Origin of the sequence: Candidatus Protochlamydia sp. R18 (assembly GCF_000648255.1) — a bacterium.
Taxonomy (GTDB): Bacteria; Chlamydiota; Chlamydiia; order Chlamydiales; family Parachlamydiaceae; genus Protochlamydia; species Protochlamydia amoebophila.
The window spans coordinates 1-57,671 of the sequence record NZ_BASL01000725.1 but is presented as its reverse complement, the minus strand read 5'-3'; the positions used below and the strand labels follow the sequence as shown (position 1 = coordinate 57,671).

44 protein-coding genes, 1 tRNA gene and 2 pseudogenes (1 of these 47 running past the window's edge) are annotated in these 57,671 nt (G+C 34.4%); 18 read left to right on the top strand and 29 right to left on the bottom strand.

Going from position 1 to position 57,671, the window contains the following annotated elements:
* From TY19_RS07860 to TY19_RS16235, 3 genes are all read right to left on the bottom strand, one after another.
* Positions 1 to 1,130, bottom strand: the 5' portion of a protein-coding gene (locus TY19_RS07860) for a rod shape-determining protein MreC (protein ID WP_052354858.1). It extends 43 nt beyond the left edge of the window; 1,130 of the gene's 1,173 nt are visible here — the first part of the coding sequence; its start codon is at positions 1,128 to 1,130; its stop codon lies off the left edge, out of view.
* A gap of 757 nt (positions 1,131 to 1,887) precedes the next feature.
* A complete protein-coding gene (locus TY19_RS07855) occupies positions 1,888 to 3,081 on the bottom strand; it encodes an amino acid aminotransferase (RefSeq protein WP_042281598.1) in 1,194 nt (397 codons plus the stop codon).
* Between the two features lie 171 nt (positions 3,082 to 3,252).
* Positions 3,253 to 3,420 carry a hypothetical protein gene (locus TY19_RS16235; RefSeq protein ID WP_158383156.1) on the bottom strand — a complete coding sequence of 56 codons (168 nt, stop codon included), beginning with the start codon at positions 3,418 to 3,420 and terminating at the stop codon, positions 3,253 to 3,255.
* Between the two features lie 441 nt (positions 3,421 to 3,861).
* Here TY19_RS16235 and TY19_RS07850 point away from each other — a divergent pair.
* A tRNA-Ala gene (locus tag TY19_RS07850) sits at positions 3,862 to 3,934 on the top strand.
* Between the two features lie 29 nt (positions 3,935 to 3,963).
* Here TY19_RS07850 and topA read toward each other — a convergent pair.
* The 5 genes from topA to TY19_RS07825 all read right to left on the bottom strand — a co-directional run bounded on the left by topA (position 3,964) and on the right by TY19_RS07825 (position 10,508).
* On the bottom strand, positions 3,964 to 6,567 hold the full coding sequence (gene topA, locus TY19_RS07845) for a type I DNA topoisomerase (protein WP_042281596.1): 2,604 nt from the start codon (positions 6,565 to 6,567) through the stop codon (positions 3,964 to 3,966).
* Positions 6,568 to 6,648: 81 nt separating this feature from the next.
* Positions 6,649 to 7,740 carry a DNA-processing protein DprA gene (dprA, locus tag TY19_RS07840; RefSeq protein WP_052354857.1) on the bottom strand — a complete coding sequence of 364 codons (1,092 nt, stop codon included), beginning with the start codon at positions 7,738 to 7,740 and terminating at the stop codon, positions 6,649 to 6,651.
* Between the two features lie 135 nt (positions 7,741 to 7,875).
* Positions 7,876 to 8,937: a 3-dehydroquinate synthase gene (aroB, locus tag TY19_RS07835; RefSeq protein ID WP_042281593.1), complete on the bottom strand. Its 1,062-nt coding sequence runs from the start codon at positions 8,935 to 8,937 to the stop codon at positions 7,876 to 7,878.
* 150 nt (positions 8,938 to 9,087) lie between these two features.
* The gene (locus TY19_RS16230) at positions 9,088 to 9,264 is read right to left on the bottom strand and encodes a hypothetical protein (protein WP_158383154.1); all 177 of its coding nucleotides are present in this window, start codon (positions 9,262 to 9,264) and stop codon (positions 9,088 to 9,090) included.
* A gap of 500 nt (positions 9,265 to 9,764) precedes the next feature.
* Positions 9,765 to 10,508 carry a tetratricopeptide repeat protein gene (locus TY19_RS07825; protein WP_042281587.1) on the bottom strand — a complete coding sequence of 248 codons (744 nt, stop codon included), beginning with the start codon at positions 10,506 to 10,508 and terminating at the stop codon, positions 9,765 to 9,767.
* Positions 10,509 to 10,777: 269 nt separating this feature from the next.
* Between TY19_RS07825 and TY19_RS07820 the strand changes: the two genes are divergently transcribed.
* The 4 genes from TY19_RS07820 (at position 10,778) to TY19_RS07805 (ending at position 15,723) form a co-directional block, all read left to right on the top strand.
* Positions 10,778 to 11,596, top strand: coding sequence for a ParB/RepB/Spo0J family partition protein (locus TY19_RS07820; RefSeq protein WP_042281584.1), 819 nt, complete (start codon positions 10,778 to 10,780; stop codon positions 11,594 to 11,596).
* 17 nt (positions 11,597 to 11,613) lie between these two features.
* Positions 11,614 to 13,803 (top strand): heavy metal translocating P-type ATPase, encoded by a 2,190-nt coding sequence (locus TY19_RS07815; RefSeq protein ID WP_042281580.1) that lies wholly within the window; start codon positions 11,614 to 11,616, stop codon positions 13,801 to 13,803.
* A 1-nt stretch (position 13,804) separates the two neighbouring features.
* Positions 13,805 to 14,761 (top strand): NAD-dependent epimerase, encoded by a 957-nt coding sequence (locus tag TY19_RS07810; RefSeq protein WP_042281578.1) that lies wholly within the window; start codon positions 13,805 to 13,807, stop codon positions 14,759 to 14,761.
* A gap of 311 nt (positions 14,762 to 15,072) precedes the next feature.
* Positions 15,073 to 15,723: a hypothetical protein gene (locus TY19_RS07805; RefSeq protein WP_042281577.1), complete on the top strand. Its 651-nt coding sequence runs from the start codon at positions 15,073 to 15,075 to the stop codon at positions 15,721 to 15,723.
* 549 nt (positions 15,724 to 16,272) lie between these two features.
* Here the strand turns inward: TY19_RS07805 and TY19_RS07800 are convergent.
* The 5 genes from TY19_RS07800 to TY19_RS07780 form a co-directional block, all read right to left on the bottom strand.
* On the bottom strand, positions 16,273 to 17,772 hold the full coding sequence (locus TY19_RS07800) for a bifunctional ADP-dependent NAD(P)H-hydrate dehydratase/NAD(P)H-hydrate epimerase (protein ID WP_042281574.1): 1,500 nt from the start codon (positions 17,770 to 17,772) through the stop codon (positions 16,273 to 16,275).
* Between the two features lie 4 nt (positions 17,773 to 17,776).
* Positions 17,777 to 18,778 carry an NAD(P)H-dependent glycerol-3-phosphate dehydrogenase gene (locus TY19_RS07795; RefSeq protein ID WP_042281573.1) on the bottom strand — a complete coding sequence of 334 codons (1,002 nt, stop codon included), beginning with the start codon at positions 18,776 to 18,778 and terminating at the stop codon, positions 17,777 to 17,779.
* A 230-nt stretch (positions 18,779 to 19,008) separates the two neighbouring features.
* Entirely contained in the window at positions 19,009 to 19,746 is a 738-nt protein-coding gene (locus tag TY19_RS07790; RefSeq protein ID WP_042281570.1) for an NYN domain-containing protein, read from the bottom strand.
* 4 nt (positions 19,747 to 19,750) lie between these two features.
* Positions 19,751 to 20,350 (bottom strand): RdgB/HAM1 family non-canonical purine NTP pyrophosphatase, encoded by a 600-nt coding sequence (gene rdgB / locus TY19_RS07785; RefSeq protein WP_042281567.1) that lies wholly within the window; start codon positions 20,348 to 20,350, stop codon positions 19,751 to 19,753.
* Between the two features lie 226 nt (positions 20,351 to 20,576).
* A complete protein-coding gene (locus TY19_RS07780; protein WP_042281564.1) occupies positions 20,577 to 22,748 on the bottom strand; it encodes a GreA/GreB family elongation factor in 2,172 nt (723 codons plus the stop codon).
* 523 nt (positions 22,749 to 23,271) lie between these two features.
* Between TY19_RS07780 and TY19_RS07775 the strand changes: the two genes are divergently transcribed.
* The 3 genes from TY19_RS07775 (at position 23,272) to mutY (ending at position 26,431) form a co-directional block, all read left to right on the top strand.
* A complete protein-coding gene (locus TY19_RS07775) occupies positions 23,272 to 23,706 on the top strand; it encodes a hypothetical protein (protein WP_042281562.1) in 435 nt (144 codons plus the stop codon).
* A gap of 339 nt (positions 23,707 to 24,045) precedes the next feature.
* Positions 24,046 to 25,239, top strand: coding sequence for a glycosyltransferase (locus TY19_RS07770; RefSeq protein ID WP_042281560.1), 1,194 nt, complete (start codon positions 24,046 to 24,048; stop codon positions 25,237 to 25,239).
* A 133-nt stretch (positions 25,240 to 25,372) separates the two neighbouring features.
* The gene (gene mutY, locus TY19_RS07765) at positions 25,373 to 26,431 is read left to right on the top strand and encodes an A/G-specific adenine glycosylase (protein WP_042281558.1); all 1,059 of its coding nucleotides are present in this window, start codon (positions 25,373 to 25,375) and stop codon (positions 26,429 to 26,431) included.
* Here mutY and TY19_RS07760 read toward each other — a convergent pair.
* Together TY19_RS07760 and TY19_RS07755 are read right to left on the bottom strand one after the other, a co-directional pair.
* Complete coding sequence (locus tag TY19_RS07760) at positions 26,361 to 27,170, bottom strand: glycosyltransferase family 2 protein (RefSeq protein ID WP_042281555.1); 810 nt, start codon at positions 27,168 to 27,170, stop codon at positions 26,361 to 26,363. The genes mutY and TY19_RS07760 overlap by 71 nt on opposite strands.
* On the bottom strand, positions 27,167 to 27,655 hold the full coding sequence (locus tag TY19_RS07755; RefSeq protein WP_042281552.1) for a peroxiredoxin: 489 nt from the start codon (positions 27,653 to 27,655) through the stop codon (positions 27,167 to 27,169). The genes TY19_RS07760 and TY19_RS07755 overlap by 4 nt, the downstream gene beginning before the upstream one ends.
* A 224-nt stretch (positions 27,656 to 27,879) precedes the next feature.
* On the opposite strand from TY19_RS07755, the gene hemB reads away from it, so the two are divergent.
* Positions 27,880 to 28,911 (top strand): porphobilinogen synthase, encoded by a 1,032-nt coding sequence (hemB, locus tag TY19_RS07750; protein ID WP_193354033.1) that lies wholly within the window; start codon positions 27,880 to 27,882, stop codon positions 28,909 to 28,911.
* Positions 28,912 to 28,957: 46 nt separating this feature from the next.
* Here hemB and TY19_RS07745 read toward each other — a convergent pair whose 3' ends face one another.
* The gene (locus TY19_RS07745; RefSeq protein ID WP_042281548.1) at positions 28,958 to 31,120 is read right to left on the bottom strand and encodes a YjbH domain-containing protein; all 2,163 of its coding nucleotides are present in this window, start codon (positions 31,118 to 31,120) and stop codon (positions 28,958 to 28,960) included.
* A 239-nt stretch (positions 31,121 to 31,359) separates the two neighbouring features.
* Here TY19_RS07745 and TY19_RS07740 point away from each other — a divergent pair, with 239 nt between their 5' ends.
* Together TY19_RS07740 and TY19_RS07735 are read left to right on the top strand one after the other, a co-directional pair.
* Positions 31,360 to 32,592 (top strand): cation:proton antiporter, encoded by a 1,233-nt coding sequence (locus TY19_RS07740; RefSeq protein WP_042281546.1) that lies wholly within the window; start codon positions 31,360 to 31,362, stop codon positions 32,590 to 32,592.
* Positions 32,593 to 32,675: 83 nt separating this feature from the next.
* Entirely contained in the window at positions 32,676 to 34,067 is a 1,392-nt protein-coding gene (locus TY19_RS07735) for a Na(+)-translocating NADH-quinone reductase subunit A (protein WP_042281544.1), read from the top strand.
* Here TY19_RS07735 and TY19_RS07730 read toward each other — a convergent pair.
* Positions 34,060 to 34,884: an ABC transporter ATP-binding protein gene (locus tag TY19_RS07730; RefSeq protein WP_042281541.1), complete on the bottom strand. Its 825-nt coding sequence runs from the start codon at positions 34,882 to 34,884 to the stop codon at positions 34,060 to 34,062. The genes TY19_RS07735 and TY19_RS07730 overlap by 8 nt on opposite strands.
* The gene (locus TY19_RS07725) at positions 34,881 to 35,906 is read right to left on the bottom strand and encodes an ABC transporter ATP-binding protein (RefSeq protein WP_042281538.1); all 1,026 of its coding nucleotides are present in this window, start codon (positions 35,904 to 35,906) and stop codon (positions 34,881 to 34,883) included. The genes TY19_RS07730 and TY19_RS07725 overlap by 4 nt, the downstream gene beginning before the upstream one ends.
* Before the next feature lie 216 nt (positions 35,907 to 36,122).
* On the opposite strand from TY19_RS07725, the gene TY19_RS07720 reads away from it, so the two are divergent.
* The 3 genes from TY19_RS07720 to TY19_RS07710 are packed head-to-tail and all read left to right on the top strand — an operon-like array spanning position 36,123 to position 38,882.
* Positions 36,123 to 36,797 (top strand): TIGR00153 family protein, encoded by a 675-nt coding sequence (locus TY19_RS07720; protein WP_042281535.1) that lies wholly within the window; start codon positions 36,123 to 36,125, stop codon positions 36,795 to 36,797.
* A 53-nt stretch (positions 36,798 to 36,850) separates the two neighbouring features.
* The gene (locus TY19_RS07715) at positions 36,851 to 38,266 is read left to right on the top strand and encodes an inorganic phosphate transporter (RefSeq protein ID WP_042281532.1); all 1,416 of its coding nucleotides are present in this window, start codon (positions 36,851 to 36,853) and stop codon (positions 38,264 to 38,266) included.
* Positions 38,267 to 38,303: 37 nt separating this feature from the next.
* Positions 38,304 to 38,882 carry a hypothetical protein gene (locus tag TY19_RS07710; protein ID WP_042281529.1) on the top strand — a complete coding sequence of 193 codons (579 nt, stop codon included), beginning with the start codon at positions 38,304 to 38,306 and terminating at the stop codon, positions 38,880 to 38,882.
* Positions 38,883 to 39,031: 149 nt separating this feature from the next.
* Here TY19_RS07710 and TY19_RS07705 read toward each other — a convergent pair whose 3' ends face one another.
* Genes TY19_RS07705 through TY19_RS07685 form a run of 5 tightly spaced genes read right to left on the bottom strand, consistent with a single transcriptional unit; the run spans position 39,032 to position 45,313 of the window.
* Positions 39,032 to 40,750, bottom strand: a complete 1,719-nt coding sequence (locus tag TY19_RS07705) for an ABC transporter permease (RefSeq protein WP_042281526.1) — start codon at positions 40,748 to 40,750, stop codon at positions 39,032 to 39,034.
* Between the two features lie 14 nt (positions 40,751 to 40,764).
* Positions 40,765 to 42,261: an ABC transporter permease gene (locus TY19_RS07700; RefSeq protein WP_042281524.1), complete on the bottom strand. Its 1,497-nt coding sequence runs from the start codon at positions 42,259 to 42,261 to the stop codon at positions 40,765 to 40,767.
* A 3-nt stretch (positions 42,262 to 42,264) separates the two neighbouring features.
* Positions 42,265 to 44,412 carry a peptide-binding protein gene (locus tag TY19_RS07695; RefSeq protein WP_042281521.1) on the bottom strand — a complete coding sequence of 716 codons (2,148 nt, stop codon included), beginning with the start codon at positions 44,410 to 44,412 and terminating at the stop codon, positions 42,265 to 42,267.
* Positions 44,412 to 45,104: a sulfite exporter TauE/SafE family protein gene (locus tag TY19_RS07690; protein ID WP_039355897.1), complete on the bottom strand. Its 693-nt coding sequence runs from the start codon at positions 45,102 to 45,104 to the stop codon at positions 44,412 to 44,414. The genes TY19_RS07695 and TY19_RS07690 overlap by 1 nt, the downstream gene beginning before the upstream one ends.
* Positions 45,104 to 45,313, bottom strand: coding sequence for a hypothetical protein (locus TY19_RS07685; protein WP_042281517.1), 210 nt, complete (start codon positions 45,311 to 45,313; stop codon positions 45,104 to 45,106). The genes TY19_RS07690 and TY19_RS07685 overlap by 1 nt, the downstream gene beginning before the upstream one ends.
* 100 nt (positions 45,314 to 45,413) lie before the next feature.
* On the opposite strand from TY19_RS07685, the gene TY19_RS07680 reads away from it, so the two are divergent.
* Positions 45,414 to 47,972 (top strand): glycogen/starch/alpha-glucan phosphorylase, encoded by a 2,559-nt coding sequence (locus tag TY19_RS07680; protein ID WP_042281514.1) that lies wholly within the window; start codon positions 45,414 to 45,416, stop codon positions 47,970 to 47,972.
* Positions 47,973 to 48,000: 28 nt separating this feature from the next.
* On the opposite strand, the gene TY19_RS07675 is transcribed toward TY19_RS07680, so the two are convergent.
* Together TY19_RS07675 and TY19_RS07670 are read right to left on the bottom strand one after the other, a co-directional pair.
* On the bottom strand, positions 48,001 to 50,052 hold the full coding sequence (locus TY19_RS07675) for a hypothetical protein (RefSeq protein ID WP_042281511.1): 2,052 nt from the start codon (positions 50,050 to 50,052) through the stop codon (positions 48,001 to 48,003).
* A gap of 366 nt (positions 50,053 to 50,418) precedes the next feature.
* Positions 50,419 to 51,255, bottom strand: coding sequence for an ABC transporter substrate-binding protein (locus TY19_RS07670; protein ID WP_042281509.1), 837 nt, complete (start codon positions 51,253 to 51,255; stop codon positions 50,419 to 50,421).
* 261 nt (positions 51,256 to 51,516) lie between these two features.
* Here TY19_RS07670 and TY19_RS07665 point away from each other — a divergent pair, with 261 nt between their 5' ends.
* Together TY19_RS07665 and TY19_RS07660 are read left to right on the top strand one after the other, a co-directional pair.
* Complete coding sequence (locus tag TY19_RS07665) at positions 51,517 to 52,860, top strand: sugar phosphate nucleotidyltransferase (RefSeq protein ID WP_042281610.1); 1,344 nt, start codon at positions 51,517 to 51,519, stop codon at positions 52,858 to 52,860.
* A gap of 70 nt (positions 52,861 to 52,930) precedes the next feature.
* Positions 52,931 to 53,692: a metallophosphoesterase gene (locus TY19_RS07660; protein WP_042281507.1), complete on the top strand. Its 762-nt coding sequence runs from the start codon at positions 52,931 to 52,933 to the stop codon at positions 53,690 to 53,692.
* 197 nt (positions 53,693 to 53,889) lie between these two features.
* Here the strand turns inward: TY19_RS07660 and TY19_RS19595 are convergent.
* The 4 genes and pseudogenes from TY19_RS19595 to TY19_RS07645 all read right to left on the bottom strand — a co-directional run bounded on the left by TY19_RS19595 (position 53,890) and on the right by TY19_RS07645 (position 57,080).
* Positions 53,890 to 54,381 (bottom strand): annotated as a pseudogene (locus TY19_RS19595) (IS982 family transposase).
* On the bottom strand, positions 54,356 to 54,433 hold the full coding sequence (locus TY19_RS26870) for a hypothetical protein (protein ID WP_445082251.1): 78 nt from the start codon (positions 54,431 to 54,433) through the stop codon (positions 54,356 to 54,358). Before TY19_RS26870 ends, TY19_RS19595 begins: the two are co-directional and overlap by 26 nt.
* Before the next feature lie 1,631 nt (positions 54,434 to 56,064).
* Positions 56,065 to 56,457, bottom strand: a complete 393-nt coding sequence (locus TY19_RS07650; RefSeq protein ID WP_042281504.1) for a hypothetical protein — start codon at positions 56,455 to 56,457, stop codon at positions 56,065 to 56,067.
* A gap of 2 nt (positions 56,458 to 56,459) precedes the next feature.
* Positions 56,460 to 57,080: a hypothetical protein gene (locus tag TY19_RS07645; RefSeq protein WP_148300656.1), complete on the bottom strand. Its 621-nt coding sequence runs from the start codon at positions 57,078 to 57,080 to the stop codon at positions 56,460 to 56,462.
* A 139-nt stretch (positions 57,081 to 57,219) separates the two neighbouring features.
* Here TY19_RS07645 and TY19_RS07640 point away from each other — a divergent pair.
* A pseudogene (locus TY19_RS07640) lies at positions 57,220 to 57,671 on the top strand (IS982-like element ISPasp2 family transposase); the annotation flags it as partial.

Here is a 57,671-nt window from a genome sequence, read left to right as displayed (position 1 = left end):
AATACTAAAGATAAACTTTCTAAATCCACGCTTAAAGGAATAGCTTCAATCTCATAAAAATAATCTCCCTCTTTAAGTAAATGAATTTTACTAATTGTGGCTACTTTCAAACCTGCTGGAAACACTCCATCCATTCCTGTTGTGACTAAAAGATCATACATTTTTAAAAGGGGGACAGCTGTACCTTCTTGATTCAGAGGTTTACCTGTTCTTAAATCTCTTCCATTACCCTCCTCGTCAGCAAAATCATAGTTAAATCCTGTTCCTTTTAAAATAAACGATTGTCCTCGTATATTTGGTCGTTTAATTCCTTGTAAATGACCTTTAGCAAGATACCAAGTCTTTTTATGAGTTTTTAAAACTGTTTTTAAATGAGATAAAAACTTAGCAATTTGATCTGAGTCTTCTTTTGAAATAATTTTAGTGTTTTTTCGTTGTAATTGAATAAGAATAGATTCAATTTGTTCAGCAAGAAATAGCTCTTGTTCACCACCGCGAACTGCTCTTACAGAAGGGGTTAGACCTGTGTCTGTAATTAATCGAACGCGAGATTGGTGAGTTCCTACATAATCGATGACACCAACAATTGTTTGTCCTACTAGCACAGGGCTGTTTTTAGCTATAATTTTATCATTTGGGGGATTATCAGATTCTCCAACATTAATCCACAAAGATTGGTTCCAAGTATCTAAAGAACGAAATATAACACGAGCAGGCTTAGTTTGGATTTGTAACTGAAGGTTGGTAAAAAATTGTTGTTTAGTATGTTCTTGTTGTTTTTGTAAAATTTGAAGCTCTTGAGGATATTCATTAGCTAATTTATTTAATTGAAATTGTAAAGACTGCTGTTGATCTAATAGTTCGTAAAGAGTTTTTAGATCATTATTCAACAATTGATTTGTAAGTTCAAGTTTTTGATTTTCTTCTTGAAGAGAAAAAGTTGTTGTGGAAGGCGGAGCTTCAAACGGGTGTAAAATAAAATGTTTAATATAAAGTAATTTGTTCCACAAAGGAGCCAGGAGAGCGACAGACTCTCCTCTAAGCTTGTCAGAAATCGGCCTTGAAAGGCTTAGAGAAAAAATTAAAGCGATAAAGATAATAAGATAGGAAATGGCAAATTTTTTGTTCACTTAATATCAAAGCTCAAAAAAAATATATATAAACATTTTATAACTTTAAAAAAGATGATTACCTTTGTTTTAACTTAATGCCTTTATCTCACCAAGTCGTGAGGAAATTCGGATTTTTTAAGGTCGAGATGAATCACATTATTTAAACTCTCGGAGATTATTGCTTTTTAATATATTGCGAATGACGCGGTAAAAAGAAATTCCTCTACATGTCCCTAAAAATAGCCTGAAGTCACAAGATAGCTATCCTATTATGCCTGTTGAATGTTTGGATAGTTCATTTTTGAACCAACCTTGAAGAAACAACTTTCAAGTTATTCACCAAAAAAGAAATCGTTACTTTAGTTGGATAGTTAACAAGGATACGCAGGTTTTTTACTCCTTCTAAAAAGACCAAATGCACAGGCATGAGAAAAATACATATTCTTTCTGTTTTTAAAACTTGTTGCCTGATTCATAAGCTAAATTGTAGCATGGATTTATAATTATTCGAAAAACATTTCAATTCCTTTTATATCCGACAAAAACAGGCTAAGGCATCACAAACCCAATTTGATAAATGCAGTTTTCTATACAAAATGAGGCTGCAGTCAATGCGATCATCGAAAAAACATTGGGCGAAAGAACGCATTGCTGTCCTGAATGTGAAATAAGGCTTTAAGAGATTTTAACGCAGTGTAAAATATTTTATCCTTCGGATTAGTTGGCCTGAGAATAGCTTTTAGAAGCTTTCACCTGTAAGCGGGAGCCTTCACTACTACATAACAGATGAAATTGCATTGACTACATATTCAATATTTTGAGTGTTTAATCCTGCAATATTGATTCGTCCGTCGCTAGGAATATAAATAGCAAATTCTTTCCGCAAACGATTGACTTGGGAATAATTTAATCCACAAAAACCAAATAAACCAATTTGTTGGTGTAAGTAGTTTAAATTTTTATCTTCTCCTTTGACTAACAAAGAAGCAATAAATGTTTTCCGCATTTCAACAACTCGGTCACGCATATTATTTAATTCTATTTTCCATTCTTCAGTTAATTCTGGTGAACTCAAGATCGTAGAAACAATTCGAGCTCCTTGAAGAGGAGGATTGGAGTAATTAGCACGAATTAAAACCTTTAATTGACTAGCTATAGATGGTATTTGTTTTTGTTGGGATGTCACAACAGTCAAAAAACCTACTCGCTCCCCGTATAAACCAAAATTTTTAGAAAAAGAGTAAGCGATCAACATTTCATGGCCTTCACTAGCAAAGTACCGAATAGGTTGTGCATCGAGTTCTAAATCTTTCCCAAATCCTTGATAAGCGATATCAAAAAAAGGAATGAGTTCATGTTTTTTAATCAGCTGAGAAAGCTCTTTCCATTGTTCAAAAGTTGGATCGACGCCTGATGGATTGTGACAGCAACCATGCAGAAGAATAACGCTTCCAGTTGACATTTGGCGGATGGCTTGGCACATTCCTGAAAAATTTAATTTGTATGCATTAAAATCGAAGTAAGGATAGGAATCAATTTTTAAACCTGTTTTTTCAAAAACCTGTTTGTGGTTTGGCCACGATGGTTGAGGAATAAAAATTTTTTGGCAAGTAAGCTTATTTAAAAACTCTCCTCCTAATCTTAAAGCGCTTGTTCCTCCAACGGTTTGAACAGCAAAAAAATTTTTATTGGTAAACAAAGCGTGGTCTGAACCAAATAACAGCTCTAAAGAATTTTTTAGGAAAACACTATTTCCCTCTATCGGTTGATAATCTTTATTGAGATGTTTTTGAAGCAGATCAATTTCTGCTTTTCGGACACTGGTGAGAACTAGTGAATGTCCATCTGCAGTTTTATAAGTTCCTGCACTCAAATTAATTTTTTGAGGATTTTGATCAAGAGAGAAGTCTATAGAAAGATTTAAAATTGGGTCTGGTGGTAAAAGAGAAATATTGTTAAAAAAAGGCATGGGATCCCTTATCTCAAATGACATAATAAAGCTATGTCAATTGATTATCTAAATGTCTAATTACTTCGAATGCAGAACTTTCCTGAATTTTTTAAAAACCTTTATTATACAAGAGCTTTAACATATCGGATGAATAAAGAATATTGAAAAAATGGAATTTCATTGCAAACTTTAGTCAAATCGATATGAAATTCGTGGAGGAAAAAAAGTGATAAAATAGAGACCATCCATCACATTTTTAATTTTTTCAAAAGTTCTTAATTGAATGTCATATTGAGAAGAGAGAGCAGGCAAAAATTTGCGGCCATAAAAATCATAAGCGAAAGTTATTTTTCCCATGTATGACTTTCCAATTTCGCACGCAAAAAATTAAAAGTACCATGCTTGGCGTACAACAAACCTAAGGACATGGTCTGTTGATAAATATCTAAATAATTTGAGTGTGTTCAATTTAATTGACTACCAGCCTTTCCAATAGAAAAAAGAGCAAATCCTAAGATTATTTGAGCAATGCCATATCGAGAACGATAAGTCGTGGACCATTGATGAAGCTTAGGAAATGTTTGCTGAGGCAAATATCCAATTCAATTAAAAGTATTGTCAGTTAATGTAAAAAATGAATTTAAATGAGATTATTGTCGACATGCTAGATATCATTTCATTGCATTATAAATAATATAATTCGTTTTAAAATCAATTGCGATATAAAGGCTGACTCAAATGAAGAATAATTATTTATTTGATCAAAAAAAACAAGATCATTACCATTGCTTTTCTTTTGGGGCGTTAGCTCAGTTGGTAGAGCGCAACAATGGCATTGTTGAGGCCAACGGTTCGACTCCGTTACGCTCCAGCTTCTTGATTTCTTTTTCTGGCATTTAATTATTTTTTGAGATGAGCGCTTAATAAAGTAGCCATTTTAAACATGTCTACAGGCTGCGTTGTTCCAAAAACTTGCGAAAGCTTGGCATCTGGTATAATTAGCCGTTTATTGTTTGTATCTTGAAGTTGATGTGTTTTAATATAATCCCAAACTTTTTTCGTCATGTCGCCACGGGTTATTTCTGAAACCTCTATAATCCCTTTTAATTCAGGAGAAACTTGATAAACAGGCATTTGCCTTACTTTCTTTGGTTTATCGGGGGTCGATTTGATTTTTTTAGTCGCTTTTGAAGCGTTAGCTTTTGCAGTTTTCTTTGTTTTTTCTTTAGTAGCTGTTTTAGCTGCAGCTTTTTTTCCTTTTTTCTCGTAGGGTGTGCGCGGATGATTGGGATATTTATTTTCTACCTGCTCTAAATTATTAACAATGACATCACATTCGGGGAAAGTCGAGCAAGAATAAAAAATTTTACCAAAACGAGATTTTCGAGCTACCATATGGCCGGGGCATTCGATGGCTGGGCAAGAAGGGAGATCTTGTTGCGATAGCGCTTCCTCACCTTTTTTAGGAATATTGATAATACCTTTGCATTCAGGATACTTTGTACAACCTAAAAATGCTCCGTAACGTCCGTGTCTAATTTTCATTTCAGAGCCACAATTAGGACAAGGTTGCTCCCAATCAAAGTCAGTAGCATAATCTTCTTTATTAAATGTAATTTCTTCCACAGGGGAAGAATAATCACATTCAGGATAACGAGAACATCCAAAGAAATACTTAGAACGAGCCCAAACTTTTTGTAGCTTGCCAATTTTACATTTCGGACAATCAATTTCGGTCATGACTTTAGGAACAAATGCTTCTTTAAGAGCTATTTCCAAAGTGGGGTTAAATTGTTCCCAAAAATCTCGAATAAGGGTTTTCCAATCTTTCATATTTTCGGCTACACGCTCTAAATCGTCTTCCATAGCTGCGGTAAAGCCAATATTCATGATTTTTTGAAAACTAGTTTCTAACATTTGAGCAATAATTTGACCGAGTTCCGTGGGTTTGAGCCTTCCGTTTTCTTTAACCGTATAATCCCGACTTTGAATTTTATTCATAATTGCAGCATAAGTCGATGGTCTTCCAATACCCGATTTTTCTAGTTCTTTTACTAAAGAAGCTTCTGTAAAACGAGGAGGAGGTCTTGTGAAAGCTTGCTCGGAAGTTAATTCTTGCAGGAAAAGCGTTTGTCCTTCTTCCAGTTTAGGCAACATTCGATTTTCATCATCTTTTTCGTCGTCATCATTTTTTTCTTCATAAACAGCTAAAAAACCCTGAAATTTGATAATCGAACCTGTCGCTCTGAGTAAAATTCCTTCACCAGCTAAAATGTCAGCTGAAACAGTATCGTAGATAGCAGCGACCATTTGAGAAGCTAAAAATCGTCTCCAAATCAATTGGTACAATGAAAATTGTTCTTTAGTTAGATATGGCTGGACTTTTTCAGGTGTATTTTGCAAACTGGCAGGCCTGATTGCTTCGTGAGCATCTTGCGCGCTTTTTTGAGTACTGTATTGTTTAGGATCCGATGGAATAAAATCGCTACCATATTGCTTTTTTATGAATTCGCGCGCTTCTTGCACGGCCTCTGGAGAAATGCGAACTGAGTCTGTACGCATATAAGTGATTAAACCCTCTGGACCGTCAGATCCAAGATCAACTCCTTCATAAAGCCCTTGAGCAATGTTCATCGTACGAGCGGAAGAGAAACCGTGGTGTCGGCTAGCTTCTTGCTGAAGAGTAGAAGTGATAAAAGGAGGAACTGGAAAACGCCGTTTTTCTTTACGTTCAACTTTTTTGACCTGATAAGGACCGGGTTTCATCCGTTTTAAAATCGCGTCAGCTGCTTCTTTATTGTTAACAATTGTAATCTCTTTTCCTTCAATGGGTTCTTTCTCAAATCGTTTTCCATCGACAGAGTACAATGCAGCTCGAAAAAGGCGATCTTCTTGATCAGTTTTTAAAATGGCTCCGATATTCCAATATTCGATAGGTTTAAAAGCTTCAATTTCTTTTTCACGATCCACCACTAACTTTAAAGCAACAGACTGAACCCTTCCAGCCGATAAGAAGTTTTCTCGCCCTCGTTGAATTCGTCTATTGAGTAAAGGGGAAATTTTATATCCCACAATGCGATCTAATAATCGTCTCGCTTGTTGGGCATTTACTAAGGCAATATCAATTTCTCTAGGATTTTCCAATGCCTTAACAACAGCATCTTTTGTAATAGAATTGAAAGAGACTCTTTTAATATTTGTATTAGGAGGAAGAATTTGAGTAATGTGCCAAGCAATAGCTTCTCCTTCTCTATCAGGATCTGGGGAAAGGTAAACGACATCACACTGTTTAGCTGCTTTTAAAAGCTTTGAAATGACCTCTTCTTTGTTAGGCATAATCGTATATTTAGGTTCGAAGTCATTCTCAATATCGATTCCAAATTCTCTTTCAGGTAAATCGCGAACATGGCCAATCGACGACTCAAAAATAAAATTTGTGCCAAGAAATTTTTTCAACGTTTTAATTTTAGCGGGTGACTCGACGATAATCAGCGCTTTACCCATGTTGTCATAACTCCGTGATTGAAGAGCATATGTTAAATTTTATTGTAAAACTAAAGCTCTCTTTGATGTCTCTTCATTCTATTAAATTTTTTTATAAAATTTACCAGGAAATTCTTTAATTATTTTTTTTAAGACCAAACTCATTAGCAAGCTATTAACTTGTTGAATAGGGAGTTGAGCTCGTTTAACAATTTCTTCTATAGATAATTCTTCGACTGGCAATTTTTGTAGTAAATGGATCTCTTCTTGTTGTAAATGCACCAGATCTAAAGGTTTTTGTTCAATTGGTGTTGTAAAACAGAAGGTATCAAGACATTGTACTATATCTTCGATATTTTCAACTAATATTGCTTTTTTGTTTTTAATTAGAGCATGATTTCCTCGAAAATTTTCTTGATCAGCTCTTCCAGGTAAAGCCCAAATATGTTTTTTTTGTTCAAGAGCATTTTCAATTGTGAGGATTGCTCCACTTTTTTGAGGAGCTTCTATCAACAGTGTGCCTAAACTCATTCCACTCACTAAACGATTTCGTTTAGGAAAATGACTGCGGTGAGGAGGTGTAGACATGGAAAATTCAGAAATAACAGCTCCTTTTTTTGCTATTTGATCAGCTAAATGATGATTTTCTTGAGGATAAATATTCGCTAATCCCGAACCGATAATGGCTAATGTTCTACCTCCAGCTTCTAAAGCTCCTATGTGTGCAGCTGTATCAATTCCTCTGGCTAAGCCGCTTACGATTGTAAAGCCTGCTTGGGCAAGCTCGTAACTAAGTTTTTTTGCCATTTCCAATCCATACAGAGTGGCTTGTCTAGTCCCAATGATAGTTATACTTTGATTATCTTGAGGCTTTAATTCTCCTTTTAGGTATAAAAGTGGGGGATGATCGGGAATATTTTGTAATTGCTTGGGGTAAGAAGGATCTTTAAAAGAAATAAGATGCGTGTGGAATTTTTCTACTAATTGAAGATTAGCAAAATGTTTTTTAGACCGGATGTGTTCTTGCCATTGATCTAAAATTTTTTGTTTAAATCCGGGTAAATGGCTCAGTTCCGTTATCGAAGCAGAAAGAGCCTTTTTTGCAGAACCAAAATAATCTACTAAAAAACGCACTTTGACAGGTCCAATTAACGGCATATCCGTCAAAATCATTAAGGCTTCTAATTCTTCCAAATTCCCTCAATATTCTTCATACATTGCCACTATTTTAAAAATGAAAAATTAGATTGTTTTGAAAATAGAAATTGAAAAATCTTTATGTGTTAAGACTAGTTCTTTCTTTTTTCCTTTAAAAATTTCGAAAAAATTCTATTGTTTTGCCATTTTTGTTGACAGAGTATTTTTTATCAAATGAGGATCTACATCAAAAATTTGTGTCACTTTACCAACTTTTTCAGGCAGAATGAGATTAATAGAACCATTTCGTCCCTTTTTATCTTTTGCCATTAAATAAGTGAAACGTGTAAGTGGAAAATGAGGTAAATGAATAGGTAATTGAGCTTGTTGACAAAGTGCATCTTGTCTTTGCATGGTTTCTTGCGTTGTTAAACCCATTTGACAACTTAAATAAGCAGCGCAGCTCATTCCAATAGAAACTGCTTCTCCATGTAAATATTGATAACGGCTCATCATTTCAATTACATGACCAAATGTATGGCCGTAGTTCAGCTGGGCTCTTATTCCCAAATCTTTAAAATCAGCTTCAACATATTTTTTTTTAATTGCACATGATTGTTGAATGATAATCTCGAGTAATTCTTCATCTCTTTGTTCTATAAGGGACCAAGAATTTTCAAGAAGTTCAAAAAGTGAGTGTGAGGCAATCATTCCATATTTAACAATTTCTGCAAAACCTGCTTGATAATGCTTTTTCGAAAGTGTTTTTAAAGTAAAAGGATCTATTAAAATTTTTTTAGGTAGATGGAATGATCCTATAATATTTTTAGATTTACTTGTGTTAATTCCTGTTTTTCCACCGATACTAGCATCAACCATGGCAAGAAGGGTAGTTGGAAGATAAATCGTATCGATTCCTCTCATATAGCAAGAGGCTACAAATCCCGCTAAATCACAGATAACACCGCCTCCTAAAGCGATCACAAGAGAATATCGATCTAGTTGGTGTTTGATAAAATGTCGCCAGCATCTTGTTGTTTGTTTTAAGCTTTTACTCGTTTCACCTTCAGGAATCAGTAAAACGGAAAAACTCCAGCTGAGCTTAAAAAACTGCTCTGTTATTTTCTGCTCATACATTGCCCATAACTGAGGATGAGTTATGATGACAACTTTTGAGCAAGATAAAGACTCTAAATAGTATTTTAAATCATCTAAACAATGACTTTGAATGACATAGTTTGATGAGTTTAACATATTAACCTTACGTTTCGAATTTTTTTAATTGAAAATCAAAAACTTCGTTAAATTTTTTTTTGCTAAGAATTTGAATGTAGATTGGTAATTCTACAAAATTAATGATAAAAAAGAAGCGGCTAATCATTGATTAGCCGCAAGTTTTCTTTACTAGAAAGAAACGGTAATAGTTCCGCTGACTTTAACCACTTGATAAAGTGGTTGGGTGTCTGCTGAATTAGTACCTATGGATAGATGTCGCGTCGGAACGAGTAAATTTAATTCTGAATCTACTCTTGCATATTCGTGAACATCTTCTAACGCGAGCGAGCTGTTATAATTGCTCACAATTATTCTCCATCTACCTTTTGAAAGGTAGTTAATTGAGAACGAATTTAAGCCGTCATTGAATGACACTCCTTTTTTGGTTTATGGGACGCTTAATTGTATTAATTCAACTAGCATCTTTAGCCAGAACAAAGAGAGCTATAGTTGATATCACCAAAGCTAACTCATCGTCCTCTCAAATTGATCTTTATCTCGCTTATTACGAGTCTTATTTTTTTATGGCTTCGAAAAAATTCCCAGGCTTGTGGCTTCGAGCAATGATAGCCTAATGTCACCTCCTTTGGTGCTCCGTTGTTCCACTCTTTGAGAAATACAAGGGTCCCCACTCCCATCTACCAAAACTAGACAAGAGGATTTGTTCTGCTTTGCTTTAAAGATAAAAGTTTAAAACAAATCTGAACAAAAAATAATAATTATTATTTTCATTTATCAAATAAAGATTAAATCTGCAAGATTGCTTCATCCAAAGCATTGTTTTTGATAAATGTTAATTTTCCAATTTATGATTTTTGTTGGTTTTTTCTTCCTTCAACAAATTGTTCTAAATTTATTTGCCCTGCTTGAAATAATTTTGTTGTGACGAGTTCAGCTTCCGAAAAATCCTTATTTCGATTGAGTACGAGTAATTGATCCCAAGTGGCAACTGCTTCTGAAGCTTGGTCCAATTGCTCATATAAAAGGGCTAATCGAATTAGATTATAGACAGAAAGCACAACATTTTCAGGAATTAGGGATAATTGTTTTTGTAGTTCATTCGCTTGCATTAATGCTTCTTTGTAAGATCCTTCACTAATGAGTAATGAAGTTTTTGCGTAATTTACATATAAATTTAGTTGATCAGGTTTTACTCTTTCAAATGTTGATTTAGCTAACCGTTTTGCTTCTGATGGTTGATTTTGAATAATGAAATATTGGGCTAAAGCACCATCATATTTAGCATGGAGTTCAGGATGGCGAGCCATAATAGCTAATAGCTCTTGAATATGAGTTTTTTTAATGTCGGCAGAGCTTGTATTTTGTTCAATTTGTTGAAAAGCATTCGCAGCTTGTATAAAGTCGTTTTCAGCGTTTAATGTTTGTAAAGATAAAAAACGGTAGATAAAAAGCAAAGCGACAAATAAGCCCAATAATCCCCATAAAAAAAAATGTTTGCGATCAGATATCCACAAAATCAAAGGATGATCAACCCAATCATCAGATAAGCTTGGCGATTGAAAAGGAGAAAATGTCGTTTTTTTATTCATAAGTATCACTGGTTTAAATTTTGTTTAACGAATTGTTGTGAAAAAATTTGTTAACAACCTTTTCTGCACAGGCAAAGCGTAAATTCTTATAGATAATCTTTTTGATTAAAAAACTATAAATAAAAGCATGATATTTTTCAGCTATTTCTTGTAAAATTAAAAGTCCTTTATTAGCTATCACCTATCAAATCAAAGTTTGAAGTCTTTATATTAAAACTCAGACTAATAATTTTTTTCAAAATTCTATCATTATAATAATTTATTAGAACATGCAAGAAGAGACGACAAAAGAAAATAGAGATGATTTGAGAGAAGTGCTTCTTTCTCAAATTCAAATAAATCCTTACCAGCCCAGGCGTGAATTTAAGAAAGATGAGCTACAAGAGCTGGCAGACTCCATTAAAGCGGTGGGCATCATTCATCCGCCACTTGTTCGTATGCTTGGGGATTCTGAAAAGTATGAACTCATTGCAGGAGAAAGAAGATTTCGAGCTTCCCAAATTGCTGGTTTAAAATCTATCCCTGTTTTAGTTCGAAAAACTTCTTATGCTCAATCAGCGCAAGCTGCTTTAATTGAAAATATTCAACGCATAGATTTGAATCCTTTAGAAATAGCTAAAGCCCTTAAACAACTGATGGATGATTTCAACTTTAGCCAAGAACGCCTCTCACAACAAATCGGTAAAAAAAGATCAACAGTGGCTAATTATCTTCGTTTATTGACTTTGCCTATGACGATTCAAACTAGTATTTGGCAAGGGGCAATTAGTATGGGGCATGCTAAAGCTATTCTTGCTTTAGAGTCAGAAGATAAGCAAAAACTATTACATGATTTGATTTTAAGAGACACTCTTAATGTACGAGAAGCTGAACAAGCGGCGGCTAGAATTAATCAAAAAGCAAAAAAACAACAATTGAGCTATGTTACGAGGGATTTTTATCTAGAGCAATTGGCGGAAAAAATTCAGCAAAATTTAGGAACAAAGGTCGTCATACAAGGAAAAGGTAAGAAAGGACGTATTTCTATTGATTATTATAACCTTGATGATTTAGATCGGCTGTTAGATATATTTGGGATAAAAGATTAATTAAGACTGAGGATAGAATGGAGAAAAAAAAATTGTTAATTCGAGGGATGCACTGTGTTTCATGCGCGCAAAATCTTGAAAACAGTTTGAAGAAAGTTTCTGGATTACAAGAGATTCATGTTGATTATTCGACTAGTCAAGCTGATATTATTTTTGACGAAAACAAAGTTTCATTTGCCTCACTAGAAAAGCATATAAAAAAAATGGGATATGAGAGTTATTCATTTAGGCATTCTTTAGATGAAGATAAACGAATAAAGCAAAAAGAAATTCAAAATTCTTTTAAAACCTTTTTGATCGCTGCTGTTTTGTCTTTGCCTTTTGTGATTCAGATGTTAGCGATGATGTCAGGATATGCTTTTTCCATTCCTCCAACATGGCAATTTTTTTTAGCCACCCTTGTACAATTTGGGTGTGGAGGAACATTTTATCGATCCTCTTTTTATGCTCTTAAAAACTGGCAAATCAATATGGATGTTTTGGTTGTTTTGGGATCAACTGCGGCTTATCTATTTAGCTTTTATGTTTATCTTTTAAAACTTTCTTACTCTTTTTATTTTGAAAGTAGCGCGCTCATTATTACCTTGATTTTATTTGGACGTTGGTTAGAAGCCGTCACTAAAGGAAAAACCTCTAAAGCACTAGAGCATCTACATCAGTTACAGCCTAAAATTGCTCGTATTGAGAAAAATGGTGAAATTATAGAGGTGGATGTTGCCTCGATTCAAGTAGGTGATATTTTTATGGTCCGTCCTGGAGATCATATTCCAGTTGATGGGTGGGTGATAGAAGGAGAGTCTTCCATCAATGAATCTTTGTTAACGGGAGAAAGTTTGCCGGTTTATAAGAAACAGGGATCAAAACTTTATGCAGCGACAATCAATGAAACTGGTTACTTGAAAGGGCAGGCCTCTTCAGTTGGATCCGATACAATTTTAGCTCAGATTCTTCGATCTGTAGAAAAAGCGCAATCTTCGAAAGCACCTATTCAAAAATTTGTGGATAAAATTTCTGCAGTTTTCGTTCCCTGCGTACTTCTAATCAGTTGTTTGACGATATTAATTTGGACATTTCTAATAGGTGATTTTACAGCTGGATTGATTAATGCGGTCTCTGTTCTAGTGATTGCATGCCCTTGTGTTTTAGGATTAGCCACGCCGGCAGTTCTTGTGGTAGCAAGTGGGGTTGGAGCACAATACGGAATATTTTTTAAACAAGCTTCTTCGATCGAGCAGGCTGAAAAAATCAAATTTTTATTTTTAGATAAGACCGGTACCTTAACGAAAGGAATTCCCTCTGTGATGGGAATCTATCCAAATGCCAAATATCTTAAAAATGACGTATTACAAATAGCAGCTTCGCTTGAAAATTGCTCTTCCCATCCTTTAGCTAAGGCTATATTAAATGAGGCCAAAGAAGAGGGAATTCTTTTAAAAATTGTCAAAGAATTTAATTCATTTATTGGAAAAGGCATTACAGGAACAATGGATGAAAAGGTTTATTATTTAGGCTCTGCTAACTTTGCAAAAGAAATGGGAATTGAAATCGACCCTGCTTTTTCTCTTCTTGAAAAACAAGGAGAATCGCTGGTCTTTGTTTGGACAGGCCATCAATTATTAGGCATGATTACCATCATGGATGAGCTAAGAAAGGAAAGTATGGAAGTAATTCGTTTGTTGAAATTGAAAGGAATTTATCCCATCCTTTTAACTGGAGATCGAAAATATCTTGCTGAAACTATTGCAAAAAAAGTGGGAATTGAAGATGCGCGGTTTGAACTGCTTCCAGACAATAAAATGCAGATTATCCGAGAAGCTAAAAGTAGTGGAAAAGTAGGAATAATTGGAGACGGAATTAACGATGCTCCAGCTCTTGCAGAAGCTGATGTGAGTTTTGCTCTTGCCTTTGGTAGCGATATTGCTATTGAAGTCGCTGATATTACTTTAATACGAAATGATTTAATGAGTTTAGTGGACGCTATAGACCTTTCCCAGCAGACCATGCGTAAAATGAAATATAATTTATTTTTAGCATTTATTTATAATATTCTTGCGATTCCTTTGGCAGCTTTTGGACTTCTTAATCCAATGATTGCGGCAGGAACAATGGCAATGAGCTCTGTTTCTGTGATCGCCAATGCGTTATTACTACGTTATTGGAAGCCAGAAATAAATAGAAATAATGTGGAGAGGATTATCAAAGTTTAAAATGGGAAAACAAATTTTTATTACAGGAATAGCCGGATTCATTGGCTTTCACCTCGCGCAAAAGCTTGCAAAAAGAGGAGATCGTATCATTGGATATGATAATTTTAATCCTTATTATGATACTCAGTTAAAACGAGATCGAGCGTTAAAGTTATCAAAATTGGGCATTGAAATTATTGAAGGGGATATTCAAAACTACGAAAAGCTGCAAAATAGTATTCTATTGCATCAAACGACCCATTTAATCCACTTAGCTGCACAAGCCGGTGTTCGTTATTCATTACAAGAACCGGCCACTTATCTTAAAACCAATGTAGATGGATTTTTAAATATTCTAGAAATTTGCCGCTCTCATCCCCATTTAAAATTAATTTATGCATCCTCGTCTTCCGTTTATGGCCTAAATACGAAAGTTCCTTTCTCTTTAGAAGATCGTACCGATCAACAAGCAAGCTTATACGGAGTGACTAAGAAAACTAATGAATTAATGGCTAAAACTTATCATCATCTATTTGGAATCTCTTCAATTGGGCTACGCTTTTTTACAGTTTATGGGCCTTGGGGTAGGCCAGATATGGCTTATTTCTCGTTTGCAAACGCCATTGTTCAAGGAAAACCTATTGAAATTTTTAATGAAGGTAAAATGCAAAGAGATTTCACGTATGTGGATGATATTGTGGAAGGAACCATCGGAGCCATAGATACTGAAATTTCATTAGGCGTTTTTAACTTAGGTAATCACAGACCAGTTGAATTATTATATTTTGTGTTATTGTTAGAAAAAGAGCTGGGGATTGAAGCTCATAAAACATGGCTGCCCATGCAGTCTGGTGACGTTGTTGCTACCTTTGCTGATATCCAGGAAAGCACGAAACAACTTGGTTTTCAACCTAAAATTTCTATTGAAGAAGGCCTTGGTAGATTTGTGAAATGGTATAAAAACTACTATAATTTATAAAAAATTAGGGATTTTATTCATTATTTATTATCAAAGTATTTTTTGATTGGTCGTTATGAGGTTAGCCGGTTATATGTCAATTTATTTCGATTCGATATATGTCAATACGGAAATTCAACAAGAGGAAAAGTCTTTCTCTTAGTTCAAATTTCTGAGATTCAATATAAATTTGCATTTTTTTATTTTTTTATTTTCTCTATTCGATTAATTTGCAATATCAACCTAAATTTCTGGGTGGATTTGCTCAAAAATCGTTTAGCGCGTTAATTAATTTTGGAAAAGTCTAATTTGAAAAGACAAAAGGATCTTTTATGCATCGTTTAACACTTTGGTTGGTTTGTACAGCTATTTTGATTTTAACCAGTTGCCAAACAAAAGTGATAGGAACTGGTCCTTGGGTAAAAAAAATTGATTCTGAAGAATTATCAAAAATTGTGATTAGTTTTTCGGCTAAGATGAAAATAGATAAACATTTAGAGTTAGAAGATTCGTGGGTATCTTATGAAGATTATATCAAAAAATTGTCTTTACATTATTCTTCTCAGAGACTTTTAACTGTTTATGACGCTCGTCTCTTATTGGTAGAATTGGTTGAAGAGCTTCTTTATAGAATTAATAATAATTCTATTATTAGCTACGAAGTAGAACATTTTCCTTTTACAGCTGATGATCTTGATGTGAAAATCAATTTTGAAAGTTTTTACGGTCGTTTTGCTGACGAACAATATGTAGGTTTGATTTCGTTACAAGCCGGATGTGCTCATTTTTATGCTTTTGACCAAAAAAACCGAGGTATTGATTGGACAAATGATCGATTTGAACCGTATACGAAAAGCCGTGAATTAGCATTCATTAAAAGGGAAGTAGACCTTCCTTTCACCGATATGCATGAAACAAATTCTAGAGGCCTTAATAAAGACAATTTAGATGGAACTTATTTTCAATTGCAATCACAGTATTGAATTAAAGTTAACTAGTCAATGCTGAATAACAAAATACTTTGTTTAAAACCTACCAAGAGGTAGGTTTTGTGAATATAAAAACTTGCTGGAGATTGAGCTTTCATTTGTTAAAGCTGCAAATTGCAATTAAATTCACTTATATTAATTTAATCTCTAAAACCTGTTTCTTTAGATATACAAGATCTGCTTTGGATTGGAAAACAATTAACGATCGAAGATTAATATAGGTACTGAGTAAAAGGCCAGCAATAAGCTTTGGCTCTCAATAACAAACTCTGAAAAGAAGCGATTATTGTTTTTACTATCTAATTTGGGCAACAGAAGATAAAAGCTAAGAGGGTGGTCTTGTTGTAAGTAGGAGTTGTTTAGATTTGCTTTGTGTAACTAGAAATTCTTAAATCTAATGAGCTTTTATGGGTGTCTTGAAAACTCGCGTGTTTATATTCGAGATTATTTTTCTCTAATAAGCTACCTTAATATTTGATTAATATTGCTTACATCCTAGCGTCGTTTTGCAGGGAAAAAGAACTCGAATTCGGCATCGACCATTTAAACTGGTTGTTCAAGGGCATGATAAGCCAGATTCAAATGATCAATTAAATCAGAGGCAATCATTCCTCTTTCTGTCAATCTTTTGCTTTTAGCTATATCACCAGCTAAGCCATGTAAAAACACTCCTAAAAGGGCTGCTTGATGGCTTTCCAAGCCTTGAGAAAGAAAAGAAGCAATAATTCCTGTTAAGACATCTCCACTTCCAGCCGTTGCCATTCCACAATTGCCTGTTGGGTTAACATAAATCGGTTGATTAGGATGAAAAATAAATGTTGGAGCTCCCTTTAAAATGAGAGTGATGTCATGTTGCTCTGCATATTGCTGACATTTTTTAAGGATATTTTCGTTTAATATCAGGTGAGAGGTTTCTTGTAGTAACTTTTGCATTTCTCCCGTATGCGGAGTAAAAATAGTTCGTTTCGGAAGTAAAAAGGGAGTTTTTGTGTATAAAGTCAGAGCGTCAGCATCTAGAACACAAGAAGTGTTTAAATGAGGTAAACAACTTCTTAGTAAATGATCGATGGGTTGTGTAAGACCAAGACCCGGTCCGACAAAAATGGCCTTAGCTTTTTGAAGTTCCTGTAAAACTTTTTGAGTGTCTCCCAATGCATAAGGCGTTTTAATTAACTCATAAGGACTATTATTTAATTCACATCGCATGTCTTCAGGATATAACAGATGTACCATACCACTTCCAGCTCTTAAAGCAGCTAAAGAAGGCAGCAATGCGGCGCCAGGCATAGAGCGCGAACCTGCTAAACCCATAACGTAACCAGCTTGATATTTATGCCGATTACGTACAAGTTTGGGTAATAAATTTTTAATGAAAGACTTTGTTAATAAAACAAAACTAGCATTTTCTTTTGAAAATACATTGAGTGGCAAACCAAAATCTACGAATTTTAATTGACCAACTACATTCCAACCTTGTTGTAAAAAAAATCCTGTTTTGGGGAAGCCAAGACATATTGTTTCATTCGCTTGAATGGCTAAACCATTTATTTCTCCTGTAGATCCATTCAATCCTGAAGGAATATCAATTGATAAAATAGGAGCATAACTTTGATTGGCTTTTTCAATTAATTTTGTATAAGGCTCTTGAATTTTTCCTTTGAATCCTGTTCCAAATAAACCGTCGATTAGAAGCTGGTTTGAGTCAAATTGGATCTGCTGAGAAATCGTTCCGCCAAGGTTTTCAAAACGCAGCGCATTTTTTTTACAGAGTTCAGAACAATTTTCTAAAGATTCTAATTGAATAGATGAGACACTATATCCATAATTTAATAAATAACAACCTGCTACGTAGGCATCTCCGCCATTATTGCCTTTCCCACAAAGAAGAACAATGTGATTGATGAGAGGATGTTTAAGAATAAATTCTTTAATGGCGAGCGCAATTCCATATCCAGCTTTTTCCATAAAATCTAATGCACTAAAACCCTGCTTAATAGCTGATTTTTCTAATTCCGATACCGCTTGGGCTGATAAGACTTGCATGATTTTATAAATGCTCTTCTTTGATCGTTCTTTTCATTAATGCACTCACAGCTTCAATAGGTTTAATAGTCCCTTGAATAATATTATAAACGGCTTCAGAAATTGGCATGATAATTTTATGTTGTTTACTTAATTGCAATGCTGAAACACACGTATAAGCTCCTTCTACAACCATACCAATTCGATTTCTTGCTTGTTCTGTGGATAGCCCTTGGGCTAAAAGTGTACCAAAACGAAAATTGCGACTAATAGGCGAACTACAAGTCACACATAAGTCACCCATTCCTGCTAGCCCATTTAATGTTTCTGCTTTACAACCACATGCAACGGATAATTTTCGAATTTCGTGCAGACCTCGCGTCATTAAAGCTGCTTTGGAGCTGCATCCCAATGCTAGGCCATCGGAAATCCCACAAGCAATACCAATAATATTTTTTAAAGCTCCTCCAAATGCGACTCCTAAAATATCAGTGTTAGGATAGACTCGAAAAGTAGGGGTCATAAATGTCTCACAAATCTCTTGGATGACTTCGGCCGTGTAACCCGTTCCAACGACAGAAGTTGGGAGTTCACGAATGACTTCTTGTGCAAAACTAGGACCGCTTAAAAAACCTATCAATGCTCTAAACTCTTCACCTAAAACTTCAATAACGACTTCTGGTAGGATCATTCCTGTATCTTGTTCAATCCCTTTGGAAGTAATGACAATAGGGCAATTAGGTAATCCTAAAGAACGTACTTGTTCAAATACAGAGCGTAAACCTGCAGAGGTGACTGATTCAACAATCATATCCACATCTTTTAAAGCTTCAGACATATCTGTTGTGAAAGTCATTTCTCCTTTTGATAGATGACCTGCTAAAAGAGGGTGTTCTCTCGTATCCGTTAGATGTTTTGCTAATTCAGGTTTTGTTGTCCAACAGACAACTTTATGCCCCTTTGAAGCTAGTAAAGAAGCTAGGCAATAACCCCAAGCCCCTAATCCAAGGTAGCCAATTTTTTTCATACCAATCCTTTCGATGTCATCTTGATCTCCAAGAAAAAAGATCTCTCATTTTATTTTATAAAGATTTGGATTTTTGACTGTTCAATCTGCTAACAAGCAAAATGAAATCAAAATTCTTACTAAACTGAAGTTTTGGTTATTAAATGATCTTCAAACTTTTCCATTATCTTTTAGTTCGATTTTACAAATTTATTATTACCATAACACGCCATAGAATTACCGCAAAGTTGTTAGGATTTTTCGACGTCTTGATATGAAAAATGTTTTAATCTTGCTTCGAAAACTTTTTCCCATCGCTCCATTTGAGTTGGAGCATCAATAGCAAGGGGTGGAATTTTGGGAAAAGGGTCTTTTTTTTCTTTAGGCTTTCTGGATTTTGAAGGCGTTTTTTTGTCCAATGCCGGTTCTTTTTTTAGAAGTTTTTGATACTCGTTTTCAAAAATTTGCTGATAATAATCAGTTGAACCTTCAATTTTTTGATCGACTTTAGGGTTAGAAGGATTAGAAGGATTAGAAGGAATTGAAGTTTTTGGAGAAGTAACTGGATTAAAAAATTTAGAGCGATTTGTCAGTTTCTTTAGTTTATTTTTATAAGCTTTATTTAACCATTGAATAAAATTTTCTACGCTTTCTGTTTGAGCCTGTTTATTTCGGGCTAACTTCGCCAGTTTTTTATCTGAAGTAATGATAATTTCTTGTTGAGGTTGAGAAGAATATTTAAGAGCATCTAAAATAAATTCATCTGCTGTTTCTCCCTGGGCGGTGAATAAAATTTCAACGTTATTAAAGTGAGAACGCGTTCCTTCTCCTTCTTGAAAAGTTCCATCAAACACAATTGAAACATCTATTTTGAGTATAGAAATTTTTTTATCTAAATCTAAAATAAATTGCTCCCGAGAACTTTGCAAATTCTCATAAGCATGAACTAATCTAAAAAGGAAATTGTATCCATCAATATAATAATGCATTTATTTAATCTCGAAGATTTTCTAAAAATGCAGAGAGTCGTTCAAAAGCTTTTCTTCTATGAGAAATACGGTTTTTAACGGCTTCGTCGATCTCGGCAAAAGATTTTTCGTAATCGTTTTTTACAAATAACGAGTCATATCCAAATCCATTCCGTCCTCTAGCTTCATTGAGAATAAACCCTTCACAAATCCCCTGAACGCACTTTTGTAAACCAGCTGGAGAAGACAATGCTAAACAACATTCATAATAAGCTGTACGGTCTTCTTTATTTATTAATTGTCTCATTTCTAAAAGAAGTTTTTTACGATTTTCTTCATCAGTTGCCTCTAATCCAGCAAACCGACGAGAATAAATACCCGGTTTTCCGCTTAACCGGGGAACAACTAAACCAGAATCATCAGCAAGAACCCATATATTGAGATGTTTAGCTGCATGCTCCGCTTTAGAAATAGCGTTTTCTTTAAAATTAGTTCCCACTTCTTCTGGACACATGTAATCTGGAAATTGATGAAGAGATAAAATTTCTAGATGAGCAAAAGCTTTGCACATTTCTTTAAATTCACGAATTTTATGCAAATTAGTAGTTGCCAGAAGAATTTCCATAGGAACCAATTTTTTAAGGTTAGGAAGAGCAGGGTTTGGCGTTATGACCTAAATTTGGGTTTATATTGCAGTTATAACATGCATTAGAATTAATACCAAATGACAGAAATAAACTCATTTTCTTGGTTAAGCAAAGGCTTAGGTGGATTTATTTAAGAAATTCGAGGAATTTGCAAAAATGGATAACATCTTTGCAAATTTCTGAACTGAAAAGATAAACTATAGATTAAGACCTTAAATAACTATGTAAGCTTAAAACTTTGAAAGTTTCATCTTTAAATTGAAACTGATCCCCAATTTTTTTTCCTATCATTGCTTGTGCAAATTTTGAATTGAGAGAAAGTATATTTTTTTCCGGATCTGCGTCCCAAGGCCCTAAAATTGAATATCTAATTTTTTGTCCTTGACTATCAATTAAATCAATGACACTACCAATTCCTACTTCATCAGTAAGAATATCATCAGGAGTGATAATTCGAGCACGTCCGAATTGTTCCGATAGTGTTTTTAACTCTGATTGTAATCTAGCGCGGCGTTCTTGAGCAAATTTAAATTCAGAGTTTTCGCGTAAATCTCCCAGAGCTCGAGCAGCTTCAATTTCTCGCGCATTTTCTACAACTTCAACTGTTCCGATTTGACGAATTCTATCTTGAATTTTTAAGTATCCTTCTTCTGTAGTCCAAATTTCTTCATCCTCTGTTTTTGCTTGTCCTTTGCGTGGTTTGGAAGAAGCGAGGGAAGGATGAACAACACCTGCTAAAGAGCGTAAAATTGTCATATCATGATCTGTTAAAGACTGACATTTAGAAGCTAAAAGTAAAATCTCTTTCGTATATTCTAAGCTTGTACCTTGTAAAAGTTCCCGTACAAGTGCGTATCGTTTCCCTGATAACATGGAATACATTTTTTTAGAAAGATCTCTATATTCAGGTCGGTTTTCTAGAGTACTAAACAGAATAAAGAAAGATTCAAAAAATTGACCAAGCCCTAACTTTGATTGGAAGGGTAAATTTTCTTCCTTACTTAGAAGCTTCTGGAAATACCAAACAAACAATTCTGGCGATAGGCTCGGATTATCAATCAATTCTTGGAGTTTAGATTCTAAGGCTGGTTTAGTAGTGAGACCTTGATTTAATTCTTTTAATAAATAATCTCGTAATTGAGCTTGGGGTAATTCGAAAAGTAAGGTTAAGAAAATTGAGGGCCAATCCGATCTTTGTTCTTTAACATAAACTAATGCACGTTTTTTAAAGGCAACAATGTCAATATTTTGGATAAGGGGTTCAATTTTTTTAGTGCTTTGTATCAATTTACAAATTTCTTCTGTAGATGATTTATTAACAAAAAACTGTTCAAGCAATAAATGAATTTGCAACAATTGTACTTCACTTAGATCGGGAAGCTCTAAAAGATCTGTCAGTTTTGTTTGCAAAGATTTTTTTGTGTCTGTATTTTTTAAAGCATTGGCTGTATCACGCACAAAAGTATAGGTAGTTTGAATAATTTGATCTACTTCTGTTTTATTGTGCATAGCATTTTTAAGACGTTCTTCCGTAGATAACTCAGCTTTTCTTAGCAAGAAAGGTTCTCTTAAATGATCAGGGGTTTCGATCATAGGGTCTTTTTTAATTTTTGCACGGGCTCCTTGCCACCATTTTGTCCAATCTTTTTCTGGGATAACAAGTACGCAAAGTTCATCTTTTATTTCTGCTGCCGTCTTTGGCCCAATATCATGCAGAAGAAGTTTAATAAGATTAACAGGATTATCACGTCCTTCTTTTTCTAAACTGTCGGGGTCAGCAAAACGTCTTGCTAAAAAATGTTTAGGGGATAAAGGAATTAGGGTTTTAAGTGCATTAGCAAAAGAAAGGTCTTTACGTCCTGAAATATTTTCGAATTCAATGACCAAATGCTCCCGAACAAAAGAGACATCCATGATTTCTCCTGTTCCCCAGCCAGCATGATGAAAAACCATATTACCTTTTGCTAAGTGACTAATTAAATCATATTTAGAAATGGCTCCCTGGAATTGATCTTTGTCTCTTAATCCAGCAAGTTTTAATCTCTCTTGAAATTTAGGATGATTACCGTGATATTTTTGAAGGGTTTCTAATGTTAAATCTATTAAAGTGGGATGGTTGGTAGTTTGAATGTCAATGAGTAATCGCAAAATTTCGTAAGATTGCTCAGGGTCAGTTATTGTTTTCCAAAGAGGGAGGGCTGTTTCGATTATTTGTCCAAAGTGTTTGCTTAAATCGGATGATTTAATTGCTTTTAAAAGTTGGCTAAATTCTTCGAAATCTACCGTATCACTTGTGCAATATTCCTCCCATAAAACGAGAAATTTATGAAAATCCCGATTATTGATTTGCGTCAAAAACTCCTTCAAATACCCCATTACCGAACCTTAAGTTATGTCTCCATTTTAAGAGAATCTTCAGATGTCATGGTTGATGTTGAGTGGAGAATATTAATCAAACACACACGCTTTCTCATTCCTTTTACTATAAACAAATCTTTACTTTTTACAGATAAGAGTAGTTTCTATTTGGGATCGCAACGATGAAAGCGAAATTGAACAACCAATCAATTTTTCAAATTCTCTAAGTCCAAGACTGTTTTTTCATTTTTTATAAGCGATTTGTGAAGTAAATATAACCTTTTCAGTTTATTAATTTCAATGTTAGTTTATAAAAACCTTTTGAAAGTATAATAATCTCAATTTTGAATATTTTTTTTGAATTTCATGCCCTTTTTGATTTCCTTTCTCTAAAGAGAAGAATCTCTTAATTTCCTCTTATTCGAAGTTTTCGTGCGAAAAAAGTTAAGAAAAAAATATTTTATCAAAATTTCGATTTCAGCTATGTATCAAATAATTTTTTTATGTTAGGCTATAAATTGATACAAGCATTGAGGTGATTATGGCTCTCCCAGATAAGTCAAAAAACAAAAAAAAAGAATCTACTCTTTTTGGATTAGAAAATAAATCTAGTCCTTTAACCGAGTTGGATCAATTCGACCCCGATAAAATGACTCTTTCAGATGTGGAAAACATGATTTCTAAGGTGAAAATTTTACATGATGAAATTGATCGAAAACTAGATGATATTTTTCAAAAATCGGGTTGGACTTCTAAGCAGATTAAAACTTATTTAGATAATCCCAATAATTTTACCGTGGATGAATGGGAAAAAGTTCAAAGAGACCGTCAAAAATTGATGAATACTCTAAAAACAGGAAAAGATTTACAAGCAGCTTCCATTTCAAGTGTGAAGACAGAGCAAAATTCAAAATTAACGCGAGAGCGTCGGGGTAAAACGATTGGAGCTCGCCGTAATTGGATTTCCATGCAATAAGATAGAGGTGTTTTTTATTCCTATTAGGTGAAGCAGCAGCTAATAGACGTGGATTCGAGGATCTTAAATAAGCGGGACTAAATTTTAGTGAGATTTTCAAAAAAGCATTCCAGCATTATTTTATACTTTTTTTTCATTATTATTGTTATTGCTTTTTATACTTTTTTAAAAATTGATAGGGTAAATTTTTGTCGATCAATTTGAAATTTCAAATTCTTTTCTGAAAACTCTCTTTTCGCTTGTTCAATTTCAGATTAACCTCTTAATTCAGGCTAGCAAATCAATTGAAGTTAAGGTATTCGAAATATCCAAAATTTTGTTGTAGACAGAGGAAACACTATGAATTTAAAAAAAGTCTATCTTTTTTCTTCAATCACGACGCAATACGGAGTGTTAAATTATTTTTTAAAAGAACTTAATAATGCCTTAAATAGACAAGGTGTTATTTGCCGGATTATTGAGGCTAAAAAAGATGACCCTCGTTCTTTTTTAGAAGAATTATTAAATGATCCTCCCGATTGTACTTTATCTTTTAATGGATTGTTACCTGATGAAGAAGGACATTTTTTAGCAGATATGATCAAAATTCCTCATGTTGCTTATTTAACCGATGCTCCTAATCATTTTTTTTCTTTAGCTAAAAGTTCTTACACTATTATTGGTTGTATTGATCGCAATTTTTGTCAGACATTTCGAGATTTTAAAGTTCCTCATGTTCTTTTTTTGCCTCATGCGGTGAGTAAAACGTCAGCCCCCTCTTTTGCACATAAGCCAATTTACGATGTTTTAATGCTAAATTCTTTTATTGATTATGAGGCCATACGCCAAGAGTGGAAGGAAAAATATTCTTCAGAACTTATTCACGTATTAGAAGAGGCGGCGGAGTTAACACTCAATGAGCAACAGATATCCTATATGCAGGCCTTAATTCAAACTTTAGATCAACATTTGCGAGCAGGTAAAGCTATTGATCCAAGGCAAATTAATTTTGAATTACTTTTAGATGATTTAGAGGTATACGTTGGAGGAAAAAGTCGTGTAGAACTTATCCAAGCTATTGATGGGGCAACTGTTCATATTTTCGGATCTCAACCACACGTCGGAGGCTGGAAAAAATACCTAGGTCAAAAAGATAATGTTAAAATTCACGCTCCTGTACCTTTTAGTGAAGCTCTTGAATTAATGAAGCAATCTAAAATTCTTTTAAATTGTACCCCGGAAATCAAACAAGGTGCTCATGAAAGAATTTTTAGTGGTCTTGCGAGTGGAGCCGCTGTGCTGACTTTAGATACTCCTTATATTCGAGAACAATTTGTTGATGAAGAAAATATTTTAATGTTTGGCCCTCGAAAATGGAAAGAACTTAATCAAAAAATTCGCACTTATTTATCCGATGATGAAAAGAGATATCGAATCGCAGGTAAGGGACGTGAAAAAATTATGCAAGATCATACGTGGGACCAACGTGCGATCACTTTAATTCAAGAATTACCTTCTATGTTAGAAAAAATACGCTCTCAAAAACTTGAATAGTTGATTTTGAGTTTATTGCTTATTAATGGTATATTTTTTACAAGTAAATGAAATTTTTTTTATTTACTTGTTTATTGTTTCTAAACACAATAATTTATTTATTCACTAACCTACTTAGCTTTGATTCTTTTTAATGTCTTCTTCTTTCCCTAATGAAAAATTAAAAAAATGGTTCCTGTCTTCAAAAAGAGATCTACCTTGGAGACAAAATCCAACACCTTATGCAGTTTGGATTTCTGAGGTCATGCTGCAACAAACGCAAGTTGCCGTTGTCATTCCCTATTTTAATCGTTGGATGCAAGCATTTCCCTCTATTGAAGCTTTAGCTATAGCATCTTTAGAAGAAGTCATTAAAGCTTGGGAAGGGCTTGGTTATTACTCGCGAGCGCGTCATTTACATCAAGGAGCTCAATATTTAGTTGAACATTGCCAAGGTGAGCTTCCAGCAGATGAAAAGGAATTAAAAAAAATTAAAGGGCTAGGACATTATACTATCGGAGCTATCTTAAGTTTTGCTTTTCATCAAAAAAAAGCAGCTGTTGATGGAAATGTTTTACGCGTTTTAGCTAGATATTTTCAAGTTGAAGAAGATATTGCGAAAACTTCCACGATAAAAAAATTGCGGGATTTTGCAGAATCTATTTTGCCAGATGAAGAGTCTTGGATATCTTCTGAGGCTTTAATTGAATTGGGAGCGACAATTTGTAGCCGTAAAGCGATATGTCAGGAATGTCCATTAAAAAGTAATTGTCAAAGTTATTTGCATGGATTAAGTGATAAACTTCCCATTAAAACGAAGGCAATTAAAACACAATATTTGTATAGAGCTGTTGCGATAGTGAAATGTGGGGATTATTTTTTAGTAAAAAAAGGAAAAAAAGGAGAAATTATGTCCGATCTTTACGAATTTCCCTTTTTTGAAGTCTCTCAAGAGGGAATTACACTTAAGAAATTACAAGAAAATATCAAGTTGCATTGGAATTTATCTGTACATCTTTTGCAATCACTATCCTCTATTGAACACGGCTTTACTCGTTATCAAGCGAGGTTAGACCCTTGTGTTTTCAATTGTCTAGAAATGTCTCCTGTAAAAGATCTGGAATGGCTAGATACGAAGTCTCTTAAGCAGAAAGCTTTTTCTTCAGGTCACCGTCGCATTTTTCAGAGCCTTCTTTCTTTAGATATCGATTAATTTCAGCAAGTTTTAAATATTTATAAAAGGCTGTTGAGCCATTATAAAAACTGATTTCGAATCCCTCCTGCCCATCTAAAAAGCCTCTTTTAATAATATAGCTTTTAAAAAAAGAAAAAAGTCCGTGTGATAAGGCTTTCACAAATGAAGAAGATTTGCGCCCTTTATATTGCTCTGCAAACAAAGTAGAATAGGATTGCATTTTAGAGAGAAAGTCAGATATTTGATCATATGAGTAGTGTTTCAAAGGAGATTGGAGATGAACGTGAGTCAGCTCTGTTGCGATAATGGCTTCATGGACTTGAACATTAGTAAAGTGTGTTTCTTGTTTATTGTAAAGTCGAATTTGCCTATCTGGGCTCCATCCACACCCTTTAATCCATTTTCCTCGATATTCATTACGTCTGGGAAACGAATACACATGTTTGGATTTTAGTTGTAATTGGGAAATTTCAATCGCTAACTCTCTTGTGACAACTTCATCACTATCTATTGATAAAATCCAATCATTTTTAGCTAGGTTCGAAGCTGTATTATGCGTAGGTCCAAAACCTTTGAATGGTTCATGATAAATTGCGACATTTGTAAACTGTTTAGCAAGCGAAACAGTTTCATCTTGCGACCCTGTATCACAGATTACAACTTCATCAAAACCTTTCAAAGCTTGTAGGACTTCTCTTAGATATTTTTGGCTATTTTTTGTTAAAATAGTGACGCTAATGGGAAAAGAAGAGGTCATGTCATTTCACCATTCTTTAATATTTGAATTGCTTTTAAAACACGTTCAGCATGTCCATCAACTTGAGCAGGACTTTCAATCCATCTTATTAAACCTTTAGCATCTACGATGAAAGTAGATCGTATAACTCCCATTTTTGTTTTACCAAAGATTTTTTTTTCTTGCCAAACTCCAAATAAGTCACACATTTCATGGGAAGAATCGCTCAGTAAAGTAAAATTGAGTTGATACTTGTGACTAAATTTTTCATGTGATTTTAAGGAATCGGGGCTAATTCCAATAATACGTGTTTCAAATTTTTCGAAAGAAGTTTTGATATCTCTAAATTGGCAAGCTTGCAACGTACAGCCAGGGGTATCATCTTTGGGATAAAAATATAGAACATAAATTTGCCCTAATAAATTAGTTGAAGAAAAGAGTTGATTTTGTTCATCAAATGCTTTGAATGGAGGCACTTGTTGCTGGACTGAAACGCGAAGATTCATAATTTGATCCTAAAAAATTTTCTTGATTATTAACCTAAACTTTGGATTTATTATAATATTAAATCAGAAAAAACACATATTCGTTTATTTTTAAATTTAAAAAACTTACTTTATCTATCCAAGATGGTATAATCCCTAAAACCATCTCTATTTAAATTATGAAAATATATGAACTGTTGCTTTGCATGAAATTATTAATACGTTTTTATCTATAGGTTTTTTTGATGGAAAATAAAACTTTTTCTTCATTCCCTCCTGTTTTTTTACAATCCAATATCATTAAAAGGCCAAGAAGAAATAGACGTACAGCCGCTATAAGGGGTCTTGTTCAAGAAAATCATTTACATCCAAGTCAACTAATAGCTCCACTTTTTGTTTTAGAAGGTAAACAACAACAAATAGCCATTAAAAGCATGCCAGGCATTTTTCGTTATTCGATCGACGAAATGTTAAAAGAAGTAAAGTCCCTTTATCAATTAGGTATCCGCGCTGTGGATCTATTTTGTTATATTGAGGGCGACAAAAAAGATTCTTTTGCTTCAGAAGCTGTTAGGTCAGGAAATTTATTTTGTCGAGCAATTCAAACTTTAAAAGAAGATTTTCCCGATCTTTGTGTGATGATGGATGTGGCTTTAGATCCTTTTACAAGTCATGGACATGATGGAATAACCAATGAAAAAGGGGAAATTGATAATGATCTAACTTTACCTATTTTAGCTCAAATGTCTATCTTGGCAGCAGAAGCTGGAGCAGATATTGTAGCTCCGAGTGATATGATGGATGGGCGAATTGGCTATATTCGACACGCTCTTGATCAAGAAGGTTATCAGCAAGTAGGTATTTTGTCTTATGCAGCTAAATACGCCTCAGCATTTTACGCTCCGTTTAGAGAAGCTCTTCACTCTGTTCTTCAATTTGGAGATAAAAAAACCTATCAGATGAACCCCGCAAATTCAAGAGAAGCTATGCTAGAATGCCAACTGGATGAGCAGGAAGGGGCCGATCTCATTTTGATCAAACCAGCTTTGGCTTATTTAGATATTATAGCAAAAATTAAAGAGCAAACGCATTTACCTGTTGGTGCTTATCATGTGAGTGGAGAATATGCTATGGTAATGGCTGCAGCATTAAATGGTTGGTTAGACGCTGATAAAGTATTTGAAGAATCGCTTCTTTCGATAAAAAGAGCTGGAGCGGATTTTATCTTAACTTACGCAGCTCGTCGAGTAGCTGAAAATCTTCAAAAGCAATTTTGAACTAAAAACAAATTGGATGATTCAAGCAATCTTATATCTATTATCTCTACTGGCGATTTTGATTGATCATAAGATATAACTCTGTTCCGGTATAAGCTCTGATACCAATATCCCTTAGCCAAGCAGACATTCCGTACCCCCATTTAGAGCGGCTACTTTTTGTATAAAAAATATCAAGAGGAAGAGAAAAATAAAGTCCTTTGTCATGATAAGTTTGTCCATTGATGACATCATGACCATTAGTGTACGTTGCCCAAAAGCCAATCCTCAAGCCACTTGGAAAATAGCGGGAAATTTCAGTCCGGACTCCAAAATCATCTGCCAAGAATTTTCCAGCGCTTATCTTAAATTCTAACCCTGTATTTTTCCAGTCATAATAAATATTCAGGAAATATTGAGAGCCAATAAACTTTAAATAATGAGGGGTAAACCCATCTAATTTACGAATTTTACTGGTAAAATCGACACCATGTGGAGTACGTTTTTTTAAGATAGCAAAATCCATTCCAATCGCCCAGTTAGAATTAACAGGGTAATAAAGCCACTCTGTTCCCACACCACCATACTCTTGCTCTAACAAACCTAATGAAATTCTGATATACCATCCACTACCCCAATTCCAAACTTTTTCGAGATAAGCCTCATCGATTGTGATAGATTTTTGTTGAAAATAGTTAATAATGTCCGTTCGAACGTTAATCAGTTGAGAAGGGTTTAAGCGATCAACACTGTGAATGTCATGTAAATTGGACAGGGCAAAATATCCAAATTTAATAGAATAGTAAACATTGTTTTGAAGAAAGCCATTCAAAGCTAGTGTAAGACCAAGCGCATATTTAAATTTACCCCGCGAACTTCCAAATAAAGTATGAACTTTAGGAAGCAATTCTAAATTAAACCTCTCTCGTTTCTTTGTGAAGAGGAGTTTAGATTTAAAAGGATTTGGATAACTAACTTCATGCATAGGGCTTAAAATGCCCAATTCATAGCCACCTATGGCTTGTTCTTTGTAAAGTCTGATATACTCCATGTTAAAGTGATATTCTTGAATAAGTGCTGGGACTGCATCAAGAACAACAATAACTTCATCAATATTTTCAGGTGTTAATGCTCCAAGAAGAGCATATAATCTTTCTCTGAAGCGTTGTTCTTCTCGATAAGCCATATTGCACACTTTTAGTCGCAATGTGAGTTTTTCTTGTTCATTGCTTAACCAAGCTTCTAATAAATCGATTCCTTGATCACGCATTGCATACGTCAAATCTTGAACGATGGCATCATCAGGTCTTAAAGCTCCTATTGCTTGCGTGTTAACAGGTGATTTATAAGGCAGGGGATCTGAGATTTTTGGAATCATTCCTTTTGTTGATCCAAAATTATAATAGCTGGAAGCACTAAAGGCTATAGCATCTCCTCTAATATAAGAGACGGATAAATCGATACTATCCCAAAGGCGATATTTAATACCGATATTCCAATGAGTATGTTTAATTCTCCCTTTAGGGTGCCTTTCTAGCGTCTCATTTTTATAAGGAATGGCGTCATATTCTAAAATAAAAGCGAGGTTTTGAAAATAAGTCCATTTTGTTTGCCTAAAAGGAAACCAAGTCATACCTCCAAACCATTTATGGATACGATGAGCTCCATAGCCTAAGCTAATTTCCAGATTATTCTTAAGAAATACCTGTGTTAAAACAATATAATAAGCTTTAAAAGCTTGTGTTCCTAAAAAATCTTCCATTCCTATGGCTAATCCAGGTAAATCATAATGACTTGCTTCTGGGCTAAATAAAGATAGTTTAACGTTAGCACCTTTATCAGAAAAATCTCCAAATCCTAAAGGTGTTAATACAGGGTCAGCTACTCCTCTAAAAACCCGGTAGTTTCCCGATATTTCCAAAAAGTCGACTAACTGAAAACGTAAATTATAAGAGTAATAAGGAGGAACCCAAGCATAGCCAGTACCAATTTCGCCTTCTTGTCCCATTCTTGCAGAAGGCATTGCAAAATAACCACCTTGTAAGAGATGATTATATGTCACAGGTAAGCGTTCATTTTGTCGTCTATTCCAATACTCCACTACCTCAAGATCTTCCATCAAATTAGCTTGAGGATCATCGCAAACAAACTCTAAAGAATGAACGTTTGAGCATGTTAGGATAAGAAAAAGGGAGATAAGAGAAGATAAGATTTTTTGATAATCGAGCATAATCAGAAGAAACGGCTTGACACTTTACTTTAACTTAATAAACTTTGAAATAACGACTCGTGATATTTACACTTTTCATCTATTGATTAATTTAGGGCATGAAAATTTATTTTTTTCATCAATGTGCGTCTAAAATAAATAAATTATTCTGATGAATGGTATAGGAAGAAAAAGCATAAGACGCAAATTGCTTAAAAGCAAGAATTATACTAATTTTTGGAGAAACAATAGGAGGAAAGGTGTTAGTTCAAAATTTTTTTCTGCAATTAGTGATCATTCTGTTTGCAGCTCGTTTCTTAGGTGAAATTGCTTCGAGGTGTAATATTCCTTCTGTCATAGGGGAACTTTTCGCAGGTATTTTGATAGGGCCAAGTTTATTTGGATTGATTGCTCCCACAGACACCATTAAACTTTTGTCAGAAATTGGTTTAATTTTATTGCTTTTTGAAGTTGGCTTAGAAACTGACTTATCAAGATTAGCTAAAACTGGTTTTAAACCTTTTCTTGTAGCATTAGGAGGAATTATTTTTCCTTTTGCCGCGGGATTTATGATTAGCTACAATATATTTTATTTGAATTTACTCACTTCTTTATTTATTGCCAGTACGTTAACTGCAACAAGTATTGGGATCACTATTAGAGTATTAACAGATCTTAAGAAGCATGCGAGTGATGAAGCTCAAATCGTTTTAGGAGCAGCTGTTGTTGATGATATATTAGGGATTATTATTCTTTCTATGCTTTATGAATTTTCTGTAAGTGGGGGAATAGATCTGTTAAATGTTAGTAAAATCATTATATTAGTTTTCTTATTTTTATTCCTTGCACCGATTGCTGCTAAATTAATATCGCAAATCGTTAAATATTATGACGTTAAAAGTGCAACTCCTGGATTAATTCCCAGCATTATCATTTCATTGATTTTATTCTTTGCTTGGCTTGCTCATCAAATGGGCGCACCGGCATTACTGGGTGGGTTTGCAGCTGGTTTGGCCCTTTCAAGACAATTTTTTATTCCATTTCTTTCTATGCAGCAAAACATTCATTTTGCTCATCGTGTAGAAGAACAAATGAAACCAATTGTTCACCTTTTTACCCCTATTTTTTTTGTGACGATTGGATTATCCTTAAATTTACGAGCCATTGATTGGAGCTCATTTTTTATTTGGTCTTTATCATTAGCGATTTTAGCAGCGGCAATTTTAGGAAAATTTGCGTCAGGATTTTTATTATTTAAAGATTCTAAATGGGTGAAATGGGCTGTCGGATTAGCGATGATACCACGGGGTGAGGTGGGGTTAATTTTTGCGGAAGTTGGAAAGAATGTGAAAATTTTTAACGATGATATTTACGCCTCAATGATTATTGTCATTACCATCACAACAATTATTGCTCCCATATTGCTGAGAATGTTTTACTCTTATAAAGAGAAGAATGTTGTTAAACTTTTAAGTAAAGACAAAGCAAAGTAAAAATTGAGTATGACGTTGCGCTTGCTTAAAACCCATTTTTCAATTAATTTTTGTTTTTTAATCGAATTTTAAGGATGAAATTCATGAGCCATATAAAAATCACTAAAGGATTAGATATTCCCATCAAAGGAAAACCGGAAGGAATTACTAAACTTTTAGTAGCAAGTGGAGAAGCACATGCATTGAAAAATCCTGTTCAAATTGCTCTTGATTTCAATCCTTTTGAAGATTTGCGTTTTAAATTATTGGTTCAAGTTGGTGAAAAAGTAAAGTTAGGACAGCCTTTAGCAGAAGATAAGGATACACCGGGGCGCTATTTTGTTTCTCCAGCAGGAGGAGTCGTTCGGGAAATTCGAAGGGGGCTTAAAAGAAGACTTCTCGATATTGTGGTAGAAACTTCTAATCACGAAGAGGTTAAAAAACATCCTCTTTTAAGTTTAAATACAGCATCTAGAGAAGAACTTGTTGGGGCTTTAATGACAGGAGGGCTATTTGCTCGGATTCGGCAAAGACCATTCAATTTTTTAGCAAATCCTCATCAAATTCCTCGTAGTATTTTTGTTAAGGCTGTGGAATCAGCTCCCTTTACACCTCCACCAGACATGCAGATAAAAGGATACGAGAAAGAATTTCAAGAAGGTTTAAAAACGTTAGCAAAATTAACAAATGGAGCGGTTCATCTTATTTATCAAAAAGATAATTTAGAGCCAGCTTTTTTTAATGCGGAAGGTGTTCAAAAGCATACTGTAGAAGGGCCTCATCCTATTGGAAATGTTTCTTTACACATTCAACATATTGATCCTATTTATTCTCCTCAAGATGTTATTTGGACCTTAGACGTACATACTGTTGTTGCAATTGGTTATTTTTTACTTCACGGTGAATATTTGGTTAATCGGGTGATAAGTATAGCTGGGACAGGTATTTTAGAAGGTAAGACAGGATTTTTTCAAGTTCGCGAAGGATTCCCTATTTCTTCCCTGATTGCAGGTCGCATTGCTAAAGGGGTGGTGAGGTTTATTTCTGGTAATCCGTTAAATGGGCGTCAAGTGTCCGCAGAAGATTTCCTTGGTTATTATGATTATGTGTTTTGCGCTATTCCTGAAAATATCAAGCGGGAATTTATGCACTTCTTCCGTTTAGGAATTGATAAATATACGTTTAGTAAAACGTATTTATCAGGTCATTTAGATAACTCTCAACGGGAATATGATTTTACAACAAATCAACATGGCGAAGAGCGCGCTTTTATCGATAGTACTTTATACGATAAAGTGAATCCTCTTTCTGTTTCAATTATGCATCTCGTAAAAGCAGTTTTAGCGGAAGATTATGACCTTGCAGTGAAATTAGGCTTATTAGAAGTTGATGCTGAAGATTTTGATTTGGCTACATTCGTAGACCCTTCTAAAATTGAAATGAACCAAATTATTCGACAAGGATTAAAGCGTTACGCCGCAGATATTCTTAAGTAATATTTTTGATTTTGGATTGACGGGGGCGAAGTCTAGGAATTGCGTTAAGAAGCTCTTTTGTATAAGTACTTTGGGGATTTTCAAAAATTTGTATATTAGAGCCACTTTCGATTATTTTTCCTTTATAAAGCACAACAATGTTGTCAGCAATATGTTTGATGACAGAAAGATCGTGAGAAATAAATAAATAGCTTAAATCTAAAGTTTCTTTTAATTCGATGAGTAAATTGAGTATTTGTGCCTGAATTGAAACATCCAAAGCAGAAACAGCTTCATCACAAATAATTAATTTTGGATTCAAGGCAATCGCACGTCCAATGCAAATACGTTGTTGCTGACCTCCTGAAAATTCGTGAGGGTACCTGTTCATAATATCAGGAGAAAGGCCAATTTTTTGTAAAACATCCACTACTTTTTCAATTTGTTCTTCTTTAGTTTTTACTATGCCATGATAGAAAAGAGCTTCTCCTATACTATCAAGGATTGTTTTTCTTGGATTTAAGGAGGCATAAGGATCTTGAAAAACTATTTGAATGTTTTTTCTTATTTTTTTTAGTTCATTTTTAGAGAGATCTCGAAGAGATTGCCCCGAAAATAAAATTTGCCCTTCAGTCGGTTCTATGAGTCGCACAGCTGCTCTAGCAGCAGTACTTTTTCCGCTCCCGGATTCACCAACCATTCCTAATACTTCACCTGTTTTAATTGAAAAATCAATATCATCAACGGCTTTAAAAACTTCAATCTCTTTTCGAAATAAACCAGCCATGATTGGAAAATATTTTTTTAGCCCTTTGACACAAAGTAAAAATTCTGTCATGGCCTCTCCAATGGAGAATTTTTAAGTTTGGTTTGACTTTCTAAAGAACCATCATACAACCAACATTTTACTATGTGGTTATCTGGCAGAGAAAAACTAAGTACCTCTCCCTGACGACATTTTTCCATAACAAAAGGGCAACGAGGATGGAAGCGACACCCTTTTGGGAGTTTTTTATAAGAAGGTACTTGTCCGGGAATGGGCTTTAATTTACCTTGCTTACCTTGTAAAGAAGGTTTAGATTCAAAAAGACCTAAAGTATAAGGATGCGCTTTGTGGTAAAAAATATCTTCTACATGCCCTTTTTCGACACTTTGTGCTGTATACATTACGATCACCTCGTCGGCCATTTCTGCAACAACACCCATGTCATGAGTGATTAAAAGAAGGGCCATCCCGTTTTTTTCTTGAAGATTGCGAATCAGTGATAATACTTGTGCTTGAATAGTGACATCTAAAGCTGTCGTTGGCTCATCTGCAATTAAAATATCTGGTTCACACATTAGCGCCATCGCAATCATTACGCGTTGTTTGAGTCCACCTGATAGTTGGTGTGGGTAGGCATTAAGTTTACTTTCTGCATCGTTTATTCCAACTGCTTCTAAAGATTCTTTAGCTCGTACCCATGCCTCATCAGGATCAAGGTTGAGGTGAAAATAAGCTACTTCAATTAATTGATTACCAATGGTATAAACAGGATTTAGCGCACTCATAGGATCTTGAAAGACCATAGCAATTTTTGATCCTCGGATATGACGCATCTCTTTTTCCGTTAGCTGAATCAAATTTTGGCCTCGATAAAGAATTTCTCCTTTTATGGGCAAGGTTGGAGGGGTTGGCAAAATACGAAGAAGAGAATGGGCTGTCATTGATTTACCACAGCCTGATTCTCCTACAAGCGCTAACGTTTTGCCAGAATATAGTTCAAAATCAAGCCGATCGACAACATTCCAACAATCTTTGCCGCTGCGTAACTGAATCGTTAGATTGCGAACTTGTAAAATTGGTGGTTGCTTAGACATTAATCCTCATATTAGCCTTGCGAAAAAGTTTATAATGGTGAGGATTCTATTATTTATCAAAATAATAAATGAGAGAGATTAGAAGTTTTGATAAAAGGGAATTTCCCTCGATTTAGAATTCAAAATCATCTATACTTATATGGGTAAATCATTTAATCAATGCCGACTTTTACATTCAATGACCTAAATTGTTCTAACAAGCGAAAAAAATCACTTATGCTGACGATTTTACGTTTATTTGGCCGTTCTCCGTTTGCCCCTTTGCAATCTCATATGGAAACTGTTGCTTGTTGCGTCCATCAATTGCCATTTCTTTATGAGGCAATTGAAAATCGTGATCAACCATTAATTGAGAATATTGCCAATGAAATATCGGCAATTGAGCATCAGGCTGACACGATGAAAAATGATATTCGTAATCATCTTCCGAAAAGTTTATATCTTCCGATTGGCCGTGAAAGTTTATTAGATATTTTATCGATCCAAGATAGTATCGCGGATACTGTTGAAGATATCGCAGTAGTCGCTACTTTTAAACCCTTAGAAATTCTACCAAGTTTTAAAGAAGAGTTTAAGCAATTTTTGTTCAAAAATATTGAAACATTTGATGGAGCTAAACTTATTATCAATGAATTACATGAATTGATCGAATCCTCTTTTGGAGGAAAAGAAGCTGAAAAGGTTAGAGCAATGGTGGAAGACGTGGCTTTAAAAGAACATGAGGTTGATCTCATTCAAAGGCAATTATTAAAAAAAATATTTCAGTCCGAAGAAGCGTTGACTTATCTTACTTTTAGTCAATGGCAACGCTTAATTGAAAGCTTAGCGTCAATTTCTAATCTTTCAGAAAACTTGGCAAATCGCGTTAGAATGGTTTTAGAATTGAAATAAATCTTATGACCATTTGTTGCTAAAGGAATAAGTAAGAGATTCAATAAGGAGTTATGGATACTGCGCTACTCATTTTGATTTTGATCACCGGATTTTATATGGCTTGGAGCATAGGAGCTAATGATGTTGCCAATGCTATGGGAACATCTGTTGGTTCAGGTTCATTAACTTTGCGCCAAGCTGTTCTGATTGCCGCTGTTTTAGAATTTTGCGGCGCTTTTTTCTTTGGTTCCCATGTTTCTAAAACTGTGCAAAGTGGGATTATTGATCCAGATGTTTTTAATTATGATCCCAAACTGCTAGTTTTTGGAATGCTTGCTTCTTTAGGTTCTGTGGGGATGTGGCTTCAATTAGCATCCTATTTTGGTTGGCCTGTTTCAACGACACATTCAATTGTTGGCGCGATTGTAGGTTTTGGTACCGTTTTTGGAGGGATAAAGGCCGTATACTGGAAAGAAGTGTGTTATATTATTACCAGTTGGATTTTTTCTCCTATTTTAGGAGGGATTATTGCTTACTATATTTTTTCTCTTTTAAGAAAAAGAATTTTTTATGCTTTAAATCCTCTGGAAGAAACACGTCGTTTAACACCATTTTTAGTTTTTGTGGTTACTCTTATTCTAGCTGTGATTCTTATTTTTGAAGGATTGCATAATTTAAATATAGAATTTTCGTTAACAAGTAAAATTTTGATGACACTTGCGATTGGCTTAATGGGTTCTTTCGTTAGTTATTTGTTAGTACGCCGAATTCCTATTATTCCCCAAGAAAAACTCTCTGTTCCTTACAATTCTGAAGCTTTACATTCTTTGGAAAAGGTTCGTAAACATCTGCAAAGATTTAGAATGAAGTCCGCTGGAGAAGCTCAGTACACTGCAGGATTATTATTAGAAGAAGTAGAGGCCCTCTCAAAATCTTTTGAATCAAAGATTAATACAGATCATACACATGTTGAATATGTTCAAGTGGAAAAAATATTTGCTTATTTGCAAATTATGACTGCTTGTATGATGGCTTTTGCACATGGAGCTAATGATGTTGCTAATGCTATAGGTCCTTTATCAGCTGCAGTGGCTATTTTGACAACTGGTTTATTTGCTGTGGATGCTCCCGTTCCTACTTGGGCTCTTGCATTAGGTGGAAGTGGAATTGTTATAGGGTTAGCAACCTGGGGATGGAGAGTTATTGAGACAATTGGAAAAAAAATTACAGAATTAACAGCTAGCCGAGGTTTTGCTGCTGAATTTGGAGCGGCTACAACGATTGTCATTGCTTCTAGATTTGGTTTACCTATTTCAACAACGCACACGCTTGTGGGTGCTGTTTTGGGAGTGGGGTTTGCTAGAGGTCTTGAAGCAGTTAATCTAACAACGACCCGTGATATTTTAGTTTCTTGGATCGTGACGGTTCCTATTGGAGCTTTGTTAGCAATTATATTGATTTATCCGATCCAAGCAATATTTGGATAAATAGACAAGAGAATTGGTTTAATTGAAGGAGATAAAAATGTCTAAAATTTCTTTACCATCAACACGCTTGTTATTTAAGCTAGGGCTAGGCTTTTTAGCTACTTTACTTTTATTCGCAAGAATTGGTTATAGTTATGGTCAAACGAATCATTCTATATCTGATGCAATTTTGCAAGGATCTATTCAAATCCAAGCTTCTAAACTCATCGATCCAAATTCCTCAGAAAAAGTTCAGCCAGGAACTCCTGTTCAACTATCTGTTATTGTTGAAAATAAGGGATCTCAAGCAAGCCCTAAAGGAGATATCTATTTGTGTTATGGATTTGCAAAACCTTTAGATAAAGAAAATGGCAGCATTCTTTTCCAGACTGAAAAGCAAACATTTCCTTCGATTGATCCGGGTAAAAGCGTGATTATTTCTTTTTCTACCCCTCATCTACTGCCTTCCATTTTAGATTTTGTGCGAAATGATTGGACGCTACGAGAATATCAAGCTATTGCTGTTCTTAATGGAAAAGAGCATTTGATTGGTTCACTTGCAATGACATTTTCAGCTTATTATTATCCAGGAATGCATAAGGAATTTCCAACAATAATTTCTGTTCCTTTACCCTAGTCGTAGGCACCCTGAGTTAGCCCAAGACGATTGTACCTAATTTGTTTGTTAAAGATATTTGAGCAAATAATACAATTAGAGTGATTTATTCAATATCAGCAAAAATTCAAAAAGAATTTGGAATTCTTTATCAATTTTTTTGAATCAGCTTATCTATCATGCGAATGTAATTTAGGATCGAGTGCATCCCTTAATGCGTCACCAACAAGAGCGATTGCCACTAGAAGAATAGTAAGTAAAGTGGCAGGGGGCCAAAGTAAATAACTTTCGGAAGGAAAAGCACTTCGCCCCTCATCCATTAAAACTCCCCAGGAGCTAGATCCTTCTTCTCCTAAACCTAAAAAGGAAAGCCCTGTCTCGCTGGTAATAGCTCCCATAATGGCAAAAGGAACGAGAGTAAGTAAAGGGGGAATTGCATTGGGAAGAAGATGAGAAAACATGATATACCGATTACTAAATCCTTGTGCATGACAAGCTTCGACATAGGGTAGTTGTTTCTGTCTAAAAAATTCTCCGCGAATAAAACGGCTAAATCCTGTCCATCCAAATAGACCAATAACGGCAATCACTAAGAAAATCGATTTATTTTGTAAAAAAGCGACAATCATTAATAACATAAAAAAGGTTGGCATTGACTCCCAGATTTCAATTAATCGATATGTGATCATATCTATTTTGCCTCCATAATAACCCGAAACGGCTCCAACTGGAATTCCAATCAGTAGCGCAATCACGATAGAAAGAAGGCCCACTGAAAGGGAAACACGGATACCAAAAATTAAAGCAGCGACCATGTCTTTGCGATTGACTCGTGTTAATTCCCACCAACTTATGTGTTTGTTCAAAGCTTGTTCTCCTCCTGCATCGTCTTCCCAATGAAAAGGGCGCAATAAAGGCATAATTTCATACTTAAGCTTGGGTATTTGGTTTTCAAGCCATACTTGTTTATCATGAAGATAATTCAATTGACTTTGCGCACGTTCGTAAGTGTCAACAATGTTTTTTGAATTTAGTAAGCTCTCTTTCTCTTGAAGAGAAATTTTGGTTAAATACTCACATGTTTGCCAAGAAGGTAAGTGATCGAGAGAGCTTGTTTGACATTTATCCATCAATGCATTTATATGTGCCTTAGCCTGCGGATAAACTGCTTGATTTTGAGTGACTAAAATTTGTTGCCTTTCAATTTCTTGTTTTTCGTGTCGTTTTTCTTGCTGCCATAAAGAGGCAATTGAGTAACTCTCATTTTTTTTCATTTTTTCAGCAGTCAAAAATGCATGAGCTTCGGCTTTTAATCGTTGATCTTGATTAAGTCTTTGTTGATAACGTAAAACCAAATTAAGCCTAGCATAAGGGGTCATATACGATAACTCTTTTTCCCAATTCGGAGTAAAAGAAGGCGCTAGAAGTGGATTTGTTTTTTTAAAATCGAGTTGTTTTTGAATAGCTTGCTGTCTTTTCTCATTAAGTTCTAAGCTTGCTGAAGGGTCTTGATCATTATGATATAAAATTTCTAAAAACAAAATGATTTGTAGAAGGCATAAAAAAATAAAAGTCCATAGGCGATAAGTGTGTCGTTTTTTTAATAAACACCAAGTGGCTATAAAAAGTGGTAAAGTGAAAATGAGTAAATTGTAGAAAATATCAAGAGGTTTTGTGAAAAAACCAGGAAAAAAGAGATAGCGAAAAAGAGGGAAGTACCAATTTCCTTCATATTGGACAACAATAGGTTTACTAGAAGCTAAAAAAGGAGCGTAGACACCCGCTAAACAAAATAAACACACAACGATTAAAGCAAATATGGCGAGAGGATTTTGTTTAAATTGTTTCCAAACAGTCTGCCAATAAGTGTAAGAAGAATGATGATGCATAAGGATACCAAATATCAGTCTAAAGTAATGCGAGGATCTAACCACATATAGGCTAAATCGGCTAACAAATAGCCCATTAATGTTAAAAATGACCCAGCCAAAGTCGAGAACATAATAACATTATAATCTCTATTGATAATGGCATCATAAAAAAATTTTCCAAAACCATTGATATCAAATAGGGTTTCAACAATTAGTGACCCTCCTAACAAGATGCCGAGAGAACTTGCTAATGAGGTAACAATCGTAATAGCGGCATTACGTCCTACGTGTTTAAATAAAATCTTAAAAGGAGGTACACCTTTTGCTTTAGCTGTTCGAATGTAGTCTTGTCTTAAAACTTCTAAAACGGCTGTGCGCGATAAGCGAGATTCTGCGGCTAAACTCCCATACATAACCGCTACACTTGGAAGAGCAATATGTTGAATGATATCAAATAGACGCTGATAAGAATTTTCCTGATGATAGATTCGATCTGGATTTGTAAAACCACTAATCGGAATAGGAATATCTGTAAAAGGAAATGTATTGTGCAAGGCAACTTTTTCGATTAAAAAAGGAGCCACTACAAAAATAGGAATGGCATATAAAACTAGAAAAATAAGATTAAGGGTATAGTCAATCCATTGATTGTGTTTATAAGCCATAATGAATCCAAAAAATTGACACAATACAAAAGTGATGAGCATGGGCAAAAGTGAAAGGGTTAAAGAATATTTAAATCGCTTCGTGACTTCGGTAAGAACAGGCTTACTTGAATCATTACGCAATGTGCCAAAATCTAAATGAAGAATACGGCTCATGTACCTTGTGAAGCGTGTTTCGGTAAAAAATATTTTCCATAATTCTTTTGACGGATCTAAACGATAAAAAGCTTTATTTTTTTCGTACCATTCTTGTATGAGTTTAATTTTTTTAGATACTTCTAAAGGAGATGCAGAAGATTGCCAAAGAAGAGTGCGCAGATATTGATTATCTTCAGCGACTTTTTTATTCCAGGCTTTTTGTTCAGGATTAATGTTAGATCCAATATAACCTTGCCTAGAACCTCCTCTCACAAAAAAATGAGAAGCTAATCTGCGAACGTTTTCTGAAGTCTCGGGATCAACTAAAATAATGATCAATTTAGACATGAGATAACGCGATTGGTCTCCAAAAGTGACTCGTATGGCATCATAATCTTTAACGGGAAGTTCATTCAAACTTTCTGGAGTCAATTTTCGATTCGCAAGCTGCCACAATGTTTGTTTAACATAATCTTGAGTTAAAGAGGGCCAATTGTTAAACAAAACAGGCAACGTTAAGCCGTAGAAATCTCTAAATTGCAAATAACGTTCATCACCACCACATGCTATGGATCGATCTTCTCTTCGAGTGGCTCCTTCTTGTGAGGTTTCTGCAAAAGAAACGGGGTCACCCGGAGCGAGATTAATAATGATAAAATTTATTAAAACAATAAAGAAAAGGGTTAGTGGAAGAAGAAGAAATCGTCTTAAGACATAATTCCACATTTTTTAGTTCCCAAGGTATTTTTCTTGTTTTTTAGTAGTATCTTTAATCCAAAATAAGTTTGCAATAGGTTCGCCTACATTAGCTCCCGGGATTAAATCTTGCCTTTCAGCAGGGATGAAAACATTTTGCAAGTAATTGCGGTAAAGAAGAGTCTCTTTGGGAGTATAAATAAATGTATAGGGAGCTTCATCATAAATAATGCGATCAAATTGATGGTAAAGTTCAATACGTTTTTCGACATCATATTCAAAAGTTAATTTATCAATGATATGATCTACTTCTTGATTGACAAAACCAATTAGATTTGAAGAGCCTTTTTCTTTGGCTCCTGTTGAATACCACAGCTGCCTTGGATCTTCAGGAGGCGATCCAAGAGCCCAAGCCATATAAATAGCATCAAAACTTTTATCGTCCACTATAGCAGATAAATCTGCTACATCTACCCCCTCAATTTTACAAACAATCCCAATTTCTTTTAAAGCAGTCGAAATGTATTCACAAATTGATTTATTTGTTGGGCTTTTGACAAAATATGTCAATGTAAATTTAAAAGGGGTGCGTTGACCGTCAATGACTTTTTCTAAGACACCCGTTCCTGAACTGTCGTACCATCCATCTTCTCTTAATAATTCCAAAGCTTTTTGAATATTGAAAGGATAGGGTTTTAATGTCGCGTCATAGGAGGGAGAAAAAGGAAAAAAGGTTCCCGTTGTTTGCATTCCCATTCCATTTAAATTTTGACGAATAATGCGTTCTCTATCAATAGCCATCGTCAAAGCTTGTCGAACTTTTTTGCTTTTAAATAAGGGGTTAGCTTGGTTCCATCCAATGTAATAATATTTTCGACTAATATAATCCAATCGATGAATTCCCGATCCATTTTCTTTTTGTTTGGCATAAGGGGCACTTTGTAAAAATCGATCTAACTCTGCAAGCTGATTAGGAGGAATTTCAAATAAATCTAAAGAATCAGTTTTAAATTCTTCCCAAATTCCATCTGGAGAGTTTTTAAATTTGAATTCTAGCGCTTCGGTTAGAGCAGCATAAGCATTAAAATAATCAGGATTTCTTTTGAATCGTATTTCTCTTTCGGTCATGCCATCGAATAACCACGGACCACAACTGACAATGACATTTTTTGCCCAGTGATGGGAAAAATTTTGTGCCCAGATAGAATTAGTTTGGTAAGTGTTAGGGTGGCTATCTTCTTCAACAATTTTTGTGCCATCCGCAAAATACTGATAAACAAAGGAAGCTAAAGGACGTAAAGATCCTGTCCAAGATTTTGACAGATATTTCATTTTTAGTTCTTCTTTTCCATTTTCTCCTACGGTTTTTTCCGTTTTCCATCGCACAATGAAAGTGTAATCATCGAGAATTTTAATTTCTTCAATATCTCCAAAGTAAATTCTAAGGGAAACGGCTTTGGCTTCTTCCACGTATGGATTCATGATTGCGTCAAAGTAAAATTTAAAGTCATGAGCAGTGACTGGGTGTCGGCGTAAAAAATGAGGGGCTAAAATAATCCCTTCAGCAAATTGATTTTGTTGAAGGGGAGCCCAAAATACATCTTGCCTTAGAAATACCCAATACTCGAAAAAACCTTTTTCATTAGTTCTTAATTCTATTCTTTCAGCCATTTCTGGAGCCATTGTTTCATATTTACCCACTTCTTGGGAAGCTAATGAAATAGAGCATAGATCGTTCCATGATGAAACTTCTAACCAGGGGCTAAAAGGGTGGAGATGATCCGGTTTTCTGAACGTTGCCTCTTTGCGAACTCCCTGCGGGGTAAATTGCGGTCCTAGTAATCGAGGGAGGGTGATTTGATAAAAAGGATCTACTTTAAGAAGATTTTCACCCTGCGCAGCTTTTTTGTTTATTGTTGAAGGAGAATTGGCTGTTTCAGATGAAGAACTGTTTTGGCTTAAAGGGTGATTAATAAGTGTTTTTAAGATATCTGTACGAATTTTTTCTGTTTCAGAACGAACGGTATAAATATCATTTTTGATTTGAATCAGGTCTTGTCTTAAAAATTTTAACTGGTTTTCAATCAGAGCAGATGACCAATACAACATAGCCATGAACGCGAATAACCCAAACCCTAAGATAAATCGGAAGATATATAAACTAATAGGCTCTTTATTCATTAGAAAATCACTATATGATAAAGGGGTGAAGAGTCAGGATTTAAGACAAAATGTGAAATCCACCCCAGTTCTGCAAATCCTCTACAACAAGCTAAAATTCCGACGAAAATCGAGCTTAATCCTAAAATAATATTGGAATATTGCTTTAGTTGGTTAAAAAATTTATAAGTATGCATAGCCAAAACAAGCGAAGGTGTTGTTAAAATAGCAAAGGCAAATCCATTTCCTAGGCCAATGAATGCGTCTCCTGTTAAAGCACAAGCTGAAAAAACAACGAGGGTTTGACCGCAAGGTAACATCACTGTAAAAAAACCAAAAAAAAAGGTCGCTTTCCAGTTATTTTTCAACATCAGTTGAGAAAGAGTCAAATTGATTGTCTGTAATAAATTCCATTGCGTGATACTTTTAAAAAAATTCCAATTAAATAACAAGTTTAGTCCCCAATAGATAATCAAGACTCCAAAAAAAATACTTATAATTTCTGCCAAATAGTAGTCTTTGAGAAAAATTTGAGTGACTGCTCCAGCCTCTCCTGCAATTAAGCCTGCTAAACTAAAAGAAAGAATTCTACCTATGAAGTAAAAATATCGATGATGATGTTTTCCAAGTAACAGGACTAAAGGACCGCACATCCCTAAACAATGCACATTTCCAAACAAGTAAAGGGGAAAAAGAGTAAAAAATAAAGTCATTATTGTTCGTGATGAAGAAAAACAGGATCATTTATAGAAGTTTGTTTATCTTGAAGCGAATCATAACGTACTTTTTGAATGCGGGCCATGTCTAAACCCGCTGAACCTGAAAGGCGTGTAAAAGCTACATAGGTGACATAAATCATCAGCCCTGTAAATAAAGCCAAAATTCCATAAAAGATAAATTGAAATTTTTGAGAGCGGTGCATTTTTTTAAACCTTCAATACTCGCTGATAAATAGATCATATGCTAAGTTAAAATTTTTGGTAACTAGTTTTGAATTTTTCTATTTTAGAAAGGGGGATTTCATGAGTACAGTAAATATAGATTTACTAGCTGAAGAATTAATTCGCAGAGTCAAATCTTATTTAATTAGTACGATTGGAAGAACAGCAGAAGAGGCCGATGCTAATGAATTTTATCGAGCTTTATGCTATGCGATTAGGGAAGAAACAATGATTAATTGGCAGGCGACAGCTCGTACAATTGCCAAAAATCAATCTCGACAAATTTATTATCTCTCGATGGAATACTTACCTGGAAGACTTTTTGTGAATAATATCACAAATTTATGTTCAAAAGATGTTGTTAAGCTTGTCTTACAGAAAATGAATCGGAATTTAAGAAGCATTGTTGAGCAAGAGGAAGACCCTGGTTTAGGTAATGGCGGTCTTGGTCGCTTAGCCTCTTGTTTACTCGACTCTTTAGCCACGCATCACTATCCTGCCCAGGCTTATGGTTTGCGTTATCAATATGGAATTTTTGAGCAACAACTTTGGAATGGCGCACAAATTGAAGCTCCCGATTGCTGGCTTTTAAATGAAAATCCTTGGGAATTTAGACGGGATTTAAGAAGAGTGCATGTCAAGTTTTGTGGAAAACCTCAAACAGCGTACAATATCCATGGGGATGAAATTTTAAGCCTCACAGAGGCTGAAGAAGTAGGGGCTCTTCCTTATGATATACCAATTGTTGGTTATAGCAAAAACTCTGATTTCTCAGTTGTGACCTTACGTCTATGGTCTACTAAAGATTCTCCGCGGAATTTTCTGTTACAAAAGTATAATGCAGGGAGGCTTGATCAAGCAGCAGAAAATACGACTTTAACTGATGTATTATATCCAAGTGATAACAATGATATTGGAAAAAGGATCCGATTAAAACAAGAATTTTTGTTAGTTTCAGCTTCGCTACAGGATATTGTTCGTCATCACTTGGGGCAATATAACAATTTAAGGCAATTTGCCGATAAAGTACGCATTCAGATCAATGATACCCATCCCTCACTAGTCATTGCAGAGCTAGTTCGCATTTTAACTAAAGATCATGATTTACCTTGGAAAACAGCAGTCGAAATCACCGAGGCTTGCACGGGTTATACGAACCATACGATATTGAGCGAGGCGCTAGAGCAATGGGATAAAGCTCTTTTCTATTACTTACTTCCACGTCAATGTCGAATTATAGAACGAATCAATCTCGATTTTTGTAATGCGATTAGAAGTCGCTATCCTCAAGACGAGGAACGAATCAGACGATTATCCATCATCGAAAATGATAAAGTACGGATGGCAAATTTAGCCATTGTAGGCTCGCATAAAGTCAATGGAGTAGCAAAACTTCATACGGAGATTTTAAAAAATTCGGTTTTTAAAGATTTTTATGAATTTTTTCCTGATAAGTTTGTTAATATTACAAATGGGGTTACCCAAAGACGTTGGTTATTGGAATGTAATCCTGAATTAGCTAGATTTATTACCCAAAGGATTGGTGACAAATGGATTACAGATTTTTTGACAATTAAAGAATTAGCGAAGTTTGCCTCAGATCCAGAATCGCAACTGGAATTTTTAGCGATTAAAAAGAAAAATAAATTTAAGTTTATAGAATATATCAATAGGGAAAATCGTTTGAGGGATGCAAATGGAATTATTATTTCTCCTCCTCCTCTCCTCGATGTCGATTCAATTTTTGATGTCCAAATCAAGCGAATTCATGAGTATAAAAGACAACTTATGAATGCGTTACACTTAATCATGCTTTATCAAGAGATCACACAAAACCCCAATCATCAAAGAATCAAACGCACGGTTGTGATTGGGGGAAAGGCAGCTGCTGGTTATGAAACTGCAAAAGATATTATTCGGTTAATCTATTGTATTGCTCGAAAAGTTAACCATGATCCAATTGTAGGACCATTTTTAAAAATTGTCTATTTAGAAAATTACAATGTAACTAAAGCCGAAATCGTTATTCCTGCATCAGATCTTTCGGAGCAAATTTCTACAGCTGGGACAGAAGCGTCTGGAACGGGTAATATGAAAATGGCTATGAACGGAGCATTGACAATTGGAACGCAAGATGGCGCCAACATCGAAATGGAAGAAGAGGTCACTCCTGAGTGGTGGCCTTTTTCTTTTGGTTGTACAGCAGAGCAAATTGCTCAATTAAAAATGACAAATTCTTATTCTTCGAAAGAAATTTATGATAATAATCCCACAATCAAAAAAGCTGTGGATGCTCTAAGAGATCGCTCTTTTGCTCAAACAGAAGAAGAGCATCAAATATTTAGTGATCTTTATCATAAACTAATCGAGATGCACTACGGAGGCGCTCCTGATCGCTATTTCATGTTAAAAGACCTTCAAAGTTTTTATGATACACAGTTGAAAGTGGAAGAATTATATAAAAAACCGAAAAAGTGGGCTGAATATGCCATACACAATATTGCTGGGATGGGAAAATTTTCTACTGATTTTTCGGTTCATAACTATGCAGCACTGATTTGGGGAATTGAGCCTTGTCCAATTGATCAAGAGCTCTTAGATCGTGTGCGCTACGATTATGCAGCACACAATCGATGCTGAAGGAAATTCAGCATCGATAAGGTGAGGATTATGCAATGATTTCGCGATACGGAAGACCCATGGCTTTTAATGTCACGATTAATTCCATGTATCTTTCTTTAAAGCTAATATCAGAGATTTTTGGAGAAGTAATTTCTAAGTTAGGTAGAACAATCCAAGCTCCTTCTTCCGTTGATGAAATAGTGATGCTAGATTTTAAGATACATTCTGGGTGCCCTTCTAACTGTGCGTCACGAGAAATGTAAATTGTACTTCCAAAATCGTCCCATTTAATATTTACCTTTTTATTCGATTCCGGTAAGTCTGTAATGAATTTAGATTCTATACCTCGAATGAAACGCCAAGCATTTTCAGTTTCTCTATGAATAGAAATGAGCATATCTTGTCTCAAAATTTGTAAAAAAGGGAGAAGTTTTTTAATTTCACTATTCTGGCTTTCTGAGATTTTGCTAAATACTTCATTAAATCTTGTAAAAATAGTGGAAAGGCTAACTTTTTCTTTTTCTACAGATCCCATGATAGATAAAAGCTCTATACATTCTTGTTGTTGAAGATCTAATTTTACTCCTTGCATTAATAACGTTAAGAAAGTTTTCAAACTTTTCTTTAACCTGTTAGAAATTTTGTGATGAACGCTCTTAAGATTGCTTAATGTTTTCTCGACATCGCTGAAGTCCCAGTTTTTCTCATTAAATTGCTGTTTAAGCCATGTTTTAAATTCATCGGGAAGATTTAGCTTATCTGAATAAAAATAGTGTTCTTGTAATTCTTTTTCCCAATTTAATCCTGGAGGTAGAGCAAGTCCTTTGATATGCAATCCATAGCTGCATAAAATTCTTCGCATATCTGCATCCCAGCTTCCTTTATCATTACTAGTGATAGTTTCAAGAATACGATTTGCAATTTGCTGATAATCAGCCCCAGCTTTATTAACAGGTTCTTTATAAGTGATATAAAGAGTATTTTCTAGTTTTTCAACATAAAGATGAACACTTCTTCCCAATTGTTGACAAAAACGGACAATGTCACGAGGCGTTTTTTTGAATTTATTGTTTAAACTTTCTATAAATTTTGTGATTAAGTCCTTCAGATTTTTATCATTAAAAGAAGGTTTTGGTGGTATGTTACTCAAATTAGAAAAGTGTTGAACTACTAATTGTAAATGCTGCATGTAGGTAAATAAAGTAATTGTAGGGCATTTTGCAGAAGTTAAATAGCCAGGATTTACTTCGTTTATCTCACTATTTTCAGAAAGATCATCAATACACAAAGGCTTGTAATAAACATTGCAAATATAATTTCCATGCTGCGTTTCATCTTTTATACTTTCTAAGTTTTTTGCAACTTCTGATCTTGAAGGAATTCCCTTTGAAACGCTTTCTGTTAATTTTTTAATGCTTTCATCATCAGGGCTGAAACTTAGTCGTCGACTTTTAGCGGAATTTTGAGAAGTATTAACATGACTGGCAAGCTGTTTCCACTGGCTATCAAGACGCTTCCAAACCTTTTGGGCCAGCTTACTTTCATCTAAGCCATTATCTGAATCCGCAAGCGCAAAGCCAGTAGCAAAGTTTATGCGATTTTTAAATTCTTCTGGTAACTCATCCACTTCTTGTTGTAATTCTTGTCTGATTAGCGATAAGGTGGAGGTAAAGTTTTTTGCGAAGTTGTGGAGTTCTGATTGAACAGATTCTAAAGAAACAACTTCAGAACTTTGCGTTTCTTGAGTCAGTGGTAATTGTTTTGAAGAAGCTCTCTTTACTTTTCTGTCTATAAAATCAGAAGGTCCTGATTCAGTTTTGGTTGAAGAAATAGAAGAACGCCTATTTGCCAGAGGTTTTTGAGCACTGGCTTTACTCGATTGAGTTATTGGATTAACATTTGTAAAAATCGCTTCTGTTTTTTTTGTTGTCGAGCTGGAGCTACTAGAAGGTTTACTGAAGCCGAATGGATTAAAAATACCACCACTTTTTTTTGTTGAAGGAGCAGTAGGTTTTTTTGGCAAAGTTCTTTTCGGATCTAAAGTTGATGCGGGATTAGAACTTGATGGGGGCACAGGTTGAATATGAGGACTAGACATTTTTACCTATACTTTATTTAAAATTAAGCTTAATAATTGAATTTTTAAAATAAAATTTTAATATATTTAGATTTACAGTTGCAAAGCATATTTATTTTTTCATAAATATTCAATCACTATGATTGATCTTCTGTCATATTTAATTTTCAAATATTTATTCTGTTTGTAAAAATTAATATTTTTTTATTCTAAATAGAAAATTAAATATTAATCATATTTTATATTTTTTATGAATTTTGCCATTAATCTGGAATTGAATACAGGGAATATTAAATTTGAATTTTTTTAAATGACTAAAAAATTGTTTATCGATTCAAAGGAAAGAGCAAAAACAAATGAGCCTTTAATAAGAGAGAGAGATAAAGATTAAGGCTGATGATCCATTTTCTCGACATTTAGAAAACCCCAACGATCAAGAAGTTGTTGATATGTATTATTGTCTCGAATTTTTTTCAATCCCCTATTAAATAATTTGATCAATTCTTGTCCATTTTCTGTTTTTAAGGCTACCAGGCGTAGACTCTCATTTGTAAGAGGAGCAGTAACAATTTTCAATTTTCCTTCATAAAAGGTTTGAGTATAAACATAAGCAGGGATAGCAGGAAAGATGGCTCCATCAATTCGCCTATCATCCAAGTCTGATAAAGCATTTAAGATATTGTCATATAAACGCAGTTGAATGGTTGGATCTTTTTCCAAATTAAGCTTATCTGATGTGCCGGATTGTATACCGATGAGCTTGATCGCTTTTTCATTCCAACCTTTCAAAGGACTTCGCGAAGAAATAATAAGCACAGGACCTAAAGGAAAATAAGGTTCTGAAAATGCGTATAAAGACTGATTAATTGGTGTAGGAGAAAGGCTTGAAATAATACCATCTAAATCTCCATTTTCAAGTCGCCTCAGCAAAAAGTTTCGAGGAGTAGATTGCAAACTGAAGAGAGTTCCTTCTTCTTTGGCAATTGATGTAAGTAAATCGAGATTAAAAGCTGATAATTGTCTCTCTTTATTCATCACATCAATAGTTGACCATTGTGTATCTTGACCGATGGAGTAAGTAGGTTTTGCCAAATCTGAGGAAGAACACCCTCGCATAAGAGAAAAAATAAGAATTAAAACGATTGCTAAAGCTAACCAATAAAGTCTTTTTGCAGAAGCAAAAAACTGACTTATTTTATCTTTTAGCTTAGAAAAATCGAACATGAACACAGCCTATATCTCAATTATAAAACAAATTGTCATCATAGTTGATAAGTTAATTTTTTCCCTATAGAAACACGAGTTTTATATGAGATGAATAAAATACCAGACAAAAACATTTTTTACATTTTTCATTTCTCGTTTTTTGAAAATATTTTACTTTTTACAGAGAGAAAAAAAAATTTAAACTTGATAGTCTTTGCTTTTAATAAAAGCTATGCTACGGTTCATTTTTTGACCGAACTTTACCCCATGGGCGAGAAAATGAATACATTAACAATGTTAAGGCAGCGTTCTTCTCAAGTTGTAGAAACTTCTGATTCTCAATCAGTTGATATGCGTCAAGTGGCTAGTTTAATTTTAAGTGGGGGAGAAGGAACACGATTACACCCCCTAACTTTAGCACGTTGCAAGCCAGCTATTAATTTTGGTGGGAAATATCGTCTCATTGATGTTCCTATCTCTAATTCTTTACATGCAGGTTGCAAAAAAGTATTTCTACTGACGCAATTTCTTTCGTCTTCTTTGCATCAACATGTTTTTCAAACATATATGCAAGGACCAGGCGCCGGTTCTATTGAAATTTTAACAGCAGAACAAAAACCTTCCAAGAAGAATTGGTTTCAAGGAACCGCTGATGCAGTTCGTCAAAATATTGATTATCTTTTAGAAAGTCCTTTTGAATATTTTTTAATTTTATCGGGAGATCAACTTTATAATATAGATTTTCAAGAAATGGTTCATTTTGCTAAAAAAAATGATTCCGATGTTGTTGTTGCAACTATCCCAGTCAATACTCAAGATGCTAAACGAATGGGAATATTAAAAGTTGATGAACAAAATTCTATTACATCTTTTTATGAAAAGCCGCAAGATAACGATTTATTACAACAATTGCGAAGTCCATCGAATATTCTTGAAAAAGCGGGAGTCGCGCCGGCAGGTGAGCGAGTCTATTTGGGATCAATGGGGATTTATTTATTCAAACGAAAGGCATTAGTTGATCTTCTTTCTGAAGATATTCGAGAAGATTTTGGTAAACATTTGATTCCCACAAAAGTTGCCTCTGGGAAAATCTCAGCCTATCTTTACACAGGGTACTGGGAAGATATCGGAACGATTGAAACATTTTATCAGGCCAATCTTGCTTTAACTGAAACCAACCCTGTTTTTAACTTTCACAATGAAGCACGTCCTATTTACACATATCGATATGATTTACCACCTGCTAAATTTACTACTTGCCAAATTCAAAAAAGTATTCTCTGTGAAGGCTCTATTATCGAAGCAGACGAAATTACTCATAGCCTTTTAGGTCCGCGAACAGTCATTGGTTCTGGGGCAATCATTCGTGATTCTTATTTAATGGGAAATGATTATTATGTTTCTCCTGTAAATGATCATTGTAAACTTCCGTCTGAACCTCAGATTGGAGAAAATTGTATTATCAAAAAAGCTATTATAGATAAAAATGTTCGTATTGGAAAAGGCGTCCAGTTGATCAATAAGCAACACTTGACTCGCTACGAAAGTGAGCTTGTTTTTATCAGAGATGGTATCATCGTTGTTCCACGCGGATCAGTCCTTCCAGACGGATTTATTTTATAATTAATATTATCTATTTCATCACTCACCGAACGTATTTTTTTAAGTGAGTGATTAATTTTTTAGAGTTAATATGTTCTCAATTTGGGCAATTGCTGACCTTCATCTTCCTTTTGGTGCCCCTAATAAACATATGAGGATCTTTGGCCCACAGTGGGAAGAATATACTGACAAAATTAAACAATCTTGGCTTGAATTGGTTGCTGAAAATGATTTGGTTTTAATTCCAGGTGATATTTCTTGGGCTATGCGCTTAGAAGAGGCTCGATTGGACCTTAATTGGATTGGTCAGCTTCCAGGGACAAAAGTATTGCTTAAAGGAAATCATGACTATTGGTGGGGATCATTATCCAAGATTCAGTCAATTTTGCCTCCTTCTTGTCATTTGATTCAAAATAATAGTTTTTTTTGGAATGGGGTAAATATTGCAGGGGCTCGCCTTTGGGATATTCCAGGAATCAGTTTTAATGAGTGGATTGATTTTAAGGATTTTGCGTGTATCAAAAAAATTAATGACGAAGATCGTTCAGAGGAAAGTCAAAAAATCTATGAACGTGAATTAAAGCGATTGGAAACAAGCTTGAAAACGATGCATTCTCAAGCAAAGTTGCGTATTGCCATGACTCACTATCCTCCTATTGGGGCGAATTTAGAAGAAACAGAGGTAAGTCGTTTATTAGAAAAATATCACATTAATATTTGTGTATTTGGGCATTTACACAATGTTAAAGCTGACCGTGAAATTTTTGGTATACATAACGATATCCGTTATCAGTTAGTTGCTTGTGATTATCTTCACCAATTTAAACCTATTAAAATAGCAGATCTTTTTTAACTATTTCAGTTTTAAAAAACGTATCTAATCATTAGCAAAAAAAATCGAGCTTCGGCTTGACCAAAAAAATTAACTTGAAGAAAGCGATTTTTTTCACATCTTATCTCTTCTCTTTGCCGCAATTGATAAAAAGCAAATTGGCTGCTCTATTTTGACGCCAGTTTAATGTAAGAAACCCTCAAAAACATTCTAGGAGCTTAAACTACTTCGATTTCTGTATTTGAAAAGAACAGTCGAGGCTTGGATGGATTCAAGCAATAATTAGCGAGACCTGCCATCAGATGGCTAAGAAAGTTCCATCGACTTCGGTGTCGATGCTGTTCTATCTGACAATTATTTTTCAACAGATGATTCACACTTTCAATCATAGCTCTCTTTTTTAGCATGAGTTTATCCACTAACATGATTCATTCATTTTTCATCTCCTTCTTTACTTTTGTGAAAAGATGAATTCCCTTTTGCATTAGAGTATAAGTCAGTTTTTCTGAAATATCCTCTCTATCTGCGAATGCTTTTTCTTTTATCCCTCCTATCATTTCAGGAACGGTTTTATGATCACCCCTATTGCCAGTTGTCAATTTAAATGCGACAATTTCTGCCTGATGATTAATCACAAGATGGAGCTTAAACCCAAAGAACCAACCGATGGTTGTTTTTCCCCACTTAGCGTGTCTCTTTAAAGACTCGATGGGAAGAGGCACGTTTGGCGTGGCAAACCGTTAATACGGTAGCGTCTATCAATAAAATCCCTTCACAGATCCCTTAATGCTCTTGGATCAAACAAAACATAGGAAAAAACGCTTCAGAGGTGAGTTGAACACATCTTGAGTACTCCCACAAGATGAGGGAATAAATATTTTAAAGTTGTTTTTACAGGGTTTAAGTAGAAATGTTTAAATATTTTGTCATTGGAACGACGAAAGGGAAGCAAAATCGTTAGCACTTCACTTAAAGGTATTCTAAAAGTTCTTTTGCGGATTTTTCTTTTCGTATACTCCATTTGTTTTTGGGAACACATTTGGTGAAATCTATTAGAAAAATCATCAACAAGACAAAACAGTTTGATCCTCTCTATCTCGTTCATTTTGGGCTCTTAATTTTTGTTCGAGAAAACAAAATTTTCTAACAAAAAAGAGTCCTTTTTTCAATAAAGATCACTCAGAAGATAGCCGAAAGTTAGCTTACGTTAAATTGGCGTTTGCTTAGTCAAATTGAATAAGGCAGCCATGAAATCTAAAAGTTTAGCGCTGATTATTGGGATTTTTCTGGAATTAGAAAAGCTTTATCAACAGGGCTAGTTCAGCGAAAATGGCCTTTCATGGGGATGAATCGCTTTGGAGATAAGCTTACGTCGATTCAAGAATAGTTAAGAAGTTCATTTATTCCTATTATCTGTGATGTATCGCAGTAATCAGAAATAAAGAGAGCCTCCAAGAAAATACTTGAGAAGCAAATATGCCCGACACACTTCTTTTTGAATGCAGGATAGCTGAAGAGAAACTGATCGAGAATCCACAAGCATTTAATCTTTTCATTCATGAAAAAATCATGGCGATTAACTATTTTGGAGTTTTGTTATTCTAGTTGAAAAGTAGTCCAATAGAATTCTTTATTGTTTCCATTATTCCATGAATTTTTGAATAAATTTCTCTTTCGTCTTTATTTTTATAGATAAGAGCTTGTTAACCTAGTTATTTAAGCTCTTTATTGGTATAGGACCGAATCAGTGTTGTTTGATAGCGGAGAGACTATTAAAAGCTAGTGAAAAGTTGACCATTTTGTGCCTTCGTTTTTTAATTTATTTGATAAAAAATTAATTCACTAAGTTGTTGCAATATTGACTAAAAATTAAAGATTTACATCTTTATCGTTGCTTCTCATCCCAAAATTACCACTTTTTTTGATTGTCAATTTAAAACTCTGAAAGCAAATTTGAAAGAATTTTATCATTTAAAAAGTATAAGCTTGGGTCTCTTTTTTAATATTTTCCCCCTGTAACAAACATAATGCGTTCAAAGAGATCAATTTAGACATTGCTACACCACTTAAATTAGCTGATAAAAAAGAAGAATAACAGAATGCTAGTGAGATTTATTTTATAAAATTAAAATTTTTTAGGGTAATTTAAAAACAAAGCTAACCAATAAAAGCATCAATCCTGAAACGAATTATTGACTCTATCAAAAACTGCTTTTTACTATAAAGGTAGCTTGTAAATCAATTATTTTTAATTTCGCTTCAATAAAAACTGACTTTGCAATGGTTATAATAGACAGCACAATTATCAATGAAGTATGGATTTGTCATATAAAATAAACTGCAGGCAGGCTATTAAAAATTCAAAAAATGCCTGCAGTGGGTAGAAATTGACATTAAATTTTAATTTGAACTGGTGGTGTCAGAGGCTTTTGCTTTAACAATTCTTCTAATTCATGGTTCATTTCTTTTCTTATTTCAAACTTTAACGTATTGTCAAAAAATCCAGTTTCAGTTCTCAAATAAGAATTCAAAGGAAATTCATATATAGGGTCTTTATACTTTTCTTTAAGTTTTTGGTTAAATTCAGCATAAGCTTCCCTAGCTAATTTGCGAGATGCTAATAAAACATTTTCAGATATTTCTGAAGAGAATTTTGAAAAAAGCTTTTTAGCTTTCTCATGAGCTTTGATTGTCACGTATTTTTTAGCTATTTCAATCTTTAATCCATTGGCTCCTGACGAAAAATCAAGATAGGTATTAAATGTAGAATGATCATTGATGTTCATGGTTATTGTCTCCTTTTAGCTATAACAATTTCTGTTGTTTCATAATAGATAACATCTCCTTTTTTGGTGAAAAAAGGAATATCTCCGTTTTTTATGCTTTCAATAAGAAACTTTTCTAATTCATTTGGATCTAGAATATCATAATTTAATTTTTGTAGGGTCTCTATTACTTTTGATGGAATTTCTAAAGCAGTTTTATAGTCCTTTGCTAAATACTGGAAAGTAAAAGTGGGGAGGGGCACAAATCTAGAAATTCTTTGTTGCTGCGATTGGATAAACTGATCAATGAGAGATTTTTCTGCGCTAGTTAATTGTGATTCTAAATCTTTTTCCATCCCATACAAGCCAGTCTTATGGCCTTGTTCAACAACTTCTAAATCAATAGGGACCCACATAAACTTTCCATTTTCTTTAAATGTTACATGCTTCAAATTTAAATCAGCTTCTACATCGGTGAATTTCACATTTTCATAGTGAAGATCTGTAATTCCTGCTTCTGAACAAATATTTTGCAATTTCGCTAGATTTTGTTTAGCAAGCTGAACATATTCAGCCTTTTTAATTGCTTTTCTTTTTTCTTCTTGATCATTTAGGGATTCTAAACTTTCTATTTCCTGTTGCACTTTTGTTTCTAACCTGAACTTTGGGTTTAGGTGTTTAGGCTTAAACAAGATACATAAAATTTGAATGACAAAAGACCTCAACATGATTTAAAACATTTGTTTTCCCAAACTAATGTTTAATATGACATGAGAGGTCAAAATGGATTTAATCAAATTATATTGTAGTGTAGATGATTTTTGGAAGTCTTTTGAGCAGAAATGGAATAAACAGTTAATTGATCATGGCAAAACAAAGCGAGGACCTCAACCTGAATGATCGATACCAGAGATGATGACAATTGTCATTTTATTTCATCAATCAAATTATCGAACATTTAAGCACTTTTATGGGTATGTTACTAAATACTTAGTTAAAGAATTTCCAAACTTAATTAGTTATAGCCGCTTTGTTTATTTAAAGAAGAACCTTTTTGTTCCTCTATTTGCTTATCTTTTGGACAAAAGAGGAGAAATCACAGGAATTGCTTTTATTGATTCTACATCGATAGATGTTTGCCACAATAAACGCATAAAAAGAAACAAAGTCTTTAAAGGTTTAGCAAAGAGGGGGAAAACAACTTCAGGGTGGTTTTTCGGGTTTAAATTGCATCT

Coding starts and splice junctions, on each gene's coding strand:
- aroB (WP_042281593.1), bottom strand. CDS start 8,937: ATGTTAAACTCATCAAACTATGTCATTCAAAGTCATTGTTTAGATGAT.
- TY19_RS07775 (WP_042281562.1), top strand. CDS start 23,272: ATGGCTCTCCCAGATAAGTCAAAAAACAAAAAAAAAGAATCTACTCTT.
- TY19_RS07670 (WP_042281509.1), bottom strand. CDS start 51,255: ATGTTCGATTTTTCTAAGCTAAAAGATAAAATAAGTCAGTTTTTTGCT.
- TY19_RS07790 (WP_042281570.1), bottom strand. CDS start 19,746: ATGCATTATTATATTGATGGATACAATTTCCTTTTTAGATTAGTTCAT.
- TY19_RS07665 (WP_042281610.1), top strand. CDS start 51,517: ATGAATACATTAACAATGTTAAGGCAGCGTTCTTCTCAAGTTGTAGAA.
- TY19_RS07755 (WP_042281552.1), bottom strand. CDS start 27,655: ATGAATCTTCGCGTTTCAGTCCAGCAACAAGTGCCTCCATTCAAAGCA.
- TY19_RS07745 (WP_042281548.1), bottom strand. CDS start 31,120: ATGCTCGATTATCAAAAAATCTTATCTTCTCTTATCTCCCTTTTTCTT.
- rdgB (WP_042281567.1), bottom strand. CDS start 20,350: ATGGAAATTCTTCTGGCAACTACTAATTTGCATAAAATTCGTGAATTT.
- TY19_RS07690 (WP_039355897.1), bottom strand. CDS start 45,104: ATGACTTTATTTTTTACTCTTTTTCCCCTTTACTTGTTTGGAAATGTG.
- TY19_RS07805 (WP_042281577.1), top strand. CDS start 15,073: ATGCATCGTTTAACACTTTGGTTGGTTTGTACAGCTATTTTGATTTTA.
- topA (WP_042281596.1), bottom strand. CDS start 6,567: ATGGGTAAAGCGCTGATTATCGTCGAGTCACCCGCTAAAATTAAAACG.
- TY19_RS07650 (WP_042281504.1), bottom strand. CDS start 56,457: ATGAACATCAATGATCATTCTACATTTAATACCTATCTTGATTTTTCG.
- TY19_RS07735 (WP_042281544.1), top strand. CDS start 32,676: ATGAGCCATATAAAAATCACTAAAGGATTAGATATTCCCATCAAAGGA.
- TY19_RS07800 (WP_042281574.1), bottom strand. CDS start 17,772: ATGCAAGTCTTATCAGCCCAAGCGGTATCGGAATTAGAAAAATCAGCT.
- TY19_RS07660 (WP_042281507.1), top strand. CDS start 52,931: ATGTTCTCAATTTGGGCAATTGCTGACCTTCATCTTCCTTTTGGTGCC.
- TY19_RS16235 (WP_158383156.1), bottom strand. CDS start 3,420: ATGGGAAAAATAACTTTCGCTTATGATTTTTATGGCCGCAAATTTTTG.
- TY19_RS07720 (WP_042281535.1), top strand. CDS start 36,123: ATGCTGACGATTTTACGTTTATTTGGCCGTTCTCCGTTTGCCCCTTTG.
- TY19_RS07710 (WP_042281529.1), top strand. CDS start 38,304: ATGTCTAAAATTTCTTTACCATCAACACGCTTGTTATTTAAGCTAGGG.
- TY19_RS07760 (WP_042281555.1), bottom strand. CDS start 27,170: ATGACCTCTTCTTTTCCCATTAGCGTCACTATTTTAACAAAAAATAGC.
- mutY (WP_042281558.1), top strand. CDS start 25,373: ATGTCTTCTTCTTTCCCTAATGAAAAATTAAAAAAATGGTTCCTGTCT.
- TY19_RS07705 (WP_042281526.1), bottom strand. CDS start 40,750: ATGCATCATCATTCTTCTTACACTTATTGGCAGACTGTTTGGAAACAA.
- TY19_RS07770 (WP_042281560.1), top strand. CDS start 24,046: ATGAATTTAAAAAAAGTCTATCTTTTTTCTTCAATCACGACGCAATAC.
- TY19_RS07855 (WP_042281598.1), bottom strand. CDS start 3,081: ATGCCTTTTTTTAACAATATTTCTCTTTTACCACCAGACCCAATTTTA.
- TY19_RS07815 (WP_042281580.1), top strand. CDS start 11,614: ATGGAGAAAAAAAAATTGTTAATTCGAGGGATGCACTGTGTTTCATGC.
- TY19_RS07675 (WP_042281511.1), bottom strand. CDS start 50,052: ATGTCTAGTCCTCATATTCAACCTGTGCCCCCATCAAGTTCTAATCCC.
- TY19_RS07730 (WP_042281541.1), bottom strand. CDS start 34,884: ATGACAGAATTTTTACTTTGTGTCAAAGGGCTAAAAAAATATTTTCCA.
- TY19_RS07695 (WP_042281521.1), bottom strand. CDS start 44,412: ATGAATAAAGAGCCTATTAGTTTATATATCTTCCGATTTATCTTAGGG.
- TY19_RS07810 (WP_042281578.1), top strand. CDS start 13,805: ATGGGAAAACAAATTTTTATTACAGGAATAGCCGGATTCATTGGCTTT.
- TY19_RS07825 (WP_042281587.1), bottom strand. CDS start 10,508: ATGAATAAAAAAACGACATTTTCTCCTTTTCAATCGCCAAGCTTATCT.
- TY19_RS07685 (WP_042281517.1), bottom strand. CDS start 45,313: ATGCACCGCTCTCAAAAATTTCAATTTATCTTTTATGGAATTTTGGCT.
- TY19_RS07715 (WP_042281532.1), top strand. CDS start 36,851: ATGGATACTGCGCTACTCATTTTGATTTTGATCACCGGATTTTATATG.
- TY19_RS07780 (WP_042281564.1), bottom strand. CDS start 22,748: ATGGGGTATTTGAAGGAGTTTTTGACGCAAATCAATAATCGGGATTTT.
- TY19_RS07700 (WP_042281524.1), bottom strand. CDS start 42,261: ATGTGGAATTATGTCTTAAGACGATTTCTTCTTCTTCCACTAACCCTT.
- TY19_RS07795 (WP_042281573.1), bottom strand. CDS start 18,778: ATGAAAAAAATTGGCTACCTTGGATTAGGGGCTTGGGGTTATTGCCTA.
- TY19_RS07680 (WP_042281514.1), top strand. CDS start 45,414: ATGAGTACAGTAAATATAGATTTACTAGCTGAAGAATTAATTCGCAGA.
- TY19_RS07820 (WP_042281584.1), top strand. CDS start 10,778: ATGCAAGAAGAGACGACAAAAGAAAATAGAGATGATTTGAGAGAAGTG.
- TY19_RS07725 (WP_042281538.1), bottom strand. CDS start 35,906: ATGTCTAAGCAACCACCAATTTTACAAGTTCGCAATCTAACGATTCAG.
- hemB (WP_193354033.1), top strand. CDS start 27,880: ATGGAAAATAAAACTTTTTCTTCATTCCCTCCTGTTTTTTTACAATCC.